This window comes from Pseudomonas sp. AD21 (assembly GCF_002878485.1).
Classification (GTDB): domain Bacteria; phylum Pseudomonadota; class Gammaproteobacteria; order Pseudomonadales; family Pseudomonadaceae; genus Aquipseudomonas.
On the sequence record NZ_NQYG01000006.1, the window covers coordinates 149,481 to 194,401 of the forward strand.

The window sequence follows — 44,921 nt, forward strand, 5'->3', positions numbered from 1 at the left end:
CATCGGGGTTCCCTTCATCTGGCTGTTCCTGTTCTTCATGCTGCCGTTCTTCATCGTCCTGAAGATCAGCTTCGCCGAAGCCGACGTGGCCATCCCGCCATACACCGAGATCTACACCTTCGTCGACCAGAAGCTGCAACTGCTGCTGAACCTGGGCAACTACGCGATGCTCGGCGACGACGAGTTGTACATCGCCGCCTACCTCGGCTCGCTGAAGATGGCGTTTTTCAGCACGCTGTTGTGCCTGCTGATCGGCTACCCGATGGCCTACGCCATCGCCAGCGCGCGCAAAGAGCTGCAGACGGTGTTGGTGCTGCTGATCATGATGCCGACCTGGACCGCGATCCTGATCCGCGTGTATGCGTGGATGGGCATCCTCAGCAACAACGGCCTGCTCAACGGCTTCCTGATGAGCATGGGTTTCATCGACGAGCCGCTGCAGATCCTCAACACCAACCTTGCGGTGTACATCGGTGTCGTTTATTCGTACCTGCCGTTCATGATCCTGCCGCTGTACGCCAACCTGGTGAAGCACGATCACAGCCTGCTGGAAGCCGCTTCCGACCTCGGTTCGAGCACCTTCAACAGCTTCTGGAAAATCACCATTCCGCTGTCCAAGAACGGGATCATTGCCGGCTGCATGCTGGTGTTCATCCCGGTGGTGGGCGAGTTCGTGATCCCGGAACTGCTCGGCGGTCCGGAAACCCTGATGATCGGTAAAGTGCTCTGGCAAGAGTTCTTCAACAACCGTGACTGGCCGGTGGCGTCTGCCCTGGCGGTGGTGATGCTGGCGATCCTGATAGTGCCGATCATTCTGTTCAACCGCAGTCAGGCCAAGGAAATGGAGGGTAAAGAATGAAGCGCTTCCGTTTCTCCAGCCTGATGCTGGTCCTGGGTTTGTTGTTCATCTACCTGCCGATGCTGATCCTGGTGATCTACTCGTTCAATGCCTCGAAACTGGTGACGGTGTGGGGCGGCTGGTCGATCAAGTGGTACGTCGGCCTGCTCGACAACACCCAACTGATGGGTTCGGTGCTGCGCTCGCTGGAAATTGCCTGCTACACCGCAGTTGCCGCGGTGGCGCTGGGCACGTTGGCAGCGTTCGTGCTGACCCGAATCACCCGCTTCAAGGGCCGCACGCTGTTCGGCGGTCTGGTCACCGCGCCGTTGGTGATGCCGGAAGTGATCACCGGTCTGTCGCTGTTGCTGCTGTTCGTGGCCATGGCGCAGATGATTGGCTGGCCGCAGGAACGCGGCATCGTCACCATCTGGATCGCGCACACGACGTTCTGTGCGGCGTATGTGGCGGTGGTGGTGTCGGCGCGCTTGCGTGAGCTGGACCTGTCGATTGAAGAGGCGGCCATGGATCTCGGTGCACGGCCGTGGAAGGTGTTCTTCCTGATCACCATCCCGATGATCGCGCCATCGCTGGCGGCGGGCGGCATGATGTCCTTCGCTCTGTCGCTGGACGACCTGGTGCTGGCGAGCTTCGTCTCCGGCCCAGGTTCGACTCCCCTGCCGATGGAAGTGTTTTCGGCGGTGCGTCTGGGCGTGAAGCCTGAGATCAACGCCGTGGCCAGTCTGATTCTGCTGGCGGTGTCGCTGGTGACCTTCATGGTCTGGTTCTTCAGCCGCCGTGCCGAAGAAGCGCGCAAGAAAGCCATCCAGCAAGCCATCGAAGAAGGCGCTGCCGATTCGTGGAAGCAACCGGACGTGCGCCGCGCGCCAGCGCCGGAAGCGGCTTAAGGCAATACCGGGTTGGCCCGTTACTCAAGGCCAATCCAATTCCAAACTGTAGGAGTGAGCCTGCTCGCGATAGCGGTGTGTCAGTCAGGATATTTCCAACTGACAGGACGCCATCGCGAGCAGGCTCACTCCTACATTGGGTTTCAGGCCGTCCACGGGGATTTACGGATGACTTCAACAAAGTTCATCGGCTTGAACCCCGGCTCCTGATCCACCAGCACATCGGTCTTCACGTTGCCGAACGTCGTCTGCGGACGATGGCGCAAGCCGTCGGCAAACGCGCAGATGATGCACTCCTTGAAACCTTCCCCACGCGGATGCGCATGCACCACCGCCTCGCGCTGCACAGTGCTGAACGCCGCGTAATCCATGCCCAGCACATCCATCTCGACCCCGGCGGTCACCAGTGCCACGGTCGGCCGCAGATGCTTGGGCACGCCGGGTGTGGTGTGCAGGGCAATCGACAGCCACACTTGTTCGATGTCGTCATCACTCAGCCCGTACGGCTTGAGAAACGCCGCTGCCGCATTGGCGCCATCCACTTCAAAACGTTCGTCGTCACTGCGATAGCCTGCGACCAGCCCGACGTCGTGGAACATCGCGCCGACGTACAGCAACTCAGGGTTGTACGCCAGTTGCTGGCGCTCACCACTCAATGCACCGAACAGAAACACCCGACGCGAGTGGTGGTAGAGCAGGTCGGATTCGATGTCGCGAATGTACTCGGTGGTGGCCCGGGCCAACGCGCTGTCAGGGATTTTGATGCCGGCAATGGTGGTGCTCATGGGAGGTTTCCTCACTGAAACGCCGTCGTGGCGCCGATGGACAAAGTCTGTTCCCCGAGGCGGTAAACGGACAATCAACGCATGGCTGCGATCCTTGCCAATCGACCTGCAAATCGTGCCAACTCACGGCTTGAGCGCTTATCGCGTTCCTCTGTGGTGAGGGGATTTATCCCCGATGGACTGCGCAGCAGTCCCAAAACCTGCTGTTTCGGTGTATCAGGTAAACCGCGCAGTGAGGATCTACGACTGCTGCGCAGCCGATCGGGGATAAATCCCCTCGCCACAATCCCCTCGCCACAAAGATCCCCAGGAGGCTTATGAACAAAACCATCGCCATCGTGGTGTTCCCCGGCGTGCAGGCGCTGGATGTCAGCGGGCCGATGGATGTGTTCGCCGAGGCCAACCGGTTTCTGCTGCCTGAGGATCACTATCGGCTGGAGGTGATCGGCCTCGAACGCGGGTCGATGGCTTGTTCCAATGGCCTGAACCTCAGCGCTCACCGGCACTTCAGCGAGGCGCTAGACGCCTGGGACTTGCTGTTGGTGGCGGGTGGGCCGCAGTTGCCATTCATGGATTTCGGTCGCGGGTTCGACGCCTGGCTGCGCGATGCTTGCGCCCGTGCGCGGCGTTTCGGTTCGATCTGCAACGGTGCGTTCATGCTGGCGCGGGCGGGGCTGCTGGACGGACGCACGGTGACCACGCACTGGAACGATGCCCAAGCCCTGGCGCAGTTGTGTCCATCGACCCGGGTCGAGGCCGATCGCTTGTACGTCGAGGACGGCGCGCTCTACACCTCGGCGGGGGTCACGGCAGGGATTGATCTGTCGTTGTACCTGCTGGCCCGCGATCACGGCGCTGAAGTGGCGCTAAGCGTGGCCAAGCGGCTGGTGGTGTTCACGCAGCGTTCGGGCGGGCAGTCGCAGTTCAGCCCGTTCCTCACCCCGCATGCGGAACCGACCTCGGCGGTGGCGATGGTGCAGCTGTATGTGCTGGCCAATCTCACGGGTGACCTGACGATTGCCGATCTGGCGAATGCGGCGAACATGAGCGCGCGTAACTTCTCCCGGGTGTTCGCCCGCGAAGCCCGGGTTACCCCGGCGGAGTTCGTCGAACGGGCGCGGGTGGATGCGGCGCGGGTAATGCTCGAAAGCACCACGGCGCCGCTGAAGACCGTGGCCTATCAGTGTGGGTTTCGCGATGCGCAGCACATGCGCAGTGTGTTCAATCGGCGGCTGGGGGTGACGCCGCAGCAGTTTCGGCTGAATTTTGCGCTGATGCTCTGAGATATGTGTTGAGTCGACGGTCCCCATCGCGAGCAGGCTCACTCCTACAAATGGAATGCGTTCCCCTGTAGGAGTGAGCCTGCTCGCGATAGGGCCCGTCCGGCTAATCGAGGATTATTGGGCAGCCCTTGCCGGCAACAGTTTCAAGGTACTGCGGGTATTGGCCGTCACTTCCTCATCGCTGAAATGCGCCTGCACATACATCCCCTCGACGTACTCCTCGGCTTGATCGTCATAGTGGCTGTCGAACGGCACACCACTCTGGCCGACCGGGTTGATGGTCAGGCTGTGCGCCGGGTCGGCGAAGTCGATCAGTCGGCGCGTCGAAGGTCCGTAAGTCACCGGCCATGGCGCCGGGCCGAGTTTGGCCGAGAGGTTGTTCGGCACTTCATGACTGCCCGGCGCTGCAAACGGGCCAACGTTGAAAATCTTGTCCAGCGGCTTCTGTTGCCCCAACGGATGGCCGTGGGTCAGGGTGTGCGCCGTGCCCCATTGCCAGTCGGACGGGGTGTCACCGAGGGTCTGTTTCAGGTGCGCCATGCTCGCCTGCCACGCCACCTTCACGATGTCGGCGCGGGTTTCCTTGTTTGGTGTGTTGCGATTGTCCCACCACGGTGAGTCCGCGTTCGCCGCCAGTCGCGGCAGAGCGGCATCGATCACCCGGGTCGACAACAGCGTTTCGAAGAAATCGTTGCCCAGCTCATCGCGCATCGCCGCATCGGCGAGGTCGTAGAGGAACTGGTTGAACAGCGTCGCGCTGACCGAATCCAGCGGATAGTCGCCTGGCCACTGCGCCAGTTGCTCGACCAGTTTCAGTTGCGCCGGATCGCTCACCACTTCGCGCAGCACCGGCAACAACGGCGCCAGGGTGCGCGGGCCGTAGGCGGTGGTGGTGCCCAGTTGCAGCTTCTGGTTGGCTTCGTTGCTCCACTTCACGCTCTTGTCGCTGAGCTGGCGGTTGAGCTGCTGACCGCGATCGGCCAGGTTGTAGTAACCGGGGATTTCCATACCGGTCGGTGACAGCGGCTGGAAGTTGGCCGAGACGATGTAGCCGCGCGCCGGGTTTTCTTCCTGCGGGTTGGCGCTGAACGGGTAGTAGCCGTCCTTGTCCGCCTGATTGCTGCTGCCGTCGAGGATGAAGTCCGGTTTCACCCCGGCAGGGCGTTTGGGCAGCAGCGCCGAAGCCCACCAGGCAATATCGCCCTTGGCGTTGGCGTAGACAATGTTCAGCCCCGGCGCTTGCACTTTGGCCGCCGCCGCGCGGGCCTTGGCCAGGGTGTCGGCGCGGTTGAGCTGGTAGAAACCTTCGAGGATCGGGTTCGGCGTTTCGAGGAACGCCCACCACATGGCGATCGGTGTCTTGCCGGCAGCCGTGCCGAGGGCGTCATTGACGATCGGACCGTGGGGCGACTGGCGCAGAGTGAGTGTCACCGGTGCCTGGCCCTTCACTGCGATCTGCTGCTCGGTGCTGACCAGATCGGTCCACTGACCGTGGTACCAGACCTGATTCGGGTTGTTCGGGTTGACCTTCTCGGCGATCAGATCCAGATCGTCGTTCTGGAACATGGTCAGGCTCCAGCCGAACTCCAGGTTGTGCCCGAGGAAGGCGAACGGCACCAGTGCCTGATGGTGACCGTAGAGTTCGAAACCCGGCGCCGACAGTTGCGCCTCGTACCATACCGACGGTACCGAGAAGCGAATGTGCGGGTCGCCGGCCAGCAGCGGTTTGCTGCTTTGGCTGCGGCTGCCGGCGATCACCCAGGCGTTGCTGCCTTCGAATTGCGGCAGGCCGTTTTCGATCAGCGCCTGCTCGCTGAGGCGGGCGAGGGCGTTGAGGTCTTTCCAGTCGCCGGCGGCGAGGGCGGGCGTCGGGTTGGCGCGGCCTTTGGCGAGCACGCCCTTGGGTTGCCAGTCGAGATCGAAGACATTGAGGTAATCGGCGCCGAGTTGATCACGCACGTAGGTCAGCAGCGGTTCGGTGCGAAACGCGGCGGCGAAGCTGTAGGCCATGTAACCGGCGACGCTGATGCTGTCCTCAGCCGTGAACGGTCGCTTGCGGATGCCCAGCACGTCGAACTCCACCGGCGCGGCGTGGCTGTCCTGATATTGGTTGATGCCGTCCAGATAGGCTTGCAGGGCCTTCCACGCCGGTGACTGCTTATCGAGACTGGCGACATAACTGGCGGCGCGTTCGCGGATGCGCAGGCTGCGAAACAGTTTGTCGGTGTCGAGCAGCTTCGGCCCGAGTACTTCGGCCAGCTCGCCACGCGCGAGGCGGCGCATGGCTTCCATCTGGAACAAGCGGTCCTGGGCATGCACGTAGCCCAGGGCGCGATAGAGGTCGGTTTCGTTTTCGGCGCGGATGTGCGGCACGCCACGCTCGTCGTAACGCACGGTCACCGAACCCTGCAGGTTGCGCAGCTCCACCTGGCCCTGACGCGTCGGCTGTTTGCTGTAGACGTACCCGCCGACGCCGGCGAACAGAACAACGATGAGCAAGGCAAGAACGGTGAAAACGCGTTTCATGGTGACTCCTTGTGCATGCGGGATTACCGCCCGTCGGGCTGCAAACAATTAGCACAGACCTTCCGTGCCGTGCATCGCTGTCCTTGAAAAGTCCGGAATGCCTTACTGCACCACCACCGGCCACGGGCAATAACAACCGACCGCCAGGGTGTGCGTGGCGTTGACCGGGCGATCATCCATCAGCGCGTTGAGGATCGGTTCGATGAAGCTGTTGCTGGAGTTGCAGGTCAAGCCTTCACTGTACGGCCCGAAGTATGCCAGTTTGCCGCTGCGGTCCCAGATCGCCACGGCGGGGCTGGCGGGAATCTGCTCGGAGCCTGGCAGCACGGCGATGGTTTTCAGGTTGCTCAGGGTCGCGGGCAACTGGCCGTGGCTACCGGCGCGTTGCACCGCGAAGAACTCCACACCGCGCGGGCCGAACTGTTCGACCATTTCCGTCAGGTGCTGTTGATTGCCGACGTTGCACGGGCAGGCCGGGTCCCAGAAGTGCACGAGGCGGATTTTGCCGGGGCCGGCCAACTCATCGGGCAGGCGCAGCGGATCACCGGAAAACACCGCCGTATGCTGGCTGAAGGCACGCAGATAGCGCCCCTGAAACCAGTCGTACGCCGCCCACAGCACCCCGGCACACACAAGCGCGAGCAGGCTGGCAAACAGTGCGGTGCGGTAGGGCGAACGCATGGTTTTTCGATCCTCGAAGGGCCGCTAGCTTGCCATGCTTGCCGCAACAGATGAATATCGCAGGCCGATAAAGTCTGTTTACCGCTTTGGAATACCCGCATGCCTGACACTTTCGATGCCGATCATTTACGCGCCAGCCTCAAGCCTTTGGCCCAGTGGCAGCCGTTGTCGGACGAGGCCAAGGCGTATCAGCGGTTCTATCAGACCGACTTCCCCGAGCGCGATGTCTGGCGCGGCATGGGGCGGTTCGAAGTCGATGGCTATGAACTGGTCAGCCACTGCTGGTGGCCGGAGAAGGTCAAGGGCACGCTGTTTCTGCTGCACGGTTTTTACGACCACACGGGACTGTATCGGCATGTGATCGAGTGGGCCCTGGATCAGGATTTTGCGGTGATCGCCTGCGATTTGCCGGGGCACGGTCTGTCGAGCGGGCCGCGGGCGAGCATCCGCGATTTCTCTGAATATCAGGACGCTCTGCAGGCGTTGTTCGCCGAAGCCAATTCGATCGCCTTGCCGCAGCCCTGGCACCTGTGCGGGCAAAGTACTGGCGGCGCGATCGTCGTCGACCATGTGCTCAACCATGGCGAGCACAGTCCGGCGCAAGGCCAGTTGATTCTGTTGGCGCCTCTGGTGCGTCCGCGCGCATGGGGCTGGTCGCAACTGAGTTATTACTTGCTCAGGCCTTTCGTGCGGGGCGTCACCCGGCGCTTCAGCGAGAACTCCAATGACCCGGCATTCCTGCCGTTCCTGCAAGCCGACCCGTTACAGCCCAAGCGCTTGCCGACGGCGTGGGTCGGTGCTCTGTCGCGCTGGATCATCCGCGTGGAACACGCGAAAAAAAGTCCGCGACGGCCACTGATCATTCAGGGCCAGGCGGACATGACCGTGGACTGGCAACACAACTTGCAGGTGATGAAATGGAAGTTCGACCGGCCACAGATTCTGCTGTTGCCGGAGGCCCGGCATCATCTGGCGAATGAGACGCTGGAGATGCGAGAGGAGTATTTCGAGTTTCTGAACAAGCGGATCAGGGGGCGCAATCTCTAGAGCTTTCGAGGGCCTCATCGCGAGCAGGCTCGCTCCTACATTTGATCGCGGTCTCTGTAGGAGTGAGCCTGCTCGCGATGGCGGTCTGAAAGGCGATAAAGATTACTGGCTGAGGTTCGAAGAGCTTTGCCCCACCGCCAACCCCGCGCGAATCGCCGCCAGCGCCGCCTGGTAGTACGCCTTGCCCTCGCTCGACTCGGCAAAGGTCGCGAACTGTTCCAGTTCGTCATCCGACAGATCACGATAAACATAGAGCAGTGTGTTGTTCATATCGGCGCCGATCTGATCCATCAAGCGCTGGCGCTGACCGTTCAACATGCCTTGCGCCTGACCGCCGCCGAGCAGGCCGGGAATCATCGAACTCAAACTGTCCGCCGCCACCCCGGCAATTGCCAGACTGACTTCGGCGCCGGCCTCGCGTGCCGGCAGCGCTTGCGCCAGATGGCCGATGATCAGCAGGCGGCTGTCGCTGGCCTGCATCTTCGGCAGGCCCTTGGCGTTCTTCGCCAGTTGATCGCGACGGGTGGCGAGCAATTCAGCGGCGACGATTTTCTTGCCCAGCGGCGATTGAAAAAAAGTCAGCGCCGGTTGTGGATCGGCGAGGTGCTGGCGCAGTTGCGCTTCGGCACGCTGATCCATCGCCTGGGGGGCGAAGCGCTGGTTGCTGTTGTTGACCAGGGCTTGAAACACCGCAGGCGGCAGGTTGTTCTGGTAGCGCTGCTGCGCGGCACTCAGGGCATCATTGAAATGCGCACGTTGATCTGGCCAGCCGGCAATCTTGTACAGCTGATCGTGGCCGTCCGCCCAGGCGGGCAAAACGCAGAACATCAACAGTGAAAAAAGCAAACGGCGCATAGGGACTCCTGTCAGCAGCGGACTATTCTCCGTGCGGTGCCGGTACTTGTCGAGAATTCGTGGCAAGCCGCCGCGTGGCTCTGTCGGATTTCTTGCCGCAGGCATACTATGCGCGCCATGCAAATATCCTCCGAACACCCGCTGCTGTTACGCATCGTCGACGACCTGGCCGAACACGGCTGGTCGCAGCAGAACATTTTCCTGCCCGCGGGTTTGACCCGTGAGCTGGCGGCCGAGTGCCGCAAACGTGAGGCCGAGGGCGAACTGGCGCCGGCAGCGGTAGGCCGTGGGCCGTTTTCGGAGATTCGCGAGGGGATTCGCGGTGACCACATCCAGTGGATCGACCCGGGGCAGGCCGAGGCCAGCGACCGTTATCTGAACCTCATGGACAGCCTGCGCGAGGCACTCAATCGCGGGTTGTTCCTGGGGCTCGAGGATTTCGAGTGCCACTTCGCCCTTTATCCGCCGGGCGCGTTTTACCGCAAGCACGTCGATCGCTTTCGCGACGATGACCGGCGCATGGTCTCGGCGGTGGTCTACCTCAATGACGCGTGGCTGCCGGAAGACGGCGGTCAGTTGCGCATGTATCTGGGCGAAGACCGGGTTCATGACGTGCAACCCACCGGCGGCTGTCTGGTGGTGTTTCTCTCCGGCGAAGTGCCGCATGAAGTGCTGCCGGCGAACCGCGAGCGCTTGTCGCTGACCGGCTGGTTCCGCCGCCGTGGCAACGAGCCGTTCTGATATGCAGAGGATTCTGGTCAGCCGCTGCCTGTTGGGCCACCGCGTGCGTTACGACGGCGGGGCCAGCGGGCCGTTCGATCTGCTAGAGAAGTGGATCGCCGATGGGCGCGTGGTGCCGCTGTGTCCGGAAGTCGCCGGTGGTTTGCCGACGCCGCGTGCGGCGGCGGAAATCCCGGGCGGGCAGGGCGCTGAAGTGCTCGATGGCACGGCGGCGGTGATCACCACCGAAGGCGAGGACGTCAGTGCGCAGTTTCTCGATGGCGCGCGGCAGGCGCTGGCACTGGTGCAGAAACATGGCATCCGCGTGGCGGTGCTCAAGGCCAACAGTCCTTCATGTGGCAACCTGCTGACCTATGACGGGTCGTTCAGTGGGGTGAAGGTCAGTGGCGAAGGCGTGACGGCTGCACTGCTCAAACGCCATGGGGTGCAGGTGTTCAGTGAGCTGGAGTTGCCGCAAGCCGCGGCAGCCCTGGCACACCTCGACTAAAAAACCGCAAATCCCTTGTAGGAGTGAGCCTGCTCGCGATAGCGGTGTGTCAGTTAACGATTATGTCGACTGACCTGACGCCATCGCGAGCAGGCTCACTCCTACAGGGGTTTTGTGTTCACTTGGGTTCGGTGAGCCACTTTTTCGACAGCGCCGCCAGCCGCCCGTCATCCTTGATCCGCTGCAAGGCACCTGCAAGGCTTGCCTGAAACGCCGGATTACCCTTCTGAAACGGAATCGCCAACTCCACCGGCGTCGCCGCTCTCGGTTTCTCTTCAGTCAACGCCTGCACCAGCACCATCGGTCGCGGCTGCTCGTCCTTCTTCGCCAGCATCTGTGAATCGACCTTGCTGTAAGACTCGCTGAAATCGAAACGATCCTTGAGTTCAGGTGTCAGTGCTATGTGATTGAGCGCAACGTCGTACTTGCCGCTTTCAACGCCCTGGAGCAAGTCTGCTTCGTCAGTGACGATGAAGTCGGCGCGTACATCCAGCTCGTTGGCCAGCTGTTGCCCCAGCTCGACCTCAAACCCCGTGAGTGTGTCGCCGTCCTTGAAATTGAAGGGTGGTGTATTAGCCTCAAGGGCGATGCGCAACTCGCCTCGATCGTTGACGTCATCAATCAGTTCGGCGTGAGCCAGAGGGCTCAAAAGGGGTAGCAGGCAGATCAGGCCAGGCAGAAAACGCATGGTCACTCCTTTGAAATCATTATGGCGGCCGGTTTTTCTGGCTCGCTTTGCTATGGTTGACGAGTGCCTTCGACAACGAATGGTCATGAAGTTGTCATGACCACGCGGATTTTACGGAAAAACTGGAGAAGAAAATGAAAAGCTTTATGTCACGTGCAGCGTTGGCGGGTTTGCTGATGGGCGTTTCGGTGTTGGCCAGTGCCGCCACTCCGGCCCCGAAAGGCGCCGAAGTGTTCATCGTTTCTCCCGAGGATGGGGCCACGGTGTCTCAAGAGTTCAAGGTCAAGTTCGGCGTCAAGGACGTCGCGCTGGCGCCAGCCGGTGATGTCACCAAAAACACCGGTCACCACCACTTGCTGATCGACGTCGACAAGCTGCCGGCGGCGGGCGCACCGATTCCGAATGACGCCAACCACATGCACTTCGGCAAGGCGCAGACCGAGGCCACGATCAAACTGGCTCCGGGCAAGCACACCCTGCAACTGGAGCTGGGTGACAGCGGTCACATGCCGTTCGATCCAGCAATCGTCTCGAAGAAAATCACCGTCAACGTCGAATAAAAAAAGGGAGCCCTTCGGGGCTCCCTTTTTTATCGCTGCAAGCCTGAAGCTAGTAGCTCGTCGCTGCTTTTTTAGAAGAGCACACGGCTACGGATGGTGCCGTTGATGTGCTGCAGTTTCTCTTGCGCCAGATCCGAGTACTCGGCGTCGACGTCGATCACTACGTAGCCGACTTTCTCGTTGGTCTGCAGGAACTGACCGGAGATGTTGATACCGTTTTCGGCGAAGACCTTGTTGATCTCGCTCATCACACCCGGAATGTTCTCGTGGATGTGCAGCAGGCGGTGCTTGCCAGGGTGAGCCGGCAAAGCCACTTCCGGGAAGTTCACCGACGAAACGGATGTACCGTTGTCGCTGTACTTGACCAGTTTTTCCGCCACTTCCAGACCGATGTTGGCTTGCGCTTCAGCGGTCGAACCACCGATGTGCGGGGTCAGGATCACGTTGTCCAGGCCACGCAGCGGGCTTTCGAACTCTTCGTCGTTGGAGCGTGGCTCCACCGGGAATACGTCGATGGCCGCGCCGATCAGGTGCTTGTCCTTGATCGCGTCCGCCAGGGCGTCGAGCTCGACCACGGTGCCGCGCGCGGCGTTGATCAGGATGCCGCCCTTCTTGATGGCGCGGATTTCCTTCTCGCCGATCATCCACTGGGTCGCAGCGGTTTCCGGAACGTGCAGGGTGACGATGTCGGACATGCCCAGCAACTCGTGCAGGTTGCCGACCTGAGTGGCGTTGCCCAGCGGCAGCTTGGTCACGGTGTCGTAGAAGAACACTTGCATGCCCAGACCTTCAGCCAGTACCGACAGCTGAGTACCGATCGAGCCGTAGCCGACGATGCCGAGTTTCTTGCCACGGATCTCGAAGGAGTTGGCTGCGGACTTGATCCAGCCGCCACGGTGGCAGGAAGCGTTTTTCTCAGGGATGCCGCGCAGCAGCAGAATCGCTTCGGCCAGTACCAGCTCCGCTACGGAACGGGTGTTGGAGTACGGCGCGTTGAACACGGCAATACCGCGCTCGCGGGCAGCACTCAGGTCAACCTGGTTGGTGCCGATGCAGAAACAGCCGACTGCCACCAGCTTCTTCGCGTGATCGAAGATCTCTTCGGTCAGTTGTGTGCGCGAACGAATGCCGATGAAGTGAGCGTCAGCGATCTTTTCCTTGAGCTCGGCTTCCGGCAAGGAGCCTGTCAGGTATTCGATGCTGGTGTAGCCCGCCGCCTTGAGGACGTCGACAGCCGATTGGTGGACGCCTTCGAGAAGAAGGAACTTGATCTTGCTCTTATCGAGAGAAGTCTTGCTCATCTGCGTAAACCTGTATCCCGGAGAAAAATGGCAGGGAGGGGAGCAGCCTGGAGCTGACCCGCACGGCAAGAAAGCCGTCACCGCAGAACTGGCCTTGGGCACTGGCCTGCGGGGTCGGTATGCTAGCATAGCCACCCCGCGAAACACTCATTCCTGCGACGTGAAGCGTCTTCAGGATGACCATGAATTGTTCGAGAGTTCTGTCGATGACCAATCCTGCCCTGATTGATGAACTGAAGACCCTGGTCGAGCCTGGCAAGGTCCTGACCGACGCCGACTCCCTGAATGCGTACGGCAAGGATTGGACCAAGCACTTCGCGCCCGCGCCGAGCGCCATTGTGTTTCCCAAGACCATCGAGCAGGTGCAGGCGATTGTCCGTTGGGCCAACACCCACAAAGTGGCGCTGGTGCCATCTGGCGGGCGAACCGGACTTTCTGCCGCCGCCGTGGCCGCCAATGGCGAAGTGGTGGTGTCGTTCGACTACATGAATCAGATTCTCGACGTGAACCTCACCGATCGCACGGCTGTTTGTCAGCCGGGCGTGGTCACCGAACATTTGCAGAACGTCGCTGAAGAGAAGGGCCTGTACTACCCGGTGGACTTCGCTTCTGCCGGTTCCAGCCAGATTGGCGGCAATATCGGCACCAATGCCGGCGGAATCAAGGTGATTCGCTACGGCATGACCCGCAACTGGGTCGCTGGCATGAAAGTGGTCACCGGCAAGGGTGATGTGCTGGAACTGAACAAAGATCTGATCAAGAACGCCACCGGTTACGACTTGCGCCAGTTGTTCATCGGCGCCGAAGGCACCCTCGGCTTTGTGGTTGAAGCGACCATGCGTCTGGATCGCGCGCCGAAAAATCTCACCGCGATGGTCCTCGGCACCGCTGACTTCGACTCGATCATGCCGGTGCTGCATGCCTTCCAGGGCAAGCTCGACCTGACCGCCTTCGAGTTCTTCTCCGACAAGGCTCTGGCCAAAGTGCTGGGGCGTGGTGATGTGCCGGCCCCTTTCGAAACCGACTGCCCGTTCTATGCACTGCTGGAATTTGAAGCGAGCACTGAAGAGGTGGCCAACAGCGCTCTGGAAACCTTCGAGCACTGCGTCGAGCAGGGCTGGGTGCTGGACGGCGTGATGAGCCAGAGCGAAACCCAGCTGCAGAACCTGTGGAAGCTGCGCGAGTACATCTCCGAGACCATTTCGCACTGGACGCCGTACAAGAACGACATCTCGGTCACTGTCTCGAAAGTGCCGGCATTCCTGCGGGAAATCGACGCGATCGTCGGCGAATATTATCCGGACTTCGAAATTGTCTGGTTCGGCCACATCGGCGACGGCAACCTGCACCTGAACATTCTCAAGCCGGATAACCTGAGCAAGGACGAGTTCTTCGCCAAGTGCGCGACCGTCAATAAATGGGTGTTCGAGACCGTCGAGAAATACAACGGCTCGATTTCCGCCGAGCATGGCGTGGGCATGACCAAGCGCGACTACTTGACGTACAGCCGCTCCCCGGTCGAAATCGAGTACATGAAAGCGGTCAAAGCGGTGTTCGACCCGAACGGCATCATGAATCCGGGCAAGATCTTCGCGGTTTGATTGGCAATCCCTTGAATCAATGAAGGCAGGAGTCGGTAAATGAGCTATCAGCACCAGTATGTCGACGGCACACGCATTCACTTCCCGATCGGGAAAGTGGTGTGCATTGGCCGTAATTACGCCGAACACGCCAAGGAACTGGACAATCCGGTCCCTACCGAACCATTGCTGTTCATCAAGCCGGGCAGTTGTGTGGTGCCGCTGGAAGGCGGTTTCAGCATTCCGACCGAGCGCGGTTCGGTGCACTATGAGGCGGAAATCGCCGTGCTGATCGGCAAGCCGCTGTCGACCAAGCCGAGCCGCGAAGAAGTGCTCGATGCGATCTCGGGTTTCGCCCCGGCGCTGGACCTGACCCTGCGCGACAAACAGGCTGAGCTCAAGTCCAAGGGCCTGCCATGGGAAATCGCCAAGTCGTTCGACGGCGCGGCGGTGATCGCCCCGTTCGTGGTCGGTAGCACCTTCGCTGACCTGACCGACATCGGCATTCGCCTGACCATCAACGGTGAAGTGCGCCAGGACGGCAACAGCAGCGCGATGCTCAACCCGATCGTGCCGATGATCCAGCACATGGCCGGCTGCTTCTCGCTGCAGGCCGGTGACGTGATCCTCACTGGCACGCCTGTGGGTGTCGGCCCGCTGAATGTCGGCGACGATATCGTGCTGGAACTGGTCGGTGCGAGCAGCTTCACCAGCAGCGTGCGTTAACCCACTGCAATCCCCCTGTAGGAGTGAGCCTGCTCGCGATAGCAGTCTGTCAGTTAACGAACGTGTTGACTGAGCCGACGCCATCGCGAGCAGGCTCACTCCTACATTGGTTCTGTGTCGCGGCCCGCAAAGACGAAGGGCAATCCCGCCATTTGCCGTTTTTTTCACATCCTGTCCGGATAATTCCTCTCATTCTGGCGTCTGAGCCGGCCTCTTTGTGCTATTACCCATAGCCTGAATTTTCGGAACGCGTCCCTGATGTCAGCTCAAACTCAGCTCAATCCTCCTCGTCGCTCACGTTTTGCCCTGCGCTGGTATGTCTGGCTGTTGCTGGTGCTCGCCGCCGCTTATGGTCTGGCGTTTGCCATGCATTGGGATGACCGTGGCCTGCTCTGGGTGCGCGAGCGTTTCGAGAGTCAGGCCGAGCAGAAAGCCAGCATCTGGTTGCCGGACTATCGGGCGGTGATCGACGGCAAACTGCTGCCGGGCATGGAAAAGGACGAAGCCTCGGACCTGTCCTATAACCCGCAGACCAAAACCCTGTTTTCGGTAATGGGCAAGAACCCGTTCCTGGTCGAATTGACCCTGCAGGGCGATGTGCTGCGCAAGATGCCGCTGGTGGGCTGGGTCAACCCGGAAGGTGTGACCGTGATGGAAAACGGCTTGATGGCGATCGTCGACGAACGCGATCACCTGCTGACCATCGTCAAGGTCGATGCCAGCACCCGTGAGCTGAATATCGCCGACTTCCCGAAATACGACCTCGGCCCGTCGAAAAACCAGAACAAGGCGTTCGAAGCGATCACCTGGGATCCGCGCAACCAGCAGTTGCTGTTGGGCGAAGAGCGCCCGCCGGCGTTGTTCACCTGGAAAAGCGACGGCAGCCAGATCCTCAAGGGCGACAAGCAGAAGCTGGCCAGCGATGAACTGGATATCCGCAACCTGTCTGCGCTGGCAATCGACCCGCGTACCGGCCACACCCTGGTGCTGTCCGCCGACTCGCACCTGCTGCTGGAGCTGGACGAGAAGGGTGAGCAGGTCAGCTTCATGACCCTGCTCGGCGGCTTCAACGGTTTGAAGAACACCATTCCCCGCGCTGAAGGCGTGACCATGGACGAGGCTGGCACGCTGTACATGGTCAGCGAGCCAAACCTGTTCTATCGCTTCGAAAAGCAGAAGTAAGCCCATCGGCCCCGGCTTGTGGTCACGGGCAAGTGGCCATTAAGCTTCAGTTCAGACAGGCGTGATATTTCATCCGCCTGTTTTGATCCCGAGCCTGCCCGAATGCGTCGACTTGCCCGCCCCAAGCCCCTGTTTGTCATCCTGTCGGTGATGGCTCTGATCGCATTGATCGCGCTCGGCCAATACCTGCGCCTGTTCGAGCGCGCCTGGTTCAACCTGCACACCCTGTGGCAGCCATTGAGCAGCGAGGCCATTGGCCTGGATCAATACCGGGTCGAGGTCGAAGCCAGGGTCATCGACGGGCTGAACGATGATGTGTCGGCGCTGACCTACGATCCGGTGCGCAACAGCCTGTTCACCGTGACCAACAAAAATGCCGAGCTGGTCGAGTTATCACTCGAAGGCAAGATCCTGCGGCGTATCGCACTGATCGGCTTCGGTGATCCGGAAGCGATGGAGTTCATCAGCGCCGACACCTACGTGATCACCGACGAGCGCCAGCAACGGCTGATCAAGGTCCATCTGCAAAAGGACACCACGTTCCTCGATGCGGCGGACGCCGAACAGATGACCCTTGGCGTACACATGAGCGGCAACAAGGGCTTCGAAGGTCTGGCGTATGACTCGGTGGGCAAGCGCCTGTTCGTGGCCAAGGAGCGTGATCCGATGCTGATTTATGAAGTGCACGGATTTCCGCACTTCAATCCGGAAAAGTCCTACGCCGTGCACGTGATCAACAACCCCAAGCGCGATGCCGGGATGTTCGTGCGCGATCTGTCGAGCCTGCAATACGACGAGCGCAGCGGCCATTTGCTGGCGCTGTCCGACGAGTCGGGGCTGATTCTGGAGCTGGATGTGGACGGGCGCCCATTGAGCACCTTGTCGCTGAACAAGGGTCGGCAGGGCTTGCAGAAGAGGGTGCCGCAGGCCGAAGGCATTGCGATGGATGATGACGGGACGTTGTATCTGGTGAGCGAGCCGAACCTGTTTTACGTCTTCAAGAAACCAGCGCAAAACTGACTGACACCGCAAAAAACCAAATGTGGGAGCGGGCTTGCTAGCGAAAGCGGTGGATCAGTCGACATCTGCATTGACTGAACCACCGCTTTCGCGAGCAAGCCCGCTCCCACAGGGGTAATGCATCTGCCCACAAGCTGTGGACAGCCAGGCTTACTCAGCCTTCAGGGTTTTCACGCCTTCGCTGGTGCCCAGCAGCAACAGATCCGCCGGACGCGCCGCGAACAGGCCGTTGGTGACCACGCCGACGATCGCATTGATCTGCGCTTCCAGCTCCACCGGGTTGGTGATCTGCAGGTTGTACACGTCGAGGATGATGTTGCCGTTGTCAGTCAGCACGCCTTCGCGGTACACCGGGTCGCCGCCCAGTTTCACCAGTTGACGGGCGACGTGGCTGCGGGCCATCGGGATCACTTCGACCGGCAGCGGGAATTCGCCCAGCACCGGTACCAGTTTGCTGGCGTCGGCGATGCAGATGAAGGTCTTGGCCACGGCCGCGACGATCTTCTCGCGGGTCAGGGCTGCGCCGCCGCCCTTGATCAGGTTCAGGTGCGCGTCGCTCTCATCGGCGCCGTCGACGTAGAACTCCAGGTCGCTGACGGTGTTCAGTTCATACACCGGAATGCCGTGGCCCTTGAGGCGCGCGGCAGTGGCTTCGGAGCTGGCGACCGCGCCATCGAACGCGCCCTTGTGCTGGGCCAGCGCATCAATGAAACAGTTGGCGGTGGAGCCGGTGCCGACCCCGACGATGCTCTTGTCGTCGAGTTTTGGAAGGATGAAGTCGACGGCGGCCTGAGCCACTGCCTGTTTGAGTTGATCCTGGGTCATGCGGGCTCCGGAAGCGGGCAAGGTAAGAACGGAAAGGCCGGTATTATATCCCCATGCCCGGCGAAAACCTCCTGTGGTGAGGGGATTTAACGAAACGTCGCACCGCTCCGACCAGCGACGCAGTCGTCGTAAAACCTGAGGGTGCGGTATCACTTGATGACTGCTGGGGGAGTGCTTCGCACTCCATCGGGGATAAATCCCCTCGCCACAATGGGTTCTCACTGGTTAAAACCACCTGTTTAGTGTGGTCGCCCAGGCAAAGGCCGGGTTAGACTCCTTGGTCCCGCCCAATCGCCAGTGATGCTTTCCGATGCTCGAACAGTACGTCAAAAAGATCCTCACCTCGCGCGTTTATGACGTTGCCGTAGAAACCCCGCTGCAGAACGCTCGCCAGCTCTCCGAGCGGCTGGGCAATGACATCTGGCTCAAGCGTGAAGACTTGCAGCCGGTGTTCTCGTTCAAGATTCGCGGCGCCTACAACAAGCTGACGCAACTGAGCGATGAAGAGCGCGCCCGTGGCGTGGTTACCGCGTCGGCGGGCAACCATGCGCAGGGTCTGGCGCTGGCGGCGAAAGTACTGGGCGTGAAAGCGACCATCGTGATGCCCAAGACCACCCCGGAAATCAAGGTCGAAGGTGTGCGTTCGCGCGGCGGCAAAGTGGTGCTGCACGGTGATTCGTTCCCGGAAGCGCTGGCCTACTCGCTGAAACTGGTCGATGAAAAGGGCTACGTTTACATCCACCCGTACGATGATCCGCACACCATTGCCGGGCAGGGCACCGTGGCGATGGAAATTCTGCGTCAGCACCCGCAACCGCTGGACGCGATCTTCGTGCCGGTCGGTGGCGGCGGTCTGATTGCCGGCATCGCGGCGTACGTGAAATACCTGCGCCCGGACATCAAAGTCATCGGCGTCGAGCCGGACGACTCCAACTGCCTGCAAGCGGCCATGGCTGCCGGTGAGCGCGTGGTGCTGCCGACCGTGGGCATTTTCGCCGATGGCGTGGCGGTGGCGCAGATCGGCCAGCACACCTTCGACATCTGCAAAGACTACGTTGATGAAGTGATCACCGTCAGCACTGACGAGATCTGTGCGGCAATCAAGGATATCTACGACGATACCCGCTCGATCACCGAACCTGCCGGTGCCTTGGGCGTGGCCGGGATCAAGAAGTACGTCGAGTTGCGCGGTGTCAGCGGCCAGACCTTCGTTGCCATCGACTCCGGGGCCAACGTCAACTTCGACCGCTTGCGCCACGTCGCCGAGCGCGCCGAGCTGGGCGAGGGCCGTGAAGCGATCATCGCCGTGACCATCCCCGAGCAGGCCGGCAGCTTCAAGGCCTTCTGCGAAGCGATCGGCAAGCGCCAGATCACCGAATTCAACTACCGCTACAACACCGGCAGCGAAGCGCACATCTTCGTTGGCGTGCAGACCCACCCGGAAAACGATCCGCGCAGCGCGCTACTGGCAAGCCTGACCGAGCAAGGGTTCCCGGTCATCGACTTGACCGACAATGAACTGGCCAAGCTGCACATCCGCCACATGGTCGGCGGGCGCGCGGCGCAAGTGGTCGATGAAGTGGTGCTGCGCTTCGAATTTCCGGAGCGTCCGGGTGCGCTGTTCAACTTCCTCAACAAGCTCGGCGGACGCTGGAACATCTCGATGTTCCATTACCGCAACCATGGTGCGGCGGACGGCCGTGTCGTCGCGGGCCTGCAAGTGCCTCATGACGAGCGTCATCTGGTGCCGGCGGCGCTGGCGGAAATCGGTTACCCGTACTGGGATGAAAGTGATAACCCGGCCTATAAGCTGTTTCTTGGCTGAGCGGCTACGCTGATGGGCAGGCCATAAGGAAATCGAACAATGGAAACGTTAACCGCCCTGAAAACGGCGCACATGGTGGCGACGGTGGTGTTGCTGGCCAGTGCGCTGGGTCTGGGAATCTGGGTTTTACTGACACGGCGCAAAGGTGACGCAACGGCCGGCAGCCGCACCTTGCAACGGCCTCGGGTGTTCATCTGGCTGTTGATGGGGCTGGCGCTGTTGAGCATGCCGTTCTCCGGCTGGGGCATGGTGCATCTGGTCGGCTGGCCACTGGGGCAGACCTGGCTGCTGGCCTCCAGCGTGCTGTACACCGTGGCGGCGCTGGCATGGTTCTGGTTGCTGGTGCGTTTGAATCGCCTGCGCAAGGCGCCGGGTGGCGTCGGCAAGTTCAGTTTTGCCTTGGCCTTGTTCAGCTTTGTCTGCTTTGTGGCGATTGCCGGGTTGATGGGCGCCAAGCCTGTTTAAGGCTTGAGACCGGGTTGGCCCCATTCGCGAGCGGGCTCGCTCGCACAGGGGATTTGTGAACGACACAGATCCAATTTGGGAGAGAGCCTGCTCGCGAAGGCGTCATCAGCCGCGCAACGAAATCACCGGCCAGCCACGTTTCTCGGCTTCAGCCCGCAGATTCGGGTCCGGATCAACCGCCACCGGGTTCGCCACCTGCTCCAGCAGCGGCAAATCATTCATCGAATCACTGTAGAAATAGCTGTCATCCAGCGAATGCCCGCTCTCTGCCAGCCAGCGATTCAGGCGCGTCACCTTGCCTTCGCGAAAGCACGGAATGTCGGTGCTGCGTCCGCTGTAGCGGCCGTCGATCATTTCGCATTCGGTGGCGATCAGGGTTTCAACGCCCAGGCGCACGGCAATCGGTGCGGTGACGAAGCGGTTGGTGGCGGTGATGATCACCAGTTTGTCGCCAGCGTCGCGGTGCTTTTTCAGCAGCTCCAGCGCCTTGGGCAGCATGATCGGTTCGATGCAGTCGCGCATGTAATCGTTGTGCCATTGATCGAGCACGGCCATTTCGGTGCGGCCGAGGATTTCCAGGCAGAAGTTCAGGTACGCGGCGTTATCCAGTTTGCCGGCCAGGTAATCCTGATAGAACTCGTCGTTGCGTGCCTTGTACGCGATCGGGTCGAGGAAGCCGCGTTCGCACAGATAGTCGCCCCAGGCGTGATCGCTGTCGCCGCCCAGAAGGGTGTTGTCCAAATCGAATAGAGCCAGGCGCATTGCAGTTACCCGCTGAAAAGTCAGTAAAAAGGCGACAAGAATACGGTCTTTTCACAAGAGTGCACATAAGGTAGGAACCTTCGTTGCCGCCTTATCAAGCTTTGTGGAACAATGCGGCGACATGCGTTTGCGAGGTTGTTGCCGTGATCGACCCCGATGGTTTCCGCCCCAATGTCGGGATCATTCTGACGAATGACGCCGGCCAGGTGCTGTGGGCTCGCCGTATCAATCAAGATGCCTGGCAGTTTCCGCAAGGGGGAATCAACCCCGAGGAGACGCCGGAAGACGCCTTGTACCGCGAGCTGAACGAAGAAGTTGGCCTGGAACGTGAAGATGTTGAAATACTGGCCTGTACTCGGGGCTGGTTGCGCTATCGTTTGCCGCAACGTCTGGTGCGTACCCACAGCCAACCGCTGTGCATCGGCCAGAAACAGAAATGGTTTCTCCTGCGCCTGATCTCCAACGAGCAGCGGGTGCGGATGGATTTGACCGGTAAACCGGAGTTCGATGGCTGGCGCTGGGTCAGCTATTGGTATCCGTTGGGCCAGGTGGTGACATTCAAGCGCGAGGTGTATCGCCGCGCCCTCAAAGAGCTTGCCCCGCGCCTTTTAGCGCGCGACTGACGACGGAGTTCGACCCCGAGCCATGCTCAATACGCTGCGCAAGATCGTCCAGGAAGTTAACTCCGCCAAGGATCTCAAGGCGGCGTTGGGGATTATTGTGTTGCGCGTCAAAGAGGCCATGGGCAGCCAGGTCTGCTCGGTCTACCTGCTTGATCCCGAGACCAACCGCTTCGTCCTGATGGCCACCGAGGGCTTGAACAAGCGCTCGATCGGCAAGGTCAGCATGGCACCCAACGAAGGTCTGGTGGGTCTGGTCGGCACGCGTGAAGAACCCCTGAACCTCGAAAACGCCGCGGATCACCCGCGCTACCGCTACTTCGCCGAGACCGGCGAGGAGCGCTACGCCTCTTTCCTCGGGGCACCGATCATTCACCACCGTCGCGTCGTCGGCGTGTTGGTCATCCAGCAGAAAGAACGCCGCCAGTTCGACGAAGGTGAAGAAGCCTTCCTCGTGACCATGAGCGCGCAGCTCGCCGGTGTAATTGCTCACGCCGAGGCCACCGGTTCGATCCGTGGTCTGGGTCGTCAGGGCAAGGGCATTCAGGAAGCCAAGTTCGTCGGCGTGCCGGGTTCGCCCGGGGCGGCCGTCGGTACGGCGGTGGTCATGTTGCCGCCGGCGGACCTGGACGTGGTGCCAGACAAGCACATCACCGACATCGACGCCGAACTGGCGTTGTTCAAGACCGCCATCGAAGGCGTGCGCGCCGACATGCGTGCGTTGTCGGCCAAACTGGCGACCCAGTTGCGCCCGGAAGAGCGCGCGCTGTTCGACGTCTACCTGATGATGCTCGACGATGCCTCGCTGGGCAGCGAAATCACCACCGTGATCAAGACCGGCCAGTGGGCTCAGGGCGCGCTGCGTCAGGTGGTCACCGAACACGTCAACCGTTTCGAGCTGATGGACGACGCCTACCTGCGCGAGCGTGCCTCGGACGTCAAAGACCTCGGTCGCCGCCTGCTTGCGTACTTGCAGGAAGAGCGCCAGCAGAACCTGGTCTATCCGGAAAAAACCATTCTGGTCAGCGAAGAGCTGACGCCGGCGATGCTCGGCGAGGTGCCGGAAGGCACGCTGGTCGGTCTGGTTTCGGTACTCGGTTCCGGTAACTCTCACGTCGCGATCCTGGCCCGGGCCATGGGTATTCCGACGGTGATGGGCCTGGTCGACCTGCCGTATGCCAAGGTCGACGGCATCGAGGTGATCGTCGATGGCACCCGCGGCGAGGTCTACACCAACCCCAGCGACGTACTGCGCAAGCAGTTCGCCGAGGTGGTCGAAGAAGAGAAACAACTGGCGCTGGGCCTCGATACCCTGCGTGACCTGCCGTGCGTGACCCTCGATGGCCACCGCATGCCGCTGTGGGTCAACACCGGCCTGCTGGCCGATGTGGCGCGGGCACAGAAGCGCGGCGCCGAAGGTGTCGGCCTGTACCGCACCGAAGTACCGTTCATGATCAACCAGCGCTTCCCGAGCGAAAAGGAACAACTGGCGATCTACCGCGAGCAGCTCGCTGCATTTCACCCGCAACCGGTGACCATGCGCAGCCTGGACATCGGCGGTGACAAGTCGCTGTCGTACTTCCCGATCAAGGAAGACAACCCGTTCCTCGGCTGGCGCGGGATCCGCGTGACCCTCGACCACCCGGAAATCTTCCTGGTGCAGACCCGCGCCATGCTCAAGGCCAGCGAAGGCCTGAACAACCTGCGGATTCTGCTGCCGATGATTTCCGGCACCCACGAACTCGAAGAAGCCTTGCACCTGATCCACCGTGCATGGGGCGAAGTGCGCGATGAAGGCACCGACGTGCCGATGCCGCCTATCGGGGTGATGATCGAGATTCCGGCAGCGGTGTACCAGACCAAGGAGCTGGCGCGGCAGGTGGACTTCCTCTCGGTCGGCTCCAACGACCTGACCCAATACCTGCTGGCGGTGGACCGCAACAACCCGCGGGTGGCCGATCTCTACGACTACCTGCACCCGGCGGTGCTGCAAGCTCTGCAAACGGTGGTGCGCGATGCGCATGCCGAAGGCAAACCGGTGAGCATCTGCGGTGAAATGGCCGGTGATCCGGCAGCGGCGGTGCTGTTGATGGCGATGGGCTTCGACAGCCTGTCGATGAACGCCACCAACCTGCCGAAGGTCAAGTGGATGCTGCGCCAGATCAACCTGAGCAAGGCCAAGGATCTGCTGGCTGAGCTGATGACCATCGACAACCCGCAAGTGATCCACAGCTCGCTGCAATTGGCGCTGAAGAACCTTGGGTTGTCGAAGATGCATCCGCCGGCGGTGGTCAAGGCCCTCTGAAGATCAAAAGCCCCTCACCCTAACCCTCTCCCAAAGGGAGAGGGGACTGATTGGGGGATGCTGCAGAGGTACGCCGACCTGAAAATGCTTTGCTGAATCCATAATCGATTCACACCGATTTGAAGGTGCTGTGTTGAATCCATAGTCGACTCGGTCTTTCAGGTCGATGTACGGCTCAAGACACCTCGGTCGGCTCCCTCTCCCTCCGGGAGAGGGCTGGGGTGAGGGTTTGCTCTTAGACGCAAAGCTCAACTTCCCCAAGATGCCCGCCATATGGCCCGAAACTCCGCTCCACCATCCGCCGAGTCCCATCCGCCTGAACGATCAACGCCGTACTCGCCCGCGTCCCGTAACTCTGACTGGCAATAAACACACTCGACAACAATGACTCCGTCGCCATGCCCACCCCGGTATCTGGCAATTCGGCAGATGGGGCCGTCTGCGTATCACTCAACAATGCCAACAGCTGCTCAGGCTGAGGATCCTCCAGCACCGCACTCAACCCAGCCTTGGCCTTGAGCAACTTCGGCCACGGCGTATCCAGCCCGGCATTCGATAACCCGTAGACGCCCGATTCCAGCATCACCGGCTCCGACATCCGCGCATTGAAGTGCCACAGCTCATGACTATTGCCGAGCAGCAGATTAAACCCGGCATATTCCGCCGCACGCCCGACCACATCGCTCAAATAATCATCAATCGACGCATCGCCCGTGAGAAACCGCGCCACCAACTCGCCCCGCGACTTGCGCGCTGGCGGCTGCTGCGGATCGCGAATATTGGTCAGCGCGGCAAAGCGCCCGTTGGCCCCGATCCCCAGCCAGGTGCCACCGGCTTCAAGATCACGCCCCGCGTGCACATGCGGCGCCTCCGGCCATTGCGCCAAGGGCAGGCTCGGCCGGGCGTAAAACTCGTCACGGTTGGCCGCGACGATCAGCGGCTGGGCATGGCCCGGGCGCCAGGCGAAAACAATCAGGCACATAAGGTGGTCCTTGTGTGTTTTTTGCTCACTCTACGCAGTCGTCGTCCGTGCATCCATCGTAAGTGGAGCCAAAGGGCATGCATCCGTTACCATGCCGCTCCGGTTTTGGGGATGCGTCTGGGAGACGGTCATGGAATTTCTGCTCTATCTGGCGTTGGGCGCCTGTGCGGGCGTGCTGGCCGGGCTGTTTGGCGTCGGCGGCGGGATCATCATCGTGCCGGTGCTGGTGTTCAGTTTCACCCTGCAGGGCTTTGATCAGTCGATCCTCACCCATCTGGCGGTCGGGACGTCACTGGCGACGATCATCTTTACCTCGGTCAACGCCGTGCGTGAGCATCACCGTCGTGGCGCGGTGCGCTGGCCGATCTTCATGTGGATGGCCGTCGGCATTTTGCTGGGCGCCGGTTTCGGTGCCCTGACTGCCGAGGCGATTTCCGGGCCGCACCTGCAAAAGATCATCGGCGTGTTCGCCTTGATCATCTCGGTGCAACTGGCGCTGGACATCAAACCCAAGGCCAGCCGAACGGTGCCGGGCAAATTCGGTCTGACCGTGGCCGGCAGCATCATCGGTTGGGCTTCCGCGATTTTTGGCGTCGGTGGCGGCTCTTTGACCGTGCCGTTCCTGACCTGGCGCAGCGTGCCGATGCAGCAAGCGGTGGCGACGTCGTCGGCCTGCGGCCTGCCAATCGCCTTGGTCAGTGCATTAAGTTTCATGATTCTGGGGTGGCACGATCCGTTGTTGCCACCGCATAGTCTCGGTTTTGTGTATTTGCCGGCGCTGCTGGGCATCGCCCTGACCAGCATGGTCTTCGCCCGCATCGGCGCGCGTCTGGCGCATCGGTTGTCGCCGCGCTTGCTGAAACGGCTGTTCGCCGCTTTGCTGTTCAGCGTGGGTGTGAGTTTCCTGCTTTAACCGTCGCAATCCTGGCTTAATCCTGAGGTGGCAGCGTCGCCCGGGAATTTTGGTTTCAACTCTAACGAGGAGTCGCAATGCTGCCTTACCCGCAGATCGACCCGGTGGCCCTGGCCATCGGTCCGCTGAAAATCCACTGGTACGGCCTGATGTACCTCGTCGGCATCGGCGGCGCATGGCTGCTGGCGTCGAGCCGGCTCAACCGTTTCGATCCGACCTGGACCAAGGAGAAACTCTCCGATCTGGTGTTCTGGCTGTCGATGGGGGTGATTGTCGGTGGACGTCTGGGTTACGTGCTGTTCTATGACCTGAGCGCCTACATCGCCAACCCGACGCTGATTTTCGAGGTGTGGAAGGGCGGCATGTCGTTCCACGGCGGGTTCATCGGCGTGATGCTCGCGGCGGTGTGGTTCGGCAAGCGTAACGGCAAGACGTTCTTCCAGTTGATGGACTTCGTCGCACCGATGGTGCCGATCGGTCTGGGTGCCGGGCGTATCGGCAACTTCATCAACGCCGAGCTCTGGGGCAAGCCGACCGACGTGCCGTGGGCGATGATCTTCCCGCCATTCAGCGATCCGGCGCAGTTGCCGCGTCACCCGTCGCAGCTGTATCAGTTTGCGCTCGAAGGCGTGGCGCTGTTCCTGATCCTGTGGTTGTTCTCGCGCAAGCCGCGTCCGACCATGGCGGTTTCGGGCATGTTCGCGCTGTTCTACGGCATCTTCCGTTTCATCGTCGAGTTCGTCCGCGTACCGGACGCGCAACTGGGCTATCTGGCCTGGAACTGGCTGACCATGGGCCAGATTCTGTGCGTGCCGATGATCGTCGGTGGATTGTTCCTGATCTGGCTGGCCTATCGTCGTGCGCCGGCAGCGCCGGTTGCGCCGACCGCTTAAACTACGAACCCCGGCGCGCGACGCCGGGGCTCAAAGGACACAGGTAACTCATGAAGCAATATCTCGAACTGGTCTCGCACGTCATCCAGAACGGCACCAAACAGGCCAACCGTACCGGCATCAACACCATCAGTTTCCCGGGTGCAATGCTGCGTTTCGATCTGCAGGAAGGTTTCCCGGCGATCACCACCCGCAAAATGGCCTTCAAATCGGCTATCGGCGAGATGTGCGGCTTTCTGCGTGGTGTGAACAACGCCGCTGAATTCCGTGCGCTGGGCTGCAAGGTCTGGGACCAGAACGCCAACGAAAACGCCCAGTGGCTGGCCAACCCGTTCCGTCAGGGCGAAGACGACCTCGGCGAAATCTACGGCGTGCAATGGCGCAAGTGGCCGGCGTACAAGCAGATCCCGCTGAGCAACACCGCCGCCATCGAACAAACCCTGAGCAACGGCTACAAGCAGATCGCCCAGGGCGAAGAAGACGGCCAGGCCTACGTGGTGCTGTACAAAGCCATCGACCAGGTGCGCCAGTGCGTCGACACGATCATCAAGGATCCGGGCAGCCGCCGTATTCTGTTCCACGGCTGGAACTGCGCCCAGCTCGATGAAATGGCCCTGCCGCCGTGCCATCTGCTGTACCAGTTCCACCCGAATGTCGAGACCAAAGAGATTTCTCTGACCCTGTACATCCGTTCGAATGATCTGGGCCTGGGCACGCCGTTCAACCTCACCGAAGGCGCCGCGCTGCTGAGCCTGATCGGTCGCCTGACCGGCTACACGCCGCGCTGGTTCACCTATTTCATCGGTGATGCGCACGTCTACGAGAACCACCTGGACATGCTCAACGAACAGCTCAAGCGCGAACCGTTCGCCATGCCGAAACTGAAAATCTCCGATCGCGTACCGGAATTTGCCAAGACTGGCGTATATCAGCCGGAATGGCTGGAGTTGGTGGAGCCGAGCGATTTCTCGCTGGAAGGCTACGAGCACCATGCGCCGATGACCGCGCCGATGGCGGTCTGAAAGCTTCACTCTGTACCCCTGTGGGAGCGGGCTTGCTCGCGAAGGCGGTGTACCAGTCAATGATGATCTCGACTGACACACCGCCTTCGCGAGCAAGTGCGCTCCCACATTTGGTTTTGTGGAATATTCAGGTCTCGTTTCTCCTTCCACTGTCATTTCTGACAGTAGCCGCGTGCCGCATCCCGTGATTAGCTGAAGGCCTCCAAAGCGAGGTAACGGTCATGTCAGGCAAAGGTGGATTTTTCGATGACGGCAATACGGGCTCTGGTTTCTCGACCGAGACGGCACTGACAGCGACAGCAACCGAATTACAGGCGCCGCTGATCGCCTACTTCTATTCAAAGGAAAACCGCTATTTCGAGTTCGGCACAACCGAGCCGGAAGGCGCTGTCATTCCTCTGGAAATTATTGGCCCGGGCTCGCCGTTTATCAATTCGACGTACGCCCTGCTGGATCCTTCCTCGCCGCAAATCACCGTCGGCGACAAGCTCCGCCTGGAGTGTCTGCCATTGGACGGTTCTCCGTCGTTCCAGTCAGCAGATGTTGTGGTGAAGGGTAAAGATTACTGGATCCCGATTGCCATCCCGGACAGCGAGCTCAAGCGTTTGCAAGGTCTTGACGTCGAGGTAACCTTCTTTCATCTTCCGCAAGCCGGTGGTGCAAACCCTTCCCCAGCGCGGAAAGTCTTCGTCGCTTCAGAACTGGGCCGCAAGCCCGTGCTTAAGGTGGAAGGCGTGGTCAATGGAATGCTGGAAGCTGCTGCGTTTCCTGATGGCATTACCGTAAGACTGGCGCCGATTGAGAACCTGCGCGCCTGTTACGGCATTGAAATTCTCTGGACGCAATCGCCGGATCATTGGGTCGAGCGTCAGCGCAGATTGGCTGTCAATCCAAAGCAGACCATAGAGTTTCATATCGCCCCTGAAGTTTATCTGCCGCATGTTGGCCAAAGCGTCACGGTTAAATACTTCATTTATTTGGGCGCTCGCCTGAGTCCCAATTTTTTCTGGGGCACAGGGGCAGCCACCGAGGTGAGTTTCGAAGTGATCTGAACATCGCATCAACCCCTGTGGGAGCGGGCTTGCGTGAGGCTTAGTGGCCGTGGCTACGACCTACATGGGAGTGTTCGACCTCTGTCGCCACACCCCCGCCACTCACCTCCAGCCGCTGCAAGATCCCGCATTGATCAGCCATCGGCCCTTCGCCACAACGTTGGCGCAGGTCGAGCAGTTGTGTCTGCAAGGCCAGCAATCCATCAATCCGCGCCTTCACATGCTGGATGTGCTCGTCGATCAGCGCGTTGACGCTCTCGCATTGATCCTGCGGGCTGTCGCGCAGCGCGAGCAGGCTGCGGATTTCCTCGAGGGTCATGTCGAGGGTACGGCAGTTGCGGATGAAGGTCAGGCGCTCGGCGTGCGCCTGGGTGTAGACGCGGTAGTTGCCGTCGCTGCGGGCCGGTTCCGGCAGCAGGTTTTCGCGCTCGTAATAGCGGATGGTTTCCACGGCGCAGTCGGTGAGTTTGGCCAGTTCTCCGATCTTCATGACGGCAATCTCCAAAAGGGTGCTTGACCCTATAGTGGCTACAGGGTCTTTACTTGGCAACAGGCACCTTCATGGACGCGACCAATGAGCGATTCCCAGCACACCCACCCCCACTCCCACAAGCCGGGCGACGGGCACGATCACAGTCATAAATTGCAGCCTGTGCATAAACATGACCACGGCGGCGATGCCTGCTGTTCATCAAAAGCCGCTGCACCGTCGCTGATTCAACTGAGCGAGACGAAAAGCGCCGACGCCCGGTTGAGCAGTTTCCGCATCGAAGCGATGGACTGCCCGACCGAGCAGACGCTGATCCAGAATAAACTCGGCAAGCTGGCCGGTGTACAGCAACTGGAATTCAACCTGATCAACCGCGTGCTCGGCGTGACGCATAACCTGCCGGGTACCGAGCCAATCACTGAGGCGATCAAATCCCTCGGCATGCACGCCGAGCCGCTGGAGGCGGGCGTCGAAGCCCCGGCCCCTGCGCCGGTGAAAAAACACTGGTGGCCGCTGGCGCTGTCCGGCGTCGGTGCGCTGGCGGCTGAAGTTATCCACTTCACCAATGCCGCGCCGACCTGGGTGGTGGCGATCATTGCGCTGGTATCGATCCTCAGCGGTGGCCTGACGACGTACAAAAAGGGCTGGATCGCCCTGAAGAACCGCAACCTCAACATCAACGCGCTGATGAGCATCGCGGTGACGGGGGCGGTGCTGATCGGGCAGTGGCCGGAAGCGGCAATGGTGATGTTCCTGTTCACCGTGGCCGAACTGATTGAAGCGCGCTCGCTGGATCGCGCCCGCAACGCCATCAGCGGTCTGATGCAGATGACCCCGGAACAGGCCACGGTGCAGCAAGCCGACGGCAACTGGATCGAACAAGAGGTTAAAAGCGTCGAACTCGGCGCCCGCGTGCGAGTAAAACCCGGCGAGCGTATCGCGCTGGACGGTGAAGTCGTCAGCGGCAGCTCGACCATCGATCAGGCACCGATCACCGGCGAAAGCCTGCCGGTGGAAAAAACCGTCGGCGACAAAGTCTTCGCCGGTACGATCAACCAGGCCGGTTCGCTAGAATACGCGGTCACTGCCGCGGCGAATAACTCGACCCTGGCGCGGATCATCCACGCCGTCGAGCAGGCTCAAGGCGCGCGCGCACCGACCCAACGCTTCGTCGATCAGTTCTCGAAAATCTACACCCCGGTGGTATTCGTCCTGGCGTTGGCCGTGGCGATCATCCCGCCGCTGTTCATGGGCGCGGTGTGGTTCGACTGGATCTACCGCGCGCTGGTGCTGCTGGTGGTCGCGTGCCCATGCGCACTGGTGATTTCCACCCCGGTGACTATCGTCAGCGGCCTCGCGGCAGCCGCGCGCAAAGGTATTCTGGTCAAGGGCGGCGTGTACCTGGAGGGCGGTTTCAAGCTCGATTATCTGGCGCTGGACAAGACCGGGACCATCACCCACGGCAAACCGGTGCAGACCGATTACCTGTCGCTGGACCCGACCGCCGACGCCACGGCGCCGGCAATTGCTGCCGCGTTGGCCGGACGTTCCGATCACCCGGTGTCGCTGGCGATCGCCAATGCAGCTGTGGACAAGAATCTCGCTGCGCTGGCTGTGGATAACTTCGAAGCGCTGGCCGGTCGCGGTGTGAAGGGCCAGGTCAACGGCCAGACCTATCACTTGGGCAACCACCGTCTGGTTGAAGAACTGGGCCTGTGCTCACCGCAACTGGAAGAAAAACTGTTCGCGCTGGAGAAGCAGGGCAAGTCCGTGGTGCTGCTGCTCGACAGCTCCGGCCCGCTGGCGCTGTTTGCCGTGGCCGACACGGTCAAGGAAACCAGCCGCGAAGCGATCCGCCAGTTGCACGCCCTGGGCGTGAGAACCCTGATGCTCACCGGCGACAACGTGCACACCGCGCAGGCGATCGCGGCGCAGGTCGGCATCGATCAGGCCAAGGGTGACTTGCTGCCGACCGACAAGCTGCAAGCCATCGAAGAGCTTTATGCACAGGGCCACCGGGTGGGCATGGTCGGCGACGGCATCAACGACGCCCCGGCACTGGCCCGCGCCGAGATCGGTTTCGCCATGGCGGCGGCCGGTACCGACACCGCGATTGAAACCGCCGATGTCGCCCTGATGGACGACGATCTGCGCAAGATCCCGGCGTTCATCAGCCTGTCGCGCAATACCGCCAGCATTCTGAAACAGAACATCGCGTTGGCACTGGTGATCAAGGCTATCTTTCTTGGGGTAACCTTCGCCGGGCTCGCCACCATGTGGATGGCGGTGTTCGCCGACATGGGCGTGAGCCTGTTGGTGGTGTTCAACGGCTTGCGCCTGTTGCGTAAATAAACGATGAGGGATGGTTGTGCTGAGTGCCGAGCTGAAAGCGTTTTACATGGTCGCCCGCTTGGGCAGCATCACGCTGGCAGCGAAGAAACTCGGCCTCAGCCAACCCACCGTGACCACGCAGATCCGCAACCTGGAAAGCCAGTATTCGGTGGAGCTGTTCTACCGTGGCGGCCGGCGCCTGAGCGTCAGTGACGAAGGCGCGCGGTTGCTGCCGATGGTCAAGGCGCTGTTGCAGCAGGAGTCCGACATCGAGTTCTTCCTGCGCAACAGCGGTCAGGTGCAGGGCACGTTACGCATCGCCGCCACTGCGCCGTATTACATCCTCGATCTGGTGAAGACCTTCCGCGAGCGCCTGCCGCAGGTGGAAGTGTCGGTGGAAATCGGCAATTCGCAGCAGGTGCTGGAAGCGCTGGAGGATTATCGGGTGGACGTCGCGGCGTCGTCACAGTTGCTTGAGGATGCGCGGTTGATTCGTCGGGTGTTGGGGACTGATCCGCTGGTGCTGGCGGTGCATCGCAACCATCCGCTGGCGACGCAGGAGCATGTGGCATTGAGCGCACTGGCCGGGCATACGTTGTTGATGCGTGAGTCGGGCTCGACGACGCGGCGGCTGACGGAAGAATTGCTCGCGACTGCTGGGGTGAGTTTCGGGCCGTTGCTGGAAATTGGCAGCCGTGAGTCGATTCGAGAGGCGGTGTTGCGCAATATCGGTATCAGCATTATTGCGCGGCAGGAAGTGCCGCATGATCCGCAACTGCGCGTGTTGACCATCGAGGGTGCGCCGCAGATTCCTGAGTACCTTTACTGCCTCAAGGAGAGGAAGGCGGCGCGGTTGCCGGCGGCGTTCCTCGGCTTGGCCCAGGAAATGTCTCCAGCGTAATGATCGTTCCCACGCTCCGCGTGGGAACGCAGCCCGGGACGCTCTGCGTCCCAACAGCCGAACGCGGAGCGTCCGATGAGGCATTCCCACGCAGAGCGTGGGAACGATCTCTGGTGAACCAAAATCCCTGAATACCACTATCGGCCGTTTTTGCCTCACTGCCACATGACGGACGCATTACAACTCTAGGATTGGCCCCATCTGCTTGATGAGGTCTGTCCATGAATCCTGCCATCGCAACTGCCCTGACCAACCCCGGTGCGCCGATGAAAGTGCGCGGCGTGCAGAAACGCTTCGGCGCGTTCACCGCGCTGGATAACGTCTCCCTCGATGTCGCCGCCGGTGAACTGGTGTGCCTGCTCGGCCCGTCGGGCTGCGGCAAGACCACGCTGCTGCGCTGCATCGCAGGGCTGGAAAAGCAGGACAGCGGCGAGTTGTATCTGGGTGAGCGCGACGTTTCCCATCTCGCCCCGCAGGCCCGCGACTATGGGATTCTGTTCCAGTCCTACGCGCTATTCCCCAATCTGACGGTTGAAGCGAACATTGCCTACGGCCTCGCCGGCAGTGGTCGCGACGAAGTGCGCCGTCGCGTCGCTCAGATGCTGGAACTGGTCGGCCTCACCGGCAGTGAAAAAAAGTATCCGGGCCAGTTGTCTGGCGGCCAGCAGCAACGCGTCGCGCTGGCTCGCGCCCTGGCACCCGCGCCGTCGTTGCTGTTGCTCGATGAACCGATGTCGGCGCTGGACGCCCGCGTCCGCGAGCATCTGTGCACCGAGCTGCGCCAACTGCAGCGCAACCTCGGCATCACCACCCTGATGGTCACGCACAATCAGGACGAAGCCATGTTGATGGCCGACCGCATCGCCGTGATGAACAACGGCCGCGTCGAGCAGTACGCCACCCCGCAGGAAATCTACAACCGCCCGGCCACGCCGTTCGTGGCCGAGTTCGTCGGGCAGGGTAACTGGTTGCCGTTCCAGCGCAGCAGCGACAGCCATGCGCAGGTCGGCGGGATGAACCTGCGCTTGGCCGACGGTAGTGTGCACAGCGCCTCGGGTCGTTTGTTCTGCCGCCCGGAAGCGATCAACGTCAATCCGCTGGTGCACGAAGAAAACCTGTTCCCGGCCAAGGTCCGCGAGATCACCTTCCTCGGTAACCGCTGCCGCATGAGCTTCGAGCTCGATCAACTGCCGGGCCATTCACTGCTCGCCGAACTGGCGCCGGAAGCCATGCCGCGTCTTGGCGCGCAGCAGATCATGGTCGCCTTGCCACCGCGCAGCCTGCAGGTGTTCGCCTGATGAGCGCGAACATCGCACTGCCGCTACCGCACAAGCAGGCGCAGCAGGTGTCCGGTGCCGAGGTCGGTGACCGGATCTTCGTCCTCGGCGGCAAAGTCCTGCTGCTGTTGCTGCTCGGTGTCGCGGTGCTGCTGCCATTGCTGGCGATCTTCTGGCGCGGTTTCAGCAGCGAGGCCGGGCAGGGCGGTGGCTGGCTCGCCGCCAGGGAGTTGGTGGCCAGCGACAATTTCCACTGGCTGCTCGGCAACAGCCTGAAAGTTTCCCTCAGCGTCGCGGCCATCGTCGTACCGCTGGCCTACCTGTTTGCCTACGCGCTGCAACGCACACTGATTCCGGCCAAGGGCATCTGGCGCGGAATTTCCCTGCTGCCGCTGATGGCGCCGTCGATGCTGCCGGGGATTGCGCTGGTCTATCTGTTCGGCAACCAGGGCATGTTGCGCGGGCTGCTGTCGGACAACATCTACGGGTTCTGGGGGATCGTGCTGGGCGAGGTGATTTACACCTTCCCCCATGCGTTGATGATTTTGCTCTCGGCATTGTCGCTGGCCGATGCGCGCCTGTTCGACGCCGCGTCGAGCATGGGTGCCAGCCCCGCCAAGGCTTTTCGCAGCATCACCTGGCCGGCGACTCGCCAGGCGGTGTTCGCCGCGTTCTGTCTGGTGTTCACCCTGACCATCACTGATTTCGGCGTGCCGGTGGTGGTCGGTGGTGACTATCAAGTGCTGGCGCTGGAAGCCTACAAAGCCGTGGTCGGCCAACAACAATTCGGTCGCGGCGCGTTGATCGGCATGGTGCTGTTGCTGCCGGCGCTGTTCAGCTTCGGCGTCGATGCCTGGCTGCGCCGGCGTCACGGCGATTCCATGAGCGGTCGTGCTCAGGTGTTCAAGCCGGCACCGTCGACACTGCGTGACGGTTGTTATCTGGCGATTGTTTTACTGATCAGCGCCGCGTTGATTCTGGTGTTCGGCATGGCGGTGTTCTCGTCGCTGGTGAAGTTCTGGCCGTACAACCTGTCGCTGTCGCTCAATCACTACCAGTTCAACGAAACCGCCGGCGGTGGCTGGCTGGCCTATAGCAACAGCCTGAAGATGGCGCTGGGCACGGGACTGATCGGCAGTGTGCTGATCTTCATCGGCGCTTATCTGATGGAGAAAACCCGCACCCAGCGCGGCCTCAACCTGACGTTGCGCATGCTCAGTTTCATACCAATGGCGGTGCCGGGGCTGGTGCTTGGTCTGGGTTACGTCTTCTTCTTCAACCTCAGCGGCAACCCGCTGCACGTGCTCTACGGGACGATGACGCTGCTGATCGTCTGCACCATTGCGCACTATCTGACCACCGCACAAATGACCGCGACCACCGCGCTGCGCCAGCTCGATGCCGAGTTTGAAGCCGCCGCGCTGTCGCTCAAGGCGCCGCTGTACCGGCATTACTTGCGCGTCACCGTGCCGATCTGCCTGCCGGCGCTGCTGGACATCGTGCGCTACCTGTTCGTCTCGGCGATGACCACTGTTTCTGCTGCGATCTTCCTCTACAGCCCCGACACGATCCTTGCGGCGGTGGCGGTGCTGAACATGGATGACGCCGGCAACGTCGGCGGCGCGGCGGCGATGTCGACCCTGATTCTGTTCACCTCGGCAGGCGTGTCCTTGCTGCTGGCGTGGGCTTCGCGCGGCTTGCTGCGCCGTTCTCAAGCCTGGCGGCAAACCGCGCCCGGTCACTGATTCCAACCCCGTTCAACTCATTACAGGAAATCGATCATGTTCAAGCCTATGGCCCTGGCCGCTGCTGTGCTCGCTACTTTCAGCCTGAATGCCGTCGCGGCAAAAACCGAGTTGACGGTGTACACCGCCCTCGAAGCCGAGCAACTGACCGCCTACAAAGCCGCATTCGAAAAGGCCAACCCGGACGTCGAGATCAAATGGGTGCGCGATTCCACCGGGATCATCACCGCCAAACTGCTGGCCGAGAAGGCTCGTCCACAGGCTGATGCGGTGTGGGGTCTGGCGGCTTCCAGCCTGGCGATCCTCGACCAGCAAGGCATGCTGCAAAGCTATGCGCCGAAGGATCTGGGCAAGATCGGCGCGAACTACCGCGACGCCGCCAACCCGCCAGCCTGGGTCGGCATGGACGTGTGGGCCGCAACCATTTGCTTCAACACTGTTGAGGCTGAGAAGCAGGGCTTGAGCAAACCCGTGAGCTGGCAGGACCTGACCAAGCCTGAGTACAAGGGCAAGATCGTCATGCCCAACCCGGCGTCGTCCGGCACCGGTTTCCTCGACGTCAGCGCCTGGCTGCAAACCTTCGGCGAGAAGCAGGGCTGGGCCTATATGGACGGTCTGCACCAGAACATCGGCCAGTACGTTCACTCCGGTTCCAAGCCTTGCAAACTGGCTGCTGCAGGCGAATTCCCGATCGGGATTTCTTTTGAATACCCGGCGGTACAGCTGAAGCGTCAGGGTGCGCCGCTGGACATCATCCTGCCGAAGGAAGGCCTGGGCTGGGAGATCGAAGCGACTGCCGTGATCAAAGGCACGCCGCATGAAGACGCAGCGAAAAAACTGGCCGACTTCTCCGCCAGCGCCGAGGCGATGGACTTGTACAAGGAGAACTTCGCTGTTCTTGCACAGCCGGGCATCGCCAAGCCGCAGACCGAACTGCCGGCCGACTACGAGCAGCGCCTGATCAAGAACGACTTCGCCTGGGCCTCGAAGAACCGCGACGAGATCCTGACCGAATGGCGCAAGCGTTATGACGGCAAGTCCGAGAAAGTTGTCGCCAAGTAAGATCTCTATCGACTGACAGGATCTCTTCGCGAGCAAGCCCGCTCCCACAGTGGACCGTGTTCACAACACAACTCCCCGGGGGCGGGCAGGCTCGCCCCCACATTGGATCTCCCGTGAACACAAATTTTGTGAACACCCAAATCCCCTGTGGGAGCGGGCTTGCTCGCGAAGGCGGTCTCTCCTTCAGAGCACATTTCAATGACACAACACCAAGACTTGCTGATTGTAGGCGCCGGCATCCTCGGCCTTTCCCACGCCTACGCCGCCGCCAAACGCGGCCTCAAGGTCAGCGTTTTCGAACGCACCGCCACGCCCCTCGGCGCTTCGGTGCGCAACTTCGGCCAAGCCTTGGTCACCGGCCAACCACCCGGTCAAATGTTGGAACTGGCCAAAGCCAGCCGCGAAATCTGGGGCGATTGGGCGCAACTCGCCGGTTTGCAAATCAAGCGTAACGGCTCGTACCTGTTCGCCCGCACCGAAGCTGAAGAACACCTGCTGGAAGCCTTCTGCAACGGCCGCGCCGTGGAACACGGTTACAACATCGAGCTAATGCGCGGTGCTGCCCTGCGCGATCTGTACCACGGTCAGTTCAGCCACCACCGTGCCGCGTTGCACGGTATGGACGATCAACAGTTGTATTCGCGCGAAGCGATCCCGGCGCTGATCGACTATCTGCGCCGCGACCTCGGCGTCGAGTTTCACTTCTCGACGCTGGTGCGCGACGTCGAACCGGGGCGCCTGCAAAGCACCGCCGGCACCTTCACGGCGAAGCAGATCATCGTCTGCTCCGGCCACGATTATCAGACCCTGCTGGCCGAGCCGATTGCTGCGCTCGACCCGCAGATCTGCCGCCTGCAAATGCTCCGCGCCAAACCGCAGATCGAGCTGAATCTGCAACATGCCTTGCTCACCGGCCTGAGTTGCGTGCACTACGGCGCCTTCGCCGATTTACCGGAAGCGGCAGCGGTGCAGGCGCAGATCCTGCGCGAGCAACCGCACCTGCATGACAATGGCATTCACCTGCTGATCAGCCCGACACCGTACGGCGAACTGATCATCGGCGACTCGCATCATTACGGCAGCGACCCTTCGCCATTCAATGCCGAGCAGGTCGACAACTGGATGCTGGAATTGGCCGAGCAGACGCTGGGCTGCAAGGTGCAAGTGGTCGAGCGTTGGCAGGGAGTCTATGGTTCCCGAGGGCCGGGGCCGTTTTCGTTCCTGCGTCCGGCACCGGGGTTGAGTGTGGCGCTGATGCACACCGGCGTCGGCATGAGCGTCGGCCCGGCGCTGGCCGAGCGCAACATCGCGCAATTGCTGGAGGAAATCTGATGGCGGATCACCAACAAGTCGTCGCCCGGGTGTTCGGGTTGTACGAGCGCTTCGGCAGCAGCGATTACATCGGCGAGCCGGTGTCGCAGATCGAACACATGTCCCAGGCCGCCGAACTGGCGATTGCCGAAGGCTTCGACGACGAAGTCGTGCTGGCGGCGTTCTTCCATGACATCGGCCATTTGTGTGCCGAGGGCGCCGAGAACATGGGCGGTTATGGTGTAGTCAGCCATGAGCGGCTGGGCGCGAATTATTTGCGTGAGGCCGGGTTCAGTGAGCGCCTGGCACGGCTGGTGGAATACCACGTGCAGGCCAAACGTTATCTGACCTTGCGCGAGCCGGAGTATTTCGAGCGCTTGAGTGAAGCGAGTCGCCGGACCCTGGAATATCAGGGTGGGGTGATGAGCGAGGCTGATGCGGATGCGTTTGAGCGGGATCCGTTGTGTGCCGTCAGCCTGCGGATGCGCCAGTGGGATGAGTTGGCCAAGGAGACGGCGGTGCCGGTGATGGATCTTCGGGTGTTGAAGGAGAAAGCGGTGCGGCTGCTGGCGGCGTAATCCCCGGCACCGAGTCGCGCCATTCGCGAGCAAGCCCGCTTCCACATTCGACCGAGTTCTACCATAAGGAATGCGATCAAACTGTGGGAGCGGGCTTGCTCGCGAAGAGGCCGAAACAGGCGCTAAAGCTCTGCAGCCAGTAAATCAATCTGCTCCTGCCGCTCTGCCTGATTCAACTTCGCATGCGGGTTCAGTGATGACCACTGCGGATGCGCCCGGGCCTTGCTCAGCGCATCCGGCAACTTGCCCTCGCGCCAGGTTTTGTCCTGCGGCGTTGCAACCTGAACCGCGTCCATCGCCGCATGCCCGCGCTGATCGAGCGCGAGCAACAGTTGCCGCTGACGCAACGCCAACAGCCGCAACACCCCATCATCCACCGTCAATTCCCGCTGGCCCTTGATCTTGCCCAGCAAACGACTGCCATAACTGCGCGCCGTTTGCAGCGCACCACCGGCAATCGCGCCAGCCAAAGCCGCAGCACCAAGAGTAATGCCGCCCACCAGCAAATCCACCCCGGCACCGGCCGCAGCACCGGCAGCAATCCCGCCGCCGACGCGAACCCCCAGTTGCTTCAGGGTTTCCGGGTTGAACAGGTCATCGCCCCAACGCCCGTCCAGCAACGGCAAATCACTCGCCGCCGCATCCTGTGGACGAAACGCATACAACTTGAGCAGCGCCTCAACACACTTCTGCTCACGCTGACGCACAGCCTTGCGCAGCTCGCTGATCGCTTGCTGTTCCTGCTCGGCCTCGCTGACCACGCTGCGTCGGCACGCGGCGCAATCGATCAGCAATTCGGCGATCAAGCGCGCCGCACTTTGCTGGCGCGCGAGGCGCTGGGCCTGTTGATCGGCGATCAGCCGTTCCAGTTGCGGGCGGGCATTTTCCAGCAGTAATGCGAGGCTTTCGTACAGCCGCCGCTCGCCGTCCTCCGGCGGTGCAACGCTGTCGAAACGCACCAGCGCATGCAGGCCGAGCCGCGCCAACGCTTCGCGCCAGTCCGGCTCGCGATGGTTGGCGCTGCTGACGAAATTCAGCACCGGCAGCAGCGGCTTGCCACAACTGGCGAGCACTTCCAGTTCATCGCGGTACTTGGCCAGCACCGGCTCGCGGGCGTCGATCACGTAGAGTCCGGCGTCGGAGGCCAGCAGTTGCCGCAGCACTTTCGCCTCCTGTTCGAAACGCTGGCGTGCCTCGCTGCCGTCGAGAAAGCGCGCCAGTCGCGCCGGACCGTCGAGGCGTTCGCCCGGACGCTCCAGACGCTCGAGGAAATCCAGCAGGGCAATCGCGTCTTCCAGCCCGGGCGTGTCGTAGAGATCAAGCAGTGGCTCGCCGTCCACCGACAACCGCGCACCCTCGACATGCCGAGTGGTACTTGGCCGGTGCGAGACCTCGCCGAAACCGACGTCGCGGGTCAGGGTGCGCAGCAGCGAGGTCTTGCCGACGTTGGTGTGGCCGACCACTGCAAGTTTCAGCGGCGTTTTCCGGGCATCAGTCATGACCGTTCTCCAGCCAGTTCATCGGCGCGCAATCGGCGAATGGCAGCTCCAGTTGTTGCAGGGCGAGGTGCCAGTCGCCGAGGCGTGCGCTGTCCAGCGCTTCGCCGGGCGGTGCTTGCAGCAGCCAGACGCGGGTGGCGCCGGCATTGCGCGCCAGTTCGGCGATCAGCGCGAGGCTACCGCGGTCCGGCGAGCGCCGTGGATCGCAGGCGATCAGCAGGCGCGCAGGGGGGAAGCGGCTGAGTTGTTCGAGCAGTTTGTGCCGCGATTCGCGGCTGTCTAGAATCCCGGCGTTGTTCACGGTTTTCGGCAGGGCCGGAGGCCAGGGGCGCTGGTCGTCGAGTTCGATGGCGACCAGCAGGGCACCGTCGCTCGCATGTTCGCTGACGCTGCTTTCGACCCGATGCAACTGCTGCGGCGCCGCATCGTTGATGCCGAGGCGCTCGCTGGTCGGCATCAGGCGTTCGCGCAACTGGGCGTAGCCGGGCAGGTTCAAGTCCAGACTCAGCGCCGCTTTGCCACTGCTCCAGCGCCAGAAGCAAAACAGTGCCAGCAGCAGGCGCGGCAGCACGCCGTACACCACCAATACGCCGACCAACCACGTTGCCCAGGCTTGGCGGGCGCTTTCGATGTTCAGTGCAGCGTCGCCGCTGGCGCGGATCATCTCTACGGTCGGCACGTTGAAGCCGAGCAGCGCCGGCAGCGCGCCGAGGGTTTGGGTCATGTTGATGAACGTGTCGGCGCTGAGAATGGTGGTTTCCCAGACGAAGCCGTAGCGCCGGGTCGCCATCAGCGTCAGCAGCAACACCAGCGCGCTGAGCATCGCCAGCAGCCACAGGCCGTTGACCAGTGTGCCGAGCGCCCAGCGGTTGAGTTTTTTGCGTTGCAGCATCAACAGCAGGGCCGGTGCGAGTTGTGCGGCTTTGGCGTCACGGGCGAATTTTTCGCTGAGCCACAGCCACAAACGCCCAAGAGTGGTGCCGTGTTCGCCGGCAAAGACCAGCCCCAGCGCCCAGCTCAACAGCAGAATCAGGTTCAGCCCGAGCAGGCTGCCCAAGGCCCAGAACACATTGACCGGCGTCTGACTCAGCGCGGCGAAGGCCAGACCGGCGCCGCTCAGCACCGCGAAGATCATCAGCAGCACCAGCGCCAGACGTGCGCCTTGCAGCCAGTGAGTGAGCGCAGCGCTCAGCCCGTCGCGCTCGGCCAGCCATGCCGCGCGGCGTTGAATGCGGCTCGGCAGATCGCCGCCGGCCGCGCGGGCCAGACGATTGGCTTCCAGATCCTCCAGGGGACCTGCGTGTTCTTCACGCAGGCGGATGGTTTCTGTCAGCCAGAGGTTTTGCAGTGGAGTCAGTTCAGTCACGCGCCATTCCGTTGCTCAATTGAGCAGTGAGCATAACCGCTGTGGCGCTTATCGGGTCAAGCGAGGCTCTGGTATCCTCGCCGGCATGACTAAATCACTCCCCCTCAGCCTGATCGCAGCCCTCGGTGAAAACCGTGTGATCGGCGTCGACAACAGCATGCCCTGGCACCTGCCGGGGGACTTCAAATACTTCAAGGCGACGACCCTCGGCAAGCCGATCATCATGGGCCGCAAGACCTGGGACTCCCTCGGTCGCCCGCTGCCGGGGCGCTTGAACATCGTGGTCAGCCGTCAGCCTGATCTGGTACTGGAAGGCGCAGAGGTTTATCCGTCGCTGGAGGCTGCCGTGGTTCGCGCCGAGGAATGGGCGAAAGCGCAGGGCGTCGATGAGCTGATGCTGATTGGCGGCGCGCAGTTGTATGCGCAAGGGCTGGCGCAGGCCGATCGTCTGTACCTGACCCGTGTGGCGCTGAGCCCGGAAGGGGATGCGTGGTTTCCGGAGTTTGATCTGAACCAGTGGAAACTGGTGTCGAATGTGCCAAATCCGGCTGAGGGCGATAAGCCTGCATACAACTTCGAAGTCTGGGAAAAAGCCTAAGAGCTTCGCGAGCAAACCCGCTCCCACATAGGATCTGTGATCGACACAAATCCAGTGTGGGAGCGGGTTTGCTCGCGAAGAGGCCAGGTCAGGCAAAGAAGAACTTAAGCCTGAGCAAGCTCCGCATGCTCATCCGCATCCAGCAGTGCTTTATCTGTCTGCTGCATCACCTGGCTGGTAACCCCCCCCGCCGTGATCGATCCACTCACGTTCAACGCCGTACGACCCATGTCGATCAGCGGCTCGACCGAAATCAGCAGCGCCACCAGTGACACCGGCAAACCCATCGCCGGCAGCACGATCAGCGCCGCAAACGTCGCGCCGCCACCGACACCGGCCACACCGGCCGAGCTCAGGGTCACAATCGCCACCAGTGTCGCGATCCACAGCGGATCCAGTGGGTTGATGCCAACGGTTGGCGCCACCATGACCGCCAACATCGCCGGGTACAGACCGGCGCAACCGTTCTGGCCGATGGTCGCACCGAACGATGCGGCGAAACTCGCCACCGACTGCGGAATTCCCAGACGACGGGTCTGCGCTTCAATGCTCAGCGGGATACTCGCCGCGCTGGAACGGCTGGTGAACGCGAACGTCAGCACCGGCCAGATCTTGCGGAAGAAGCGCAGCGGGTTGATCCCGGCGGCCGACACCAGCAAGCCGTGGACCACGAACATCAGGCCCAGTCCGAGGTACGAGACCACGACGAAACTGCCGAGCTTGATGATGTCCTGCAGGTTGGAACCAGCCACGACTTTAGTCATCAGCGCCAGTACGCCGTACGGGGTCAGCTTCATCACCAGACGCACCAGACGCATCACCCAGGCTTGCAGGGTGTCGATGGCGTTGATCACTTTCTGACCTTTTTCGACGTCATCCTTGAGCAGTTGCAGCGCAGCAACCCCCATGAATGCAGCGAAGATCACCACGCTGATGATCGAGGTCGGCTTGGCCCGGGCCAGGTCGGCGAACGGGTTCTGTGGAATGAACGACAGCAGCAGCTGCGGCACATTCAGGTCGGCAACCTTGCCGGCGTAGTCGGTCTGAATGGTTTGCAGACGGGCCATTTCCTGGGTGCCGGCCACCAGCCCTTCGGCGGTCAGGCCGAACAGGTTGGTCAGACCGATGCCGATCAGCGCCGCAATCGCGGTGGTAAACAGCAGGGTGCCGATGGTCAGGAAGCTGATCTTGCCCAGCGACGAAGCGTTGTGCAGACGCGCGACCGCGCTGAGGATCGAGGCGAACACCAGCGGGATCACGATCATTTGCAGCAACTGCACGTAACCGTTGCCTACCAGATCGAACCAGCCGATCGAGGCTTTCAGCACCGGGTTGCCGGCACCGTAAACAGTGTGCAGGGCCACGCCGAACGCGACGCCCATCGCCAGTGCGAGCAGGACTTTTTTCGCCAGGCTCCAGGTGGTGTGGCGGGTTTGCGCCAGGCCAAAGAGCAGGGCGAGGAACACCAGCAGATTGAGGATCAGCGGCAGATTCATGAAGACTCCGATAAGACTTGTGCCAGTCGCCTTCTTGGGCAACTGCGAACCGGCAAGCCTAACAGTTTGATTTCCAATGAATTAATACCGAAATCGCAGGTCATTCGTCGTTTTTGGAATAAGCGCCTGTCGCTCTCGGCAATGCAGTTGGCGTTGAGGAGACGTAAGCGGTCGCTGACAGACGAGGACTGTCACACTTATTTGTTAGCGTCGATGTCTTTACATCAGGGGAGAAAACGCCAATGAAGTTCGCACCGAAGTTGCTGGCTGTCGCACTGACGTTAGGGTTGGGTCTGGCAGGTCAGGCGTTCGCCACTGACCTGAAACACTGGCCGGCGGATCAGGCCAAGGCACTGGACGCGATGATCGCGGCCAACGCCAACAAGGGTAACTACGCGGTGTTCGACATGGACAACACCAGTTACCGCTACGACCTCGAAGAATCGTTGCTGCCGTTCATGGAAAACAAGGGGCTGATCACCCGCGACAAGCTCGATCCCTCCCTGAAACTGATGCCGTTCAAAGACACCGCCGACCACAAGGAAAGCCTGTTCAGTTACTACTATCGCCTGTGCGAAGTCGACGACATGGTCTGCTACCCGTGGGTAGCGCAGGTGTTTTCCGGCTTCACCCTCAAGGAACTCAAAGGCTACGTCGATGAGCTGATGGCCTCGGGTAAACCGGTGCCGGCGACTTATTACGACGGCGATGTGGTGAAGAACCTCGACGTGCAGCCGCCGAAAGTCTTTACCGGTCAGGCCGAGCTGTACAACAAGCTGATGGAGAACGGCATCGAGGTCTACGTGATGACTGCCGCCTCCGAAGAGCTGGTGCGCATGGTCGCTGCCGATCCGAAGTATGGCTACAACGTCAAACCGCAGAACGTGATCGGTGTGACCACGTTGCTGAAGAACCGCGAAACCGGCGAGCTGACCACTGCGCGCAAGCAGATCACGGCTGGCAAGTATGACGAGAAGGCCAACCTCGGCCTCGAACTGACCCCGTACCTGTGGACCCCGGCAACCTGGATGGCCGGCAAGCACGCGGCGATCCTGACGTACATCGATGAGTGGAAAAAACCGGTGCTGGTGGGCGGCGACACCCCGAGCAGCGACGGTTATATGCTGTTCCACGATGTGGATGTGGCCAAGGGCGGTATCCACCTGTGGGTCAACCGCAAGGATAAATACATGACTCAGCTCAACGGCATGATGGCCAAGCATGCGGCAGCGCAGGCCAAGGAAGGCTTGCCGGTGACGGCGGACAAGAACTGGGTGATCGTCAAGCCTGAAGAAATCCAATAACCCCCAGAATCCCTGTAGGAGCCTTCGGCAGCGCCTACAGGGATCGGGTTGATCGTTCCCACGCTCTGCGTGGGAATGCAGCCCGTGACGC

General features: G+C 61.3%; 41 protein-coding genes. 28 read left to right on the plus strand and 13 right to left on the minus strand.

From position 1 onward, the window contains the following. Position 1 precedes the first annotated feature (1 nt). Positions 2–859, plus strand: coding sequence for an ABC transporter permease subunit (locus PseAD21_RS05900; RefSeq protein WP_256588098.1), 858 nt, complete (start codon positions 2–4; stop codon positions 857–859). After that, complete coding sequence (locus PseAD21_RS05905) at positions 856–1,746, plus strand: ABC transporter permease subunit (protein ID WP_102354882.1); 891 nt, start codon at positions 856–858, stop codon at positions 1,744–1,746. Before PseAD21_RS05900 ends, PseAD21_RS05905 begins: the two co-directional genes overlap by 4 nt. A 143-nt stretch (positions 1,747–1,889) precedes the next feature. Here the strand turns inward: PseAD21_RS05905 and PseAD21_RS05910 are convergent, their stop codons facing one another. Continuing rightward, positions 1,890–2,531 (minus strand): HD domain-containing protein, encoded by a 642-nt coding sequence (locus tag PseAD21_RS05910; RefSeq protein ID WP_102354883.1) that lies wholly within the window; start codon positions 2,529–2,531, stop codon positions 1,890–1,892. Between the two features lie 317 nt (positions 2,532–2,848). Between PseAD21_RS05910 and PseAD21_RS05915 the strand changes: the two genes are divergently transcribed. Beyond that, positions 2,849–3,814 (plus strand): GlxA family transcriptional regulator, encoded by a 966-nt coding sequence (locus tag PseAD21_RS05915; protein WP_102354884.1) that lies wholly within the window; start codon positions 2,849–2,851, stop codon positions 3,812–3,814. Positions 3,815–3,928: 114 nt separating this feature from the next. Here PseAD21_RS05915 and PseAD21_RS05920 read toward each other — a convergent pair whose 3' ends face one another. Next, positions 3,929–6,340 carry a penicillin acylase family protein gene (locus PseAD21_RS05920; protein WP_102354885.1) on the minus strand — a complete coding sequence of 804 codons (2,412 nt, stop codon included), beginning with the start codon at positions 6,338–6,340 and terminating at the stop codon, positions 3,929–3,931. A 102-nt stretch (positions 6,341–6,442) separates the two neighbouring features. Further along, on the minus strand, positions 6,443–7,021 hold the full coding sequence (locus PseAD21_RS05925; RefSeq protein WP_102354886.1) for a DUF6436 domain-containing protein: 579 nt from the start codon (positions 7,019–7,021) through the stop codon (positions 6,443–6,445). Positions 7,022–7,120: 99 nt separating this feature from the next. Between PseAD21_RS05925 and PseAD21_RS05930 the strand changes: the two genes are divergently transcribed. Beyond that, the gene (locus PseAD21_RS05930; RefSeq protein WP_025112040.1) at positions 7,121–8,068 is read left to right on the plus strand and encodes an alpha/beta hydrolase; all 948 of its coding nucleotides are present in this window, start codon (positions 7,121–7,123) and stop codon (positions 8,066–8,068) included. A 102-nt stretch (positions 8,069–8,170) separates the two neighbouring features. Here the strand turns inward: PseAD21_RS05930 and PseAD21_RS05935 are convergent, their stop codons facing one another. Beyond that, the gene (locus PseAD21_RS05935; RefSeq protein ID WP_102354887.1) at positions 8,171–8,923 is read right to left on the minus strand and encodes a DUF2059 domain-containing protein; all 753 of its coding nucleotides are present in this window, start codon (positions 8,921–8,923) and stop codon (positions 8,171–8,173) included. 108 nt (positions 8,924–9,031) lie between these two features. Here PseAD21_RS05935 and PseAD21_RS05940 point away from each other — a divergent pair, with 108 nt between their 5' ends. Next, entirely contained in the window at positions 9,032–9,664 is a 633-nt protein-coding gene (locus PseAD21_RS05940; protein WP_025112042.1) for a 2OG-Fe(II) oxygenase, read from the plus strand. Between the two features lies 1 nt (position 9,665). Further along, positions 9,666–10,151, plus strand: coding sequence for a DUF523 domain-containing protein (locus tag PseAD21_RS05945; protein ID WP_102354888.1), 486 nt, complete (start codon positions 9,666–9,668; stop codon positions 10,149–10,151). A 118-nt stretch (positions 10,152–10,269) separates the two neighbouring features. Here the strand turns inward: PseAD21_RS05945 and PseAD21_RS05955 are convergent, their stop codons facing one another. Next, on the minus strand, positions 10,270–10,839 hold the full coding sequence (locus tag PseAD21_RS05955; protein WP_102354889.1) for a transporter substrate-binding domain-containing protein: 570 nt from the start codon (positions 10,837–10,839) through the stop codon (positions 10,270–10,272). Positions 10,840–10,973: 134 nt separating this feature from the next. On the opposite strand from PseAD21_RS05955, the gene PseAD21_RS05960 reads away from it, so the two are divergent. Then, on the plus strand, positions 10,974–11,399 hold the full coding sequence (locus PseAD21_RS05960; RefSeq protein ID WP_102354890.1) for a DUF4399 domain-containing protein: 426 nt from the start codon (positions 10,974–10,976) through the stop codon (positions 11,397–11,399). A 71-nt stretch (positions 11,400–11,470) separates the two neighbouring features. Here PseAD21_RS05960 and serA read toward each other — a convergent pair whose 3' ends face one another. Next, positions 11,471–12,700: a phosphoglycerate dehydrogenase gene (gene serA, locus PseAD21_RS05965; RefSeq protein WP_102354891.1), complete on the minus strand. Its 1,230-nt coding sequence runs from the start codon at positions 12,698–12,700 to the stop codon at positions 11,471–11,473. A 206-nt stretch (positions 12,701–12,906) separates the two neighbouring features. Here serA and PseAD21_RS05975 point away from each other — a divergent pair, with 206 nt between their 5' ends. From PseAD21_RS05975 to PseAD21_RS05995, 4 genes are all read left to right on the plus strand, one after another. Then, positions 12,907–14,301 (plus strand): FAD-binding oxidoreductase, encoded by a 1,395-nt coding sequence (locus PseAD21_RS05975; protein WP_102354892.1) that lies wholly within the window; start codon positions 12,907–12,909, stop codon positions 14,299–14,301. A 39-nt stretch (positions 14,302–14,340) separates the two neighbouring features. Further along, a complete protein-coding gene (locus tag PseAD21_RS05980; protein WP_047596640.1) occupies positions 14,341–15,006 on the plus strand; it encodes a fumarylacetoacetate hydrolase family protein in 666 nt (221 codons plus the stop codon). 258 nt (positions 15,007–15,264) lie between these two features. Beyond that, positions 15,265–16,188 (plus strand): SdiA-regulated domain-containing protein, encoded by a 924-nt coding sequence (locus PseAD21_RS05990; RefSeq protein WP_102354893.1) that lies wholly within the window; start codon positions 15,265–15,267, stop codon positions 16,186–16,188. A 102-nt stretch (positions 16,189–16,290) separates the two neighbouring features. Then, positions 16,291–17,208, plus strand: a complete 918-nt coding sequence (locus tag PseAD21_RS05995; protein WP_102354894.1) for an SdiA-regulated domain-containing protein — start codon at positions 16,291–16,293, stop codon at positions 17,206–17,208. A gap of 150 nt (positions 17,209–17,358) precedes the next feature. Here the strand turns inward: PseAD21_RS05995 and rpiA are convergent, their stop codons facing one another. Further along, entirely contained in the window at positions 17,359–18,033 is a 675-nt protein-coding gene (gene rpiA, locus PseAD21_RS06005) for a ribose-5-phosphate isomerase RpiA (RefSeq protein ID WP_095137581.1), read from the minus strand. Positions 18,034–18,343: 310 nt separating this feature from the next. On the opposite strand from rpiA, the gene ilvA reads away from it, so the two are divergent. Together ilvA and PseAD21_RS06015 are read left to right on the plus strand one after the other, a co-directional pair. After that, a complete protein-coding gene (ilvA, locus tag PseAD21_RS06010; RefSeq protein WP_102354895.1) occupies positions 18,344–19,858 on the plus strand; it encodes a threonine ammonia-lyase, biosynthetic in 1,515 nt (504 codons plus the stop codon). A gap of 39 nt (positions 19,859–19,897) precedes the next feature. Further along, a complete protein-coding gene (locus tag PseAD21_RS06015; protein WP_102354896.1) occupies positions 19,898–20,323 on the plus strand; it encodes a DUF2269 domain-containing protein in 426 nt (141 codons plus the stop codon). Between the two features lie 105 nt (positions 20,324–20,428). Here PseAD21_RS06015 and PseAD21_RS06020 read toward each other — a convergent pair whose 3' ends face one another. Then, positions 20,429–21,085, minus strand: coding sequence for an HAD family phosphatase (locus tag PseAD21_RS06020; RefSeq protein WP_102354897.1), 657 nt, complete (start codon positions 21,083–21,085; stop codon positions 20,429–20,431). Between the two features lie 143 nt (positions 21,086–21,228). Here PseAD21_RS06020 and PseAD21_RS06025 point away from each other — a divergent pair, with 143 nt between their 5' ends. Both PseAD21_RS06025 and ptsP read left to right on the plus strand, forming a co-directional pair. After that, positions 21,229–21,708: an RNA pyrophosphohydrolase gene (locus PseAD21_RS06025; protein WP_003229203.1), complete on the plus strand. Its 480-nt coding sequence runs from the start codon at positions 21,229–21,231 to the stop codon at positions 21,706–21,708. A 22-nt stretch (positions 21,709–21,730) separates the two neighbouring features. Next, positions 21,731–24,010: a phosphoenolpyruvate--protein phosphotransferase gene (ptsP, locus tag PseAD21_RS06030; RefSeq protein ID WP_102354898.1), complete on the plus strand. Its 2,280-nt coding sequence runs from the start codon at positions 21,731–21,733 to the stop codon at positions 24,008–24,010. 235 nt (positions 24,011–24,245) lie between these two features. Here the strand turns inward: ptsP and PseAD21_RS06035 are convergent, their stop codons facing one another. Then, positions 24,246–24,992 carry an NRDE family protein gene (locus PseAD21_RS06035; RefSeq protein WP_102354899.1) on the minus strand — a complete coding sequence of 249 codons (747 nt, stop codon included), beginning with the start codon at positions 24,990–24,992 and terminating at the stop codon, positions 24,246–24,248. Positions 24,993–25,122: 130 nt separating this feature from the next. On the opposite strand from PseAD21_RS06035, the gene PseAD21_RS06040 reads away from it, so the two are divergent. The 4 genes from PseAD21_RS06040 (at position 25,123) to PseAD21_RS06060 (ending at position 28,872) form a co-directional block, all read left to right on the plus strand. Further along, on the plus strand, positions 25,123–25,905 hold the full coding sequence (locus tag PseAD21_RS06040) for a sulfite exporter TauE/SafE family protein (RefSeq protein ID WP_102354900.1): 783 nt from the start codon (positions 25,123–25,125) through the stop codon (positions 25,903–25,905). 77 nt (positions 25,906–25,982) lie between these two features. Then, entirely contained in the window at positions 25,983–26,798 is an 816-nt protein-coding gene (gene lgt, locus PseAD21_RS06045) for a prolipoprotein diacylglyceryl transferase (RefSeq protein ID WP_102354901.1), read from the plus strand. 50 nt (positions 26,799–26,848) lie between these two features. Continuing rightward, positions 26,849–27,820 carry a thymidylate synthase gene (locus tag PseAD21_RS06050; protein WP_003229191.1) on the plus strand — a complete coding sequence of 324 codons (972 nt, stop codon included), beginning with the start codon at positions 26,849–26,851 and terminating at the stop codon, positions 27,818–27,820. Between the two features lie 221 nt (positions 27,821–28,041). Then, the gene (locus PseAD21_RS06060; protein ID WP_102354902.1) at positions 28,042–28,872 is read left to right on the plus strand and encodes a hypothetical protein; all 831 of its coding nucleotides are present in this window, start codon (positions 28,042–28,044) and stop codon (positions 28,870–28,872) included. Between the two features lie 40 nt (positions 28,873–28,912). Here PseAD21_RS06060 and cadR read toward each other — a convergent pair whose 3' ends face one another. Next, on the minus strand, positions 28,913–29,362 hold the full coding sequence (gene cadR, locus PseAD21_RS06065; RefSeq protein ID WP_102354903.1) for a Cd(II)/Pb(II)-responsive transcriptional regulator: 450 nt from the start codon (positions 29,360–29,362) through the stop codon (positions 28,913–28,915). 84 nt (positions 29,363–29,446) lie between these two features. Between cadR and PseAD21_RS06070 the strand changes: the two genes are divergently transcribed. From PseAD21_RS06070 to PseAD21_RS06105, 7 genes are all read left to right on the plus strand, one after another. Next, positions 29,447–31,714 carry a heavy metal translocating P-type ATPase gene (locus tag PseAD21_RS06070; protein ID WP_102354904.1) on the plus strand — a complete coding sequence of 756 codons (2,268 nt, stop codon included), beginning with the start codon at positions 29,447–29,449 and terminating at the stop codon, positions 31,712–31,714. A gap of 16 nt (positions 31,715–31,730) precedes the next feature. Continuing rightward, positions 31,731–32,594 (plus strand): LysR family transcriptional regulator, encoded by an 864-nt coding sequence (locus tag PseAD21_RS06075; protein ID WP_102354921.1) that lies wholly within the window; start codon positions 31,731–31,733, stop codon positions 32,592–32,594. A gap of 221 nt (positions 32,595–32,815) precedes the next feature. Beyond that, entirely contained in the window at positions 32,816–33,892 is a 1,077-nt protein-coding gene (locus PseAD21_RS06085; RefSeq protein WP_102354905.1) for a putative 2-aminoethylphosphonate ABC transporter ATP-binding protein, read from the plus strand. Beyond that, positions 33,892–35,616 (plus strand): putative 2-aminoethylphosphonate ABC transporter permease subunit, encoded by a 1,725-nt coding sequence (locus PseAD21_RS06090; RefSeq protein WP_102354906.1) that lies wholly within the window; start codon positions 33,892–33,894, stop codon positions 35,614–35,616. Before PseAD21_RS06085 ends, PseAD21_RS06090 begins: the two co-directional genes overlap by 1 nt. Positions 35,617–35,652: 36 nt before the next feature. Further along, positions 35,653–36,678 (plus strand): putative 2-aminoethylphosphonate ABC transporter substrate-binding protein, encoded by a 1,026-nt coding sequence (locus PseAD21_RS06095; RefSeq protein WP_102354907.1) that lies wholly within the window; start codon positions 35,653–35,655, stop codon positions 36,676–36,678. Between the two features lie 198 nt (positions 36,679–36,876). Beyond that, a complete protein-coding gene (locus PseAD21_RS06100; protein ID WP_102354908.1) occupies positions 36,877–38,010 on the plus strand; it encodes a TIGR03364 family FAD-dependent oxidoreductase in 1,134 nt (377 codons plus the stop codon). Next, positions 38,010–38,567, plus strand: a complete 558-nt coding sequence (locus tag PseAD21_RS06105) for a phosphonate degradation HD-domain oxygenase (protein ID WP_102354909.1) — start codon at positions 38,010–38,012, stop codon at positions 38,565–38,567. Before PseAD21_RS06100 ends, PseAD21_RS06105 begins: the two co-directional genes overlap by 1 nt. Positions 38,568–38,689: 122 nt before the next feature. On the opposite strand, the gene PseAD21_RS06110 is transcribed toward PseAD21_RS06105, so the two are convergent. Continuing rightward, complete coding sequence (locus tag PseAD21_RS06110; RefSeq protein WP_102354910.1) at positions 38,690–40,066, minus strand: GTPase/DUF3482 domain-containing protein; 1,377 nt, start codon at positions 40,064–40,066, stop codon at positions 38,690–38,692. Beyond that, a complete protein-coding gene (locus PseAD21_RS06115; RefSeq protein WP_102354911.1) occupies positions 40,059–41,432 on the minus strand; it encodes a DUF2868 domain-containing protein in 1,374 nt (457 codons plus the stop codon). Before PseAD21_RS06115 ends, PseAD21_RS06110 begins: the two co-directional genes overlap by 8 nt. 85 nt (positions 41,433–41,517) lie before the next feature. On the opposite strand from PseAD21_RS06115, the gene PseAD21_RS06120 reads away from it, so the two are divergent. After that, complete coding sequence (locus PseAD21_RS06120; protein ID WP_102354912.1) at positions 41,518–42,030, plus strand: dihydrofolate reductase; 513 nt, start codon at positions 41,518–41,520, stop codon at positions 42,028–42,030. Positions 42,031–42,134: 104 nt separating this feature from the next. Here PseAD21_RS06120 and PseAD21_RS06125 read toward each other — a convergent pair whose 3' ends face one another. Beyond that, positions 42,135–43,526 carry an L-cystine transporter gene (locus PseAD21_RS06125; RefSeq protein WP_102354913.1) on the minus strand — a complete coding sequence of 464 codons (1,392 nt, stop codon included), beginning with the start codon at positions 43,524–43,526 and terminating at the stop codon, positions 42,135–42,137. Positions 43,527–43,768: 242 nt separating this feature from the next. Here PseAD21_RS06125 and PseAD21_RS06130 point away from each other — a divergent pair, with 242 nt between their 5' ends. Continuing rightward, positions 43,769–44,830, plus strand: a complete 1,062-nt coding sequence (locus PseAD21_RS06130) for a phosphorylcholine phosphatase (RefSeq protein ID WP_102354914.1) — start codon at positions 43,769–43,771, stop codon at positions 44,828–44,830. Positions 44,831–44,921: the final 91 nt, after the last annotated feature.

What these genes read in the sequence shown, in the direction of transcription:
- PseAD21_RS05960 (WP_102354890.1), top strand. Translation starts at nt 10,974, where the DNA reads ATGAAAAGCTTTATGTCACGTGCAGCGTTGGCGGGTTTGCTGATGGGC.
- PseAD21_RS05915 (WP_102354884.1), top strand. Translation starts at nt 2,849, where the DNA reads ATGAACAAAACCATCGCCATCGTGGTGTTCCCCGGCGTGCAGGCGCTG.
- PseAD21_RS05940 (WP_025112042.1), top strand. Translation starts at nt 9,032, where the DNA reads ATGCGCGCCATGCAAATATCCTCCGAACACCCGCTGCTGTTACGCATC.
- PseAD21_RS05995 (WP_102354894.1), top strand. Translation starts at nt 16,291, where the DNA reads ATGCGTCGACTTGCCCGCCCCAAGCCCCTGTTTGTCATCCTGTCGGTG.
- PseAD21_RS06060 (WP_102354902.1), top strand. Translation starts at nt 28,042, where the DNA reads ATGTCAGGCAAAGGTGGATTTTTCGATGACGGCAATACGGGCTCTGGT.
- PseAD21_RS06130 (WP_102354914.1), top strand. Translation starts at nt 43,769, where the DNA reads ATGAAGTTCGCACCGAAGTTGCTGGCTGTCGCACTGACGTTAGGGTTG.
- PseAD21_RS06095 (WP_102354907.1), top strand. Translation starts at nt 35,653, where the DNA reads ATGTTCAAGCCTATGGCCCTGGCCGCTGCTGTGCTCGCTACTTTCAGC.
- PseAD21_RS05905 (WP_102354882.1), top strand. Translation starts at nt 856, where the DNA reads ATGAAGCGCTTCCGTTTCTCCAGCCTGATGCTGGTCCTGGGTTTGTTG.
- PseAD21_RS05975 (WP_102354892.1), top strand. Translation starts at nt 12,907, where the DNA reads ATGACCAATCCTGCCCTGATTGATGAACTGAAGACCCTGGTCGAGCCT.
- PseAD21_RS06085 (WP_102354905.1), top strand. Translation starts at nt 32,816, where the DNA reads ATGAATCCTGCCATCGCAACTGCCCTGACCAACCCCGGTGCGCCGATG.
- PseAD21_RS05925 (WP_102354886.1), bottom strand. Translation starts at nt 7,021, where the DNA reads ATGCGTTCGCCCTACCGCACCGCACTGTTTGCCAGCCTGCTCGCGCTT.
- PseAD21_RS06110 (WP_102354910.1), bottom strand. Translation starts at nt 40,066, where the DNA reads ATGACTGATGCCCGGAAAACGCCGCTGAAACTTGCAGTGGTCGGCCAC.
- PseAD21_RS05910 (WP_102354883.1), bottom strand. Translation starts at nt 2,531, where the DNA reads ATGAGCACCACCATTGCCGGCATCAAAATCCCTGACAGCGCGTTGGCC.
- PseAD21_RS06035 (WP_102354899.1), bottom strand. Translation starts at nt 24,992, where the DNA reads ATGTGCCTGATTGTTTTCGCCTGGCGCCCGGGCCATGCCCAGCCGCTG.
- PseAD21_RS05935 (WP_102354887.1), bottom strand. Translation starts at nt 8,923, where the DNA reads ATGCGCCGTTTGCTTTTTTCACTGTTGATGTTCTGCGTTTTGCCCGCC.
- PseAD21_RS06050 (WP_003229191.1), top strand. Translation starts at nt 26,849, where the DNA reads ATGAAGCAATATCTCGAACTGGTCTCGCACGTCATCCAGAACGGCACC.
- PseAD21_RS05955 (WP_102354889.1), bottom strand. Translation starts at nt 10,839, where the DNA reads ATGCGTTTTCTGCCTGGCCTGATCTGCCTGCTACCCCTTTTGAGCCCT.
- ilvA (WP_102354895.1), top strand. Translation starts at nt 18,344, where the DNA reads ATGCTCGAACAGTACGTCAAAAAGATCCTCACCTCGCGCGTTTATGAC.
- lgt (WP_102354901.1), top strand. Translation starts at nt 25,983, where the DNA reads ATGCTGCCTTACCCGCAGATCGACCCGGTGGCCCTGGCCATCGGTCCG.
- cadR (WP_102354903.1), bottom strand. Translation starts at nt 29,362, where the DNA reads ATGAAGATCGGAGAACTGGCCAAACTCACCGACTGCGCCGTGGAAACC.
- PseAD21_RS06040 (WP_102354900.1), top strand. Translation starts at nt 25,123, where the DNA reads ATGGAATTTCTGCTCTATCTGGCGTTGGGCGCCTGTGCGGGCGTGCTG.
- PseAD21_RS05920 (WP_102354885.1), bottom strand. Translation starts at nt 6,340, where the DNA reads ATGAAACGCGTTTTCACCGTTCTTGCCTTGCTCATCGTTGTTCTGTTC.
- PseAD21_RS06125 (WP_102354913.1), bottom strand. Translation starts at nt 43,526, where the DNA reads ATGAATCTGCCGCTGATCCTCAATCTGCTGGTGTTCCTCGCCCTGCTC.
- PseAD21_RS06015 (WP_102354896.1), top strand. Translation starts at nt 19,898, where the DNA reads ATGGAAACGTTAACCGCCCTGAAAACGGCGCACATGGTGGCGACGGTG.
- serA (WP_102354891.1), bottom strand. Translation starts at nt 12,700, where the DNA reads ATGAGCAAGACTTCTCTCGATAAGAGCAAGATCAAGTTCCTTCTTCTC.
- PseAD21_RS06105 (WP_102354909.1), top strand. Translation starts at nt 38,010, where the DNA reads ATGGCGGATCACCAACAAGTCGTCGCCCGGGTGTTCGGGTTGTACGAG.
- PseAD21_RS05930 (WP_025112040.1), top strand. Translation starts at nt 7,121, where the DNA reads ATGCCTGACACTTTCGATGCCGATCATTTACGCGCCAGCCTCAAGCCT.
- rpiA (WP_095137581.1), bottom strand. Translation starts at nt 18,033, where the DNA reads ATGACCCAGGATCAACTCAAACAGGCAGTGGCTCAGGCCGCCGTCGAC.
- PseAD21_RS06090 (WP_102354906.1), top strand. Translation starts at nt 33,892, where the DNA reads ATGAGCGCGAACATCGCACTGCCGCTACCGCACAAGCAGGCGCAGCAG.
- PseAD21_RS06020 (WP_102354897.1), bottom strand. Translation starts at nt 21,085, where the DNA reads ATGCGCCTGGCTCTATTCGATTTGGACAACACCCTTCTGGGCGGCGAC.
- PseAD21_RS06120 (WP_102354912.1), top strand. Translation starts at nt 41,518, where the DNA reads ATGACTAAATCACTCCCCCTCAGCCTGATCGCAGCCCTCGGTGAAAAC.
- PseAD21_RS06070 (WP_102354904.1), top strand. Translation starts at nt 29,447, where the DNA reads ATGAGCGATTCCCAGCACACCCACCCCCACTCCCACAAGCCGGGCGAC.
- PseAD21_RS05990 (WP_102354893.1), top strand. Translation starts at nt 15,265, where the DNA reads ATGTCAGCTCAAACTCAGCTCAATCCTCCTCGTCGCTCACGTTTTGCC.
- PseAD21_RS05945 (WP_102354888.1), top strand. Translation starts at nt 9,666, where the DNA reads ATGCAGAGGATTCTGGTCAGCCGCTGCCTGTTGGGCCACCGCGTGCGT.
- ptsP (WP_102354898.1), top strand. Translation starts at nt 21,731, where the DNA reads ATGCTCAATACGCTGCGCAAGATCGTCCAGGAAGTTAACTCCGCCAAG.
- PseAD21_RS06100 (WP_102354908.1), top strand. Translation starts at nt 36,877, where the DNA reads ATGACACAACACCAAGACTTGCTGATTGTAGGCGCCGGCATCCTCGGC.
- PseAD21_RS05980 (WP_047596640.1), top strand. Translation starts at nt 14,341, where the DNA reads ATGAGCTATCAGCACCAGTATGTCGACGGCACACGCATTCACTTCCCG.